At 63.6% G+C, this 56,234-nt stretch carries 43 protein-coding genes (1 of these 43 only partly in view); 19 read left to right on the top strand and 24 right to left on the bottom strand.

Translation table 11 applies throughout. The features are described 5' to 3' along the window. Positions 1-817, top strand: partial view of a SurA N-terminal domain-containing protein gene (locus tag HMPREF3036_RS05515; protein ID WP_005435822.1) — the 3' end only. The gene continues 1,091 nt to the left of window position 1, outside the view; 817 of the gene's 1,908 nt are visible here — the last part of the coding sequence; its start codon lies off the left edge, out of view; its stop codon occupies positions 815-817. A gap of 139 nt (positions 818-956) precedes the next feature. Here HMPREF3036_RS05515 and HMPREF3036_RS05520 read toward each other — a convergent pair whose 3' ends face one another. Further along, complete coding sequence (locus HMPREF3036_RS05520) at positions 957-2,507, bottom strand: FGGY-family carbohydrate kinase (protein WP_062332288.1); 1,551 nt, start codon at positions 2,505-2,507, stop codon at positions 957-959. Positions 2,508-2,709: 202 nt separating this feature from the next. Between HMPREF3036_RS05520 and HMPREF3036_RS05525 the strand changes: the two genes are divergently transcribed. From HMPREF3036_RS05525 to HMPREF3036_RS05535, 3 genes are read left to right on the top strand one after another with little or no spacing between them, the layout of a single operon-like run. After that, positions 2,710-4,689, top strand: a complete 1,980-nt coding sequence (locus HMPREF3036_RS05525; RefSeq protein ID WP_062332290.1) for a DNA topoisomerase IV subunit B — start codon at positions 2,710-2,712, stop codon at positions 4,687-4,689. Positions 4,690-4,705: 16 nt separating this feature from the next. Then, positions 4,706-7,459 (top strand): DNA topoisomerase IV subunit A, encoded by a 2,754-nt coding sequence (gene parC / locus HMPREF3036_RS05530; protein ID WP_062332292.1) that lies wholly within the window; start codon positions 4,706-4,708, stop codon positions 7,457-7,459. 32 nt (positions 7,460-7,491) lie between these two features. Then, positions 7,492-9,396, top strand: a complete 1,905-nt coding sequence (locus HMPREF3036_RS05535) for a HAMP domain-containing protein (protein ID WP_062332295.1) — start codon at positions 7,492-7,494, stop codon at positions 9,394-9,396. 489 nt (positions 9,397-9,885) lie between these two features. Here HMPREF3036_RS05535 and HMPREF3036_RS05540 read toward each other — a convergent pair whose 3' ends face one another. The 9 genes from HMPREF3036_RS05540 to fdxA all read right to left on the bottom strand — a co-directional run bounded on the left by HMPREF3036_RS05540 (position 9,886) and on the right by fdxA (position 18,547). After that, complete coding sequence (locus HMPREF3036_RS05540) at positions 9,886-11,073, bottom strand: acetylornithine/succinylornithine family transaminase (protein ID WP_062332298.1); 1,188 nt, start codon at positions 11,071-11,073, stop codon at positions 9,886-9,888. A 41-nt stretch (positions 11,074-11,114) separates the two neighbouring features. Continuing rightward, a complete protein-coding gene (gene argB / locus HMPREF3036_RS05545; protein ID WP_062332301.1) occupies positions 11,115-11,996 on the bottom strand; it encodes an acetylglutamate kinase in 882 nt (293 codons plus the stop codon). 10 nt (positions 11,997-12,006) lie between these two features. Further along, positions 12,007-13,245, bottom strand: coding sequence for a bifunctional glutamate N-acetyltransferase/amino-acid acetyltransferase ArgJ (argJ, locus tag HMPREF3036_RS05550; protein ID WP_062332304.1), 1,239 nt, complete (start codon positions 13,243-13,245; stop codon positions 12,007-12,009). A gap of 66 nt (positions 13,246-13,311) precedes the next feature. Then, a complete protein-coding gene (gene argC, locus HMPREF3036_RS05555; protein ID WP_062332306.1) occupies positions 13,312-14,256 on the bottom strand; it encodes an N-acetyl-gamma-glutamyl-phosphate reductase in 945 nt (314 codons plus the stop codon). Between the two features lie 418 nt (positions 14,257-14,674). After that, complete coding sequence (locus HMPREF3036_RS05560) at positions 14,675-15,886, bottom strand: aminotransferase-like domain-containing protein (protein ID WP_005435843.1); 1,212 nt, start codon at positions 15,884-15,886, stop codon at positions 14,675-14,677. 222 nt (positions 15,887-16,108) lie between these two features. After that, positions 16,109-16,777, bottom strand: coding sequence for an endonuclease III (gene nth / locus HMPREF3036_RS05565; RefSeq protein WP_051009055.1), 669 nt, complete (start codon positions 16,775-16,777; stop codon positions 16,109-16,111). Further along, a complete protein-coding gene (locus HMPREF3036_RS05570) occupies positions 16,777-17,397 on the bottom strand; it encodes an RnfABCDGE type electron transport complex subunit B (RefSeq protein WP_062332309.1) in 621 nt (206 codons plus the stop codon). The genes nth and HMPREF3036_RS05570 overlap by 1 nt, the downstream gene beginning before the upstream one ends. 24 nt (positions 17,398-17,421) lie before the next feature. Beyond that, a complete protein-coding gene (locus HMPREF3036_RS05575) occupies positions 17,422-18,150 on the bottom strand; it encodes a ferredoxin--NADP reductase (RefSeq protein WP_062332312.1) in 729 nt (242 codons plus the stop codon). Positions 18,151-18,223: 73 nt separating this feature from the next. Next, entirely contained in the window at positions 18,224-18,547 is a 324-nt protein-coding gene (gene fdxA, locus HMPREF3036_RS05580; RefSeq protein ID WP_005435847.1) for a ferredoxin FdxA, read from the bottom strand. A gap of 172 nt (positions 18,548-18,719) precedes the next feature. On the opposite strand from fdxA, the gene dinB reads away from it, so the two are divergent. Beyond that, positions 18,720-19,883, top strand: a complete 1,164-nt coding sequence (gene dinB, locus HMPREF3036_RS05585) for a DNA polymerase IV (protein WP_231853578.1) — start codon at positions 18,720-18,722, stop codon at positions 19,881-19,883. A gap of 74 nt (positions 19,884-19,957) precedes the next feature. On the opposite strand, the gene HMPREF3036_RS05590 is transcribed toward dinB, so the two are convergent. After that, positions 19,958-20,737: a BPSS1780 family membrane protein gene (locus tag HMPREF3036_RS05590; protein WP_005435849.1), complete on the bottom strand. Its 780-nt coding sequence runs from the start codon at positions 20,735-20,737 to the stop codon at positions 19,958-19,960. Positions 20,738-20,749: 12 nt separating this feature from the next. Next, positions 20,750-21,193, bottom strand: a complete 444-nt coding sequence (locus HMPREF3036_RS05595) for a hypothetical protein (RefSeq protein WP_005435850.1) — start codon at positions 21,191-21,193, stop codon at positions 20,750-20,752. A 300-nt stretch (positions 21,194-21,493) separates the two neighbouring features. Here HMPREF3036_RS05595 and polA point away from each other — a divergent pair, with 300 nt between their 5' ends. Then, a complete protein-coding gene (gene polA, locus HMPREF3036_RS05600) occupies positions 21,494-24,337 on the top strand; it encodes a DNA polymerase I (protein WP_062332314.1) in 2,844 nt (947 codons plus the stop codon). Positions 24,338-24,428: 91 nt separating this feature from the next. Here polA and HMPREF3036_RS05605 read toward each other — a convergent pair whose 3' ends face one another. Continuing rightward, positions 24,429-24,854, bottom strand: coding sequence for an META domain-containing protein (locus HMPREF3036_RS05605; RefSeq protein ID WP_062332317.1), 426 nt, complete (start codon positions 24,852-24,854; stop codon positions 24,429-24,431). A 333-nt stretch (positions 24,855-25,187) separates the two neighbouring features. Between HMPREF3036_RS05605 and HMPREF3036_RS05610 the strand changes: the two genes are divergently transcribed. Then, positions 25,188-25,544 (top strand): NirD/YgiW/YdeI family stress tolerance protein, encoded by a 357-nt coding sequence (locus HMPREF3036_RS05610; protein ID WP_005435859.1) that lies wholly within the window; start codon positions 25,188-25,190, stop codon positions 25,542-25,544. Positions 25,545-25,632: 88 nt separating this feature from the next. On the opposite strand, the gene HMPREF3036_RS05615 is transcribed toward HMPREF3036_RS05610, so the two are convergent. Then, positions 25,633-26,865 (bottom strand): dicarboxylate/amino acid:cation symporter, encoded by a 1,233-nt coding sequence (locus HMPREF3036_RS05615; protein WP_005435860.1) that lies wholly within the window; start codon positions 26,863-26,865, stop codon positions 25,633-25,635. 391 nt (positions 26,866-27,256) lie between these two features. Here HMPREF3036_RS05615 and HMPREF3036_RS05620 point away from each other — a divergent pair, with 391 nt between their 5' ends. Beyond that, positions 27,257-28,075 carry a ZIP family metal transporter gene (locus tag HMPREF3036_RS05620; RefSeq protein WP_005435861.1) on the top strand — a complete coding sequence of 273 codons (819 nt, stop codon included), beginning with the start codon at positions 27,257-27,259 and terminating at the stop codon, positions 28,073-28,075. A 75-nt stretch (positions 28,076-28,150) separates the two neighbouring features. Here the strand turns inward: HMPREF3036_RS05620 and HMPREF3036_RS05625 are convergent, their stop codons facing one another. Beyond that, positions 28,151-29,011, bottom strand: a complete 861-nt coding sequence (locus HMPREF3036_RS05625) for a DMT family transporter (RefSeq protein WP_005435862.1) — start codon at positions 29,009-29,011, stop codon at positions 28,151-28,153. A gap of 169 nt (positions 29,012-29,180) precedes the next feature. On the opposite strand from HMPREF3036_RS05625, the gene xseB reads away from it, so the two are divergent. The 3 genes from xseB to dxs are packed head-to-tail and all read left to right on the top strand — an operon-like array spanning position 29,181 to position 32,283. After that, the gene (xseB, locus tag HMPREF3036_RS05630; protein WP_005435863.1) at positions 29,181-29,408 is read left to right on the top strand and encodes an exodeoxyribonuclease VII small subunit; all 228 of its coding nucleotides are present in this window, start codon (positions 29,181-29,183) and stop codon (positions 29,406-29,408) included. A 46-nt stretch (positions 29,409-29,454) separates the two neighbouring features. Next, positions 29,455-30,378 (top strand): polyprenyl synthetase family protein, encoded by a 924-nt coding sequence (locus HMPREF3036_RS05635; protein WP_062332321.1) that lies wholly within the window; start codon positions 29,455-29,457, stop codon positions 30,376-30,378. Positions 30,379-30,411: 33 nt separating this feature from the next. Then, positions 30,412-32,283: a 1-deoxy-D-xylulose-5-phosphate synthase gene (gene dxs / locus HMPREF3036_RS05640; protein WP_062332324.1), complete on the top strand. Its 1,872-nt coding sequence runs from the start codon at positions 30,412-30,414 to the stop codon at positions 32,281-32,283. Positions 32,284-32,372: 89 nt separating this feature from the next. Here the strand turns inward: dxs and HMPREF3036_RS05645 are convergent, their stop codons facing one another. Next, a complete protein-coding gene (locus HMPREF3036_RS05645; protein WP_005435866.1) occupies positions 32,373-32,864 on the bottom strand; it encodes a YajQ family cyclic di-GMP-binding protein in 492 nt (163 codons plus the stop codon). Positions 32,865-33,061: 197 nt separating this feature from the next. Here HMPREF3036_RS05645 and murB point away from each other — a divergent pair, with 197 nt between their 5' ends. After that, entirely contained in the window at positions 33,062-34,093 is a 1,032-nt protein-coding gene (gene murB / locus HMPREF3036_RS05650; protein ID WP_005435867.1) for a UDP-N-acetylmuramate dehydrogenase, read from the top strand. Between the two features lie 209 nt (positions 34,094-34,302). Next, positions 34,303-34,974, top strand: a complete 672-nt coding sequence (locus HMPREF3036_RS05655) for a PAQR family membrane homeostasis protein TrhA (protein ID WP_005435868.1) — start codon at positions 34,303-34,305, stop codon at positions 34,972-34,974. A 78-nt stretch (positions 34,975-35,052) separates the two neighbouring features. Here HMPREF3036_RS05655 and rpsT read toward each other — a convergent pair whose 3' ends face one another. Continuing rightward, positions 35,053-35,316 carry a 30S ribosomal protein S20 gene (rpsT, locus tag HMPREF3036_RS05660; RefSeq protein WP_005435869.1) on the bottom strand — a complete coding sequence of 88 codons (264 nt, stop codon included), beginning with the start codon at positions 35,314-35,316 and terminating at the stop codon, positions 35,053-35,055. 364 nt (positions 35,317-35,680) lie between these two features. Here rpsT and murJ point away from each other — a divergent pair, with 364 nt between their 5' ends. Beyond that, entirely contained in the window at positions 35,681-37,225 is a 1,545-nt protein-coding gene (gene murJ, locus HMPREF3036_RS05665) for a murein biosynthesis integral membrane protein MurJ (protein WP_005435872.1), read from the top strand. Positions 37,226-37,319: 94 nt separating this feature from the next. Here the strand turns inward: murJ and HMPREF3036_RS05670 are convergent, their stop codons facing one another. The 7 genes from HMPREF3036_RS05670 to prmB form a co-directional block, all read right to left on the bottom strand. Further along, positions 37,320-37,637, bottom strand: a complete 318-nt coding sequence (locus tag HMPREF3036_RS05670) for a hypothetical protein (RefSeq protein ID WP_005435874.1) — start codon at positions 37,635-37,637, stop codon at positions 37,320-37,322. A gap of 190 nt (positions 37,638-37,827) precedes the next feature. Then, on the bottom strand, positions 37,828-38,973 hold the full coding sequence (gene iadA, locus HMPREF3036_RS05675; protein ID WP_005435884.1) for a beta-aspartyl-peptidase: 1,146 nt from the start codon (positions 38,971-38,973) through the stop codon (positions 37,828-37,830). 36 nt (positions 38,974-39,009) lie between these two features. Next, entirely contained in the window at positions 39,010-40,392 is a 1,383-nt protein-coding gene (gene dcuC, locus HMPREF3036_RS05680) for a C4-dicarboxylate transporter DcuC (RefSeq protein WP_062332327.1), read from the bottom strand. A gap of 309 nt (positions 40,393-40,701) precedes the next feature. Then, entirely contained in the window at positions 40,702-41,520 is an 819-nt protein-coding gene (locus HMPREF3036_RS05685; protein ID WP_005435886.1) for a MetQ/NlpA family ABC transporter substrate-binding protein, read from the bottom strand. A gap of 236 nt (positions 41,521-41,756) precedes the next feature. Next, complete coding sequence (gene speF, locus HMPREF3036_RS05690; RefSeq protein ID WP_062332330.1) at positions 41,757-43,949, bottom strand: ornithine decarboxylase SpeF; 2,193 nt, start codon at positions 43,947-43,949, stop codon at positions 41,757-41,759. Positions 43,950-44,183: 234 nt separating this feature from the next. Continuing rightward, positions 44,184-46,112 (bottom strand): ABC-F family ATP-binding cassette domain-containing protein, encoded by a 1,929-nt coding sequence (locus HMPREF3036_RS05695; protein ID WP_062332332.1) that lies wholly within the window; start codon positions 46,110-46,112, stop codon positions 44,184-44,186. 9 nt (positions 46,113-46,121) lie between these two features. Continuing rightward, positions 46,122-47,048 carry a 50S ribosomal protein L3 N(5)-glutamine methyltransferase gene (gene prmB / locus HMPREF3036_RS05700; protein WP_062332334.1) on the bottom strand — a complete coding sequence of 309 codons (927 nt, stop codon included), beginning with the start codon at positions 47,046-47,048 and terminating at the stop codon, positions 46,122-46,124. Positions 47,049-47,323: 275 nt separating this feature from the next. Between prmB and smc the strand changes: the two genes are divergently transcribed. The 5 genes from smc to def all read left to right on the top strand — a co-directional run bounded on the left by smc (position 47,324) and on the right by def (position 56,036). Next, complete coding sequence (smc, locus tag HMPREF3036_RS05705) at positions 47,324-50,851, top strand: chromosome segregation protein SMC (protein ID WP_062332337.1); 3,528 nt, start codon at positions 47,324-47,326, stop codon at positions 50,849-50,851. A gap of 111 nt (positions 50,852-50,962) precedes the next feature. Continuing rightward, on the top strand, positions 50,963-52,138 hold the full coding sequence (locus HMPREF3036_RS05710; protein ID WP_062332340.1) for a hypothetical protein: 1,176 nt from the start codon (positions 50,963-50,965) through the stop codon (positions 52,136-52,138). Positions 52,139-52,236: 98 nt separating this feature from the next. Beyond that, positions 52,237-54,552, top strand: coding sequence for an NAD-dependent DNA ligase LigA (gene ligA, locus HMPREF3036_RS05715; protein WP_062332343.1), 2,316 nt, complete (start codon positions 52,237-52,239; stop codon positions 54,550-54,552). Positions 54,553-54,750: 198 nt separating this feature from the next. Continuing rightward, positions 54,751-55,515, top strand: coding sequence for an S-methyl-5'-thioinosine phosphorylase (locus HMPREF3036_RS05720; RefSeq protein ID WP_062332345.1), 765 nt, complete (start codon positions 54,751-54,753; stop codon positions 55,513-55,515). Beyond that, positions 55,512-56,036, top strand: coding sequence for a peptide deformylase (gene def, locus HMPREF3036_RS05725; protein ID WP_062332347.1), 525 nt, complete (start codon positions 55,512-55,514; stop codon positions 56,034-56,036). Before HMPREF3036_RS05720 ends, def begins: the two co-directional genes overlap by 4 nt. Positions 56,037-56,234 lie beyond the last annotated feature (198 nt).

The following is a 56,234-nucleotide window of genomic DNA, read 5'->3' on the forward strand; positions in this document are numbered from 1 at the left end:
CCATCCGGCCCGCGTGCGTGACTTCAACGAAGTCCGCGCCGACATCGAGGCCGAATACATCGACCAGATGGCTCTGCGCGAATTCTCCGAAAAGGCAGAAGAGTTCACGAACATCGTCTACGAGCAGGCCGACAGCCTCGAGCCCGCCGCCCAGAAGTTCGGCCTCAAGCTCATGACCGCCGAGGACGTTACGCGTCAGGGTCCTGCCGATCCCGAACTGGCTCCGTTCTTCAACGAACACGTGCTTGAAAACCTCTACGGCTCCGAATGCCTGCAGGAAAAGCGCAATTCCGCTGCCGTCGAAGTGGGCTCCAATCAGCTTGTCGCCGCCCGCGTCGAGAAGCACTTCCCGAAGGCCGTTCGTCCGTTTGACGAGGTCAAGGGTCAGATCGAGGACGGTCTGAAGCTGCGCAAGGCGGGTGAGCTCGCCAAGGCCGCCGGCGAGAAGAAGGTCGCCGAGGTCCGCCAGTCGAAGTCTCTTGACGGCTTCAGCAAGGCCGTCTGGGTCTCCCGCCAGAATCTGCTCGGTCATCCCGCCCAGCTCGTTGACCGCATGGTTGCGCTTCCCGCCGACAAGCTCCCCGCCTACACGGGCATGCAGGTTGACGGCGGCGCCTACTTCGTCGCGTTCGTGAACGCCGCCAAGGTGAAGGCTCCGACCGAAAACGAGCTGAAGTCCCTCTCGCGCGAGTTCGCCACGATCTACGGCGAAGCCGATCGCCGCGGTTATCTCTCCGCCCTCCGCCAGGAGCTCGGCGAAGAGATCCTCCGCCCCGACTTCATCAAGGGCGAGAACAAGGGTGAGGACGCCGAGTAATTCCGGCTTTGCCTGATCCCGCAAAGGGGCGCATGTCCGACGGACGGCGCCCCTTTCCCATTCTTCAAAAGAAGAGGGCGCCCCTCCTGACCGGAACGGGCGTCCGTTCTCGAGCTGAACGGGATCGAGGCGTTATTTGTTATTCGATGGTTCGCATGGCGACGAGGCGGCTGAAGGCGGTCTTCATGTCCTCTCGCACGAGCTTCTGACGCATGTCGTAAAGCGTGCGGTAGCGGCTCGTGAGCGCGGGAACGGGTGCATACTCGGCGTCGCGCTCGATGTTGTCAGAGAGCACCTTCCTGACGTCGGGCGCGTCGCCCACGGCGTGGGCCGCGACGATGCAGTTTGTGAGGACAGCGCCGCCCGCATTGCGAAAGCGCACGACGTCCGCGCCGAGCATGTGGCTCTTGATCCTGTTCCAGAGCTCGTTGCGCGAACCGCCTTCCGTCACGGTGATGCGGTTGAGGTCGACACCAGCCGCGCGATAGCTGTCGGCAAGGCCCATGTAGTCGTAGCCGATGGCTTCAAGCACGGCACGCCACATGACGAACTGGTCGTCGTCCATGGTCATGTTGAGGAAGCATCCGCTCGCTTCCTTCTCTTCGCCCGAACCGCCCGTAAGGTAGGGCAGGAACATCACGCCACGGCAACCTGCGGGCACTTTCTCCGCGCCTTCCGTCATCGGGCCGTAGTAGGCAGCATCGTCCGCCTTCTTGCAGACGTTGTCCTTGAACCAGCGCAGGGCGAGACCGCCCGTGCGGACGAAGCCCCAGTAGAAGTAGGTGTCGGGGAGCGTGCCCGAATTGAAGATGAGCCCTGTGCCCGGTTTGGAGAGCTCGGGGATGATGCCCTTCGTCGAGACGCAGAACATAGCGCAGGTGCCTGCCACGTCGACGCCCTGGCCTGCCTCGAAGATGCCGGAGCCAAGCATGGACTGCATCGTGTCGCCTGCGCCGCCCAGAATGGGAATGCCCGCCCTGAGGCCCGTGCGTTCGGCCATTGCCTCGGAAAGGCCGCCGACTTTGTCCCAGGGCTTCACGATTTCGGGCATGTACTTCCTGTCGATGCCGAGAATTTCGAGCTGTTCGTCGGACCAGCACTTTTTCTGGACGTCGTAGCCCAGGCCCCAGCCGGACATGGCGCCCCAGTCGATGAAGGCGTCCTCGCCCTTGAGGCCCGCGAGATGCATGAGGATGTAGGGGGCGTTGTGCACGAACTTCACGCCGTCGCGATTGAAGGCCTCATTGTTTTTCAGGAACCAGCGGGCGAACATCGCGGGGAACATCGGGGAGGCAACGGGGTTGCCCGTCTCGCGGCCCCAGATCTCGAGTTCTCGGGCGTTGAGGGCCTCGACGTCGGGTGTTGTGCGGCTGTCAAGATAGTTGATGTAGGGCGTCACGGCATCGCCCTCGGCGTTGACGCCGACGATGCCGCAGATGATGCCGTCGCCCATGACGGCGCAGACGTCCTTCGGATCCCTGCCCATTTCCCTGAGGGATTGAGCACAGGCGGCCATTGACTTTACGGTGATCTCGAGGAACTCGTCGGCGCTCATCTCGACCCAGCCGGGCCGCGGATAGTGCAGGTGCGTGGGCAGGCTGTGGCTCGTGAGGCAGTTGAACTGCTCGTCATAGACGGCGACCTTGACGCTTTGGGTGCCTGCGTCAAAGCCCATGTAAAGTTTGCTCATTAGGGTGGCCTTTTCTTGTAAGGGTCGATTGGTTAATTTTATGCGAAGCCACCTGCCTGCGACGCCTTTTCATCAGACGGAGGGGAGGGAACGGCCTTTTTGAAAACATGGGTTACAATCCTTGCACAGTTTTGAGGCGGATGCAGAACGGATCCGCCTCTTTGTTGGATGTGTTGAAAATCGGTCGGGTGAATCAGTAATCATGGCGAAGACAAACGGCAGAGCGGAGGACTACGGCGTCTCCTCAATCAAGGTGCTCAAGGGGCTTGAACCCGTCAAGCAGCGCCCGGGGATGTACACGCTTACGGACAATCCTCTCCACATCATTCAGGAAGTAGTTGACAATGCGACGGACGAGGTCCTTGCAGGCTTCGGATCACGCATATCGGTGACGCTTCATGCCGACGGGGGCATCACGGTCGAGGACAACGGCCGAGGCATCCCGACGGGGCTTCATCCTGAGGAGAAGGTGCCTGTTGTCGAGCTTGTCTTCACGAGGCTGCACGCAGGCGGCAAGTTCGCCAAGTCCGACGGCTCGGGTCCGTATTCCTTTGCGGGCGGTCTGCACGGCGTCGGCGTCTCGGTGACGAACGCACTTTCGACTACGCTCGACGTCACCGTCTGGCGCGACGGCGAGGAGTCGACGATCGGCTTTGCCGACGGCGATGTCGTCAGCCCCCTCAAGTCCCGCCGTTCTCCGCGTCCGAAGTCCCAGACGGGCACGCGTGTGACTGCTCATCCTGATCCGAAGTACTTCGACAGCCCCGCGATTCCCGAGGGTGCGCTCATTCGCCTGCTTCGCTCTAAGGCCGTGCTGCTTCCCGGCTGTGAAGTGGTCTACAAGAATGAGAAGACTGGTAGGGAGGAATGCTGGAAGTATGAGGGCGGCCTTCGCGAATACCTCCTCTCCGAGATTGCAGCTGAACCGCTTGTCGCTCCCTTCGAGGCGCATGGTTACGTTGAGGATGCCGGTGACGGCTATGCAGTGGGCGAGGGCGCGGCCTGGGTCGTCATCTGGACGACCGAGGGAGGGCTTGAGCGCGAGAGCTATGTGAACCTCATCCCGACGCCGCAGGGCGGCACGCATGAGGCGGGGCTCAAGGACGGCCTGTATCAGGCCATGCTCGCCTTCATGCAGGCGCACGGCCTGCAGGCGAAGAACGTGAAGATCCTCTCCGAGGACGTCTTCAGCCGGGCCAACTTCGTGCTGTCCACGAAGGCGCTTGATCCTCAGTTCCAAGGGCAGACAAAGGAGAAGCTCACGAGTCGCGAGACGATGAAGCTCGTGAGCGGCTTCGTGCGTCCGCAGTTCGAGTTCTGGCTCAACGACCACATCGAGGAAGGCAAGAAGCTCGCGGAGCTCATCGTCTCTCAGGCACAGGCGCGCCAGCGCCAGTCGACGAAGTACGAGAAGAAGAAGTCCTCGAGCGTTGCGGTGCTCCCCGGCAAGCTCACGGACTGCGAGTCCAACGACATTTCCATGAACGAGCTCTTCATCGTGGAGGGCGACTCTGCAGGCGGCTCCGCCAAGTCGGGTCGCAACAAGGAGTTTCAGGCCGTGCTGCCGCTGCGAGGCAAGATCCTCAACACGTGGGAGGTCGACGCCGACAAGATCTTCGGCAGCGACACCGTGCACGACATCGCCGTGGCGATCGGCGTTGATCCGCACCCTGCGGACGGAGCCCCCGACCTCAAGGGACTGCGCTACGGCAAGATCTGCATTTTGTCCGATGCCGACGTGGACGGCAGTCACATTCAGGTGCTGCTTCTCACGCTCTTTTACCGTCACTTCCCGAAGCTTATCGAACTCGGGCATGTGTACGTGGCCATGCCGCCCCTCTATCGCGTCGACGTGCCGAAGAGGGGCCGCAAGCCCGAGCGCAAGTTCTACTGTCTTGATGACCGAGAGCTCTCCCGCACCCTGACGGCCCTCAGGAAGGAGGGATTTGAGGAAGACAAGATCTCGATCTCCCGATTCAAGGGTCTGGGCGAAATGAAGGCTCAGCAGCTCGCTGAGACTACGCTTCATCCCGACACCCGCAGGCTGCTGCCCGTGGGGATGGGCGACGTCGACGAGGCCGTGACGGGTGAGGTGATGAACCTCCTGATGGCGACGAAGAGCGCGGGCAGCCGCAAGCTCTGGATGGAAGAATACGGCGACCGCGTCGAGGCGGACGTCTGAGCTGGAGAGAGACGATATGGCAAGAAAGAAAGGCGGCCTCAATCCCGAGGTCCAGGACGACGGCGGTCTCTTCGGCGACCAGATGCTCGTTTATGAAGACGATTTGAAGAAGGCGGAAGAAACGCCGGCAAGGAAAAAATCCGCTGGCGGCAGGGTGGCAAAGGCATCTGCCGAAGCACCCGTTCAGACGCCTCTGCTTCCCGAGGTTGAGGAGAGCGTCGAGGTGCAGGCTGACGAACCCGTTCAGGAGACGGCGCCTGAGGAGTCCTCCGCTCGCGAGATCGAAGAGGACGTGACGGAGGAGGCTCGCATTGAGGAGGATGCTGCAGAGGCTTCCGAAGATGAGGGCGCGTCGCCTCTTGGTGCACACGTTGACGAGGTGATGACGGGCGGTGTCGAATCCGACGGTCAGCTCACGCTCGCGCGCTATGCAAGCCGGGCCTATCTTGAATACGCGATGTCGGTCGTCAAGAGCCGTGCGCTTCCCGACGTCTCCGACGGCCAGAAGCCCGTGCAGCGCCGCATTCTGATCGACATGGAGCGCATGGGCGTCAAGGCGGGCACGAAGGCCGTCAAGTCTGCGCGCGTCGTGGGCGACGTGCTCGGCAAGTACCATCCCCACGGCGACCAGTCGGTCTACGATGCGCTCGTGCGCATGGCGCAGAGCTTCTCGCTCCGCTATCCGCTCATCGACGGCGAGGGCAACTTCGGCAGCAGGGACGGCGACTCTCAGGCTGCCATGCGTTACACCGAAGCGCGCCTCATGCCGATCGCAAGTCTGCTTCTTGAAGAGGTGGACACGGGGGCAATCGACTTCACGCCCAACTATGACGGCAACTTCCAGGAGCCCGTGGTTCTGCCCGCGAAGCTGCCCTTCGTGCTGCTCAACGGCTCGTCCGGCATTGCCGTCGGCATGGCGACCGACATTCCCTCGCACAACCTGCGGGAGGTCGCGGCCGCCTGCACGCTGCTGATTGACAAGCCCGAGGCAACGCTTGACGAGGTGCTTGAGGTTCTGCCTGCGCCGGATTTCCCGTGCGGCGGCCAGATCATCAGCCCGAGAAGCACAATTCGCGACATATACCGTACGGGCAGGGGCAAGCTCACCGTGCGTGCGCGCTACCACTTCGAGGATCTTGCCCGCGGCCAGTGGCAGCTCGTGATCGACGAACTCCCGCCCGCCTCGTCCTCGCAGGACGTGCTCAACCAGATTGAAGCCATCACGAACCCGAAGGCCAGAAAGGACAAGAAGACGGTTTCGTCGAAACAGCAGCAGGCCAAGAGCGCCATGCTTGCCATTCTCGACAGGGTTCGAGACGAGTCGACTGAGGAAAAGCCCGTGCGCCTCGTCTTCGAACCCAAGAGCAGCCGCATCGACCGCGAGGAGTTCGTGGCGGCGCTCCTTTCGCAGACATCGATGGAGTCCAACGTCTCCGTCAACCTCGTCATGCTCGGCAATGACGGCAAGCCCAAGCAGAAGAACCTGCTCGAGATCATCCGCGAGTGGATCGCCTTCCGCCTGCTGGCCGTTCGCCGCCGCACTCAGGCAAGGCTCGACAAGGTCAACGACAGGATTCACGTGCTTGAGGGTCGTGCGCTCGTCCTTCTCAACATTGACCGCGTCATCGAGATCATCCGCAACAGCGATGAGCCGAAACCCGCTCTGATTAAGGAGTTCGGTCTCACTGATCGTCAGGCGGACGACATTCTTGAAATCAGGCTCCGCCAGCTTGCTCGTCTGGCCGCCATTGCGATCGAGAAGGAGCTCGCCGAACTCAACAAGGAAAAGAGTTCGCTCGAACGCATTCTCGGCAGTGACGGCGTTCTGCGCCGCACAGTGGCCAGGGAGATCGAGCAGGCAGCGAAGACCTTCGGCGACGACCGCCGCACCCTCATCGAGGAGGCGAGCGTCGTTCAGGCCGAACAGCACGTGGTCGACGAACCCGTTACGGTCGTGCTCTCGCAGAAGGGCTTCCTGAGAACCCGTCAGGGCCACGGGCACGACTGCACGCTGCTCAGCTACAAGGTGGGCGACGGCTTCGAGCGTGCGGTCGAGTGTCGCACGGTCGACGACATCAGCTTTGTCACCGACACGGGCCGTGTCTACACCTGCAAGGTCTCTGCCATTCCCGGCGGTAGGGGCGACGGCTTGCCCGTCACGTCCTTCTTCGATCTTGACAAGGGCATGAAGCGATTCGTCGGTGTCTTTGCCGGCCGTGAGAAGGAGGATGTCGTGCTCGGCACGTCGGACGGCCTCGGGCTCAAGTGCACGATCGGCGACCTCAAGGCCTCGCAGCGCATCGGCCGCACCTTCGTGCGCATGGCCGACGGCGTCACGCTGATGCCGCCCGCCGAGGGCTGCGCCGAGATGCCGCTGATCGCTTGTCTTACCGAGAAGGGCCGTCTCGTGATCTTCGCACACGACGAGATCCGCAGACTCTCCAACGGCGGCATGGGCGTTTCGCTCGTGAAGCTTGAGTCCGGTGAAAGGATGATCGGCATGACGCTCGTCGATGAGCGCGGTCTCACCGCCTCCGGCACGGGACGAGGCGGCAAGCTCAGAGAGGTGCAGATCACCCGCAAGTCCTTTGAGGAGTTCCGCATGCAGCGCGCCCGCAAGGGCCGCCAGATCGGCGTCACCTGGACGGTCGAGTCGATCGCCCCTATCACGCCCGTCAAGCCTGAAAACGAAGGCGAAGGCTCGTCGGGTGCCGGCTCCGCGGGAGGCCTCACGATCCAGCTTGAGGACGAAAATCCGCGCCTCATCTGACGCGCAAACGGAACACAGGAAGGATCTACGTCGTGAAACTCAATCCGCTCCGCTTTTTCAAGAGCCTCTCGGCGAGGCTTCTGCTTCTCACGCTCATCTGGGTGAGCTTCATCGTGACCACGATCGGGTATACGATGATGCTCAACTGGAAGCTTGAGAGTTCGTCGGCTGCGACGAATATCATCGGGGACATCAGGTTCCATGTCTTCCGCACCGCGCTTTATGTGCTTCCGCAGTATGACAACAGGGACTTCGACAACGAAGTCCGTACGGTCAACGCAGGGCTTGATCTTCTCCAGAAGGGTGATCAGTGGCGTCCGCTTCTCGTGCCTGAGACGCAGGCCATCCGTTCGTCGCTTCAGAGCATCGACTCTGAGTGGAAAGAGTCGGTGCTTCCGCACCTTACGGCCGCCCGCGGCGGCGCCCGCGAACCGATGATGGGCGACGTCAACCTTTATGTCGAGAAGCTCGCCGCGCTGACGAACGACATCGACGAATATCGCGCGCACTTCCTGTGGCAGCTCCGCTATCTGCAGGGTCTCCTCATCGTGCTTGCGATCGGCAGTCTCTTCGCGATCATGGCGCTTCTGCTCCGCTGGGTGATCCGTCCCCTCGAGCAGCTCGGCGGCGCCATCGGACGGCTTTCCTCGGGCGACCTGACGGCCCGCACCGAAGTGAGGAGTGAGGACGAAATCGGCGAGATCGCCGCAGGCTTCAACGAGATGGCCGCCAGACTCAAGGATTCTCACGACAATCTCGAGCAGAAGGTAGCCGAGAAGACGGCCAGCGTCGAAGAAAAGAACAGCCATCTCGCGCAGCTCTACGAGATGACCTCCTATTTCACGCAGCGTCGCAGCCTTGACGACCTTGCCGACGGCTTCGTCTCGCGAATCATGCGCCAGACCGAGGCCGATGCGTGTACGCTCCAGCTGCTCTCGGGCCGTGACGACTCGATGCAGCTCCTCACGGCCGAGGGACTTTCCGTCGACCTCGTCAAGGCGGTCAACGATCTGCCTGGCGACGCGGGCATCGTGCCCTCGGTGCTCTCGAAGACCTATCCCGTCTGCTTCCAGCTCACCGAGCTTGAGGACGAGTTTTCCAGACGCTTTGCCGACGCGGGTTTCAAGACGGCCTACAGCTTCCAGATCCGTTCGACGCCGGGCGACCTCGGCATCTTCACGCTCTTCTTCAAGGAAAGCCCGCAGCTCACGACGCAGGTCATCCGCCTGCTCGAGAACTTCGTGACCCACTTCGGCGTCGCCGTGGCGAGCAACCGCCTCATCGAGCGCGACCGCCAGTTCGCCGTGGTGCAGGAACGTCAGCTCCTTGCACAGGGCCTGCACGACTCGATCGCTCAGGCGCTCTCCTTCCTCAATCTGCAGGTGCAGTTCCTGTCGGACGCCATCCGTACTAACGACGTTGCGCTGCGTGACGAATCCCTTTCCGCCATTCGCACGGGCGTTCAGGAGTGCTACGAGGACGTGCGCGAACTCCTTCTCAACTTCCGCGAGCGTTTGCACAAGGAAGGCTTCATCGAGGGCGTACGGACCGTGATTGATCGCTTCGAGGGACAGTCCCGCATGAACGCGCGTCTTCGAGTCTCGGGGCGTGGCCCGCAGCTTACGCCGCGCCAGAAGCTTCAGGTGATCTTCATCATTCAGGAGGCGCTCTCCAACGTCCGCAAGCATTCTCATGCCGAAAACGTCGACATCCGCATCGAGAACGACGCCGACCTCAAGGTGACGATCACCGACGACGGCGTCGGCATCGATGATGCGCTCGTCACCGAGCGAAAGGGCCAGCACGTGGGCCTCTCGATCATGGCCGAGCGCGCATCCCGCATCGGCGCCTTCGTCGACGTCGAGCGCGTCTCGCCCGCAGGCGGCACCCGAGTCGTGCTCATCCTCTCCGAGGAGGCCAGACACGAGCAGCAGTAGCTCCGAACGGCTGCCCGCATGGCGGCAGGCGGGCAGCCCGGGAATCCTGCCGGTTGTCCGTCCCGACACCTTCAAGGTATTCGATGGAAACGACAGCAGGACAGGGGAGCCTAAGGATTTGTACGGATGGATTTCAAGGTTGACGCATGTCAATGGAGTACGCGTTTTTCCGCAAACTCTCTTAAGTGGTATTGAGAATTATTCTCAAATGCGGCAAGATACGTTCAACGACAGCGAACGCAGGCCTCTCACCAAAGGACAACGGGGGGCGTCCGAGAGGCAGGCGATGGAGGGACTCCTTGGTTCTCTCCTGACGGGTACATCTCCGCCCGGCGCTGTTGGGGGTCTGAGAGAGCGGCGGATGCGTGCAATGCGCACCCGCCGCTCATTTTTTGTTGTTCACCTGTACGCCTCACAAAACGGGGAGCCTTGCACAGCGGCAGGACTCCCCGTTTTCGATGGTGTGTTGCAAGACAGGTCGGAGGCGGCTTAGTGTGCGGCTTCCTGAACCTCGCGAATGGCGGCTGCAAGCCTCAGCAGGCCGTCAGAAAGCTCCTCCTCGGTGATGGCGAGCGGCGGGAGCAGGCGCACGCGGTCCTTGGCGGTGAGGACGACGAGACCGTTGTCGAGGGCCTTTGCCTTGATGTCGGCAGACTTGCAGCCCTCGACCGAGAAGCCGAGCATGAGACCGAGTCCGGAGACGTCCTTCACGCCGGGGATTTTTTCCAGTTCGGCGGTGAGCCAGGCACCCTTCTGTTTGACGGCCTCAAGGAAGGCGTCGTCGATCTGCTCAAGCACGCTGAGTGCGCCTGCACAGGCGACGGGGTTGCCGCCGAAGGTGGAGCCATGCGTGCCGGGCGTCAGAACCTCGGCTGTCTTCGGGCCCATGAGCGTCGCGCCGATGGGAAGGCCGTTGCCGAGGCCCTTGGCGGTGGAGACGAGGTCGGGTGAAAGGCCGAACTGCTCGTAGGCGAACCAGGTGCCCGTTCGGCCGTTGCCCGTCTGCACTTCGTCGACGCAGAAGAGCACGTTCTTTTCGTGGCAGAGCGCCTCTACGGCCTTCAGGTAGTCCGCGTCGAGCGCGCGCACGCCGCCTTCGCCCTGAACGATCTCGACGAGAACGGCGGAGCAGTCCTCGGCGTCAAGCTGCCTTTCGAGTGCGGCAAGGTCGCCCGCGGGCACGTAGCGGAATCCCGGCGTGAAGGGTCCGAAGAACTTGTGGAACGTGTCCTGCCCCGTGGCGGTGACGGTCGTGAGCGTGCGGCCGTGGAAGCTGTTGACGAGCGTGACGAAGGGATGCTCGCCTTCTCCCTTGGTGTCGGAAGCCCACTTTCGGGCGGTCTTGATCAGGCACTCGTTGGCCTCGGCGCCTGAGTTGGAAAGAAAGACGCGCTCGAAGTGCGTGCGAAGCGCAAGGCGTCCCGCGAGCATGGCGGTCTTCTCGTTGTAGAAGAGGTTCGAGGTGTGCGGAAGAACTGCGGCCTGTTCGGAGACGGCCTTCACCCATTCGGGGTTGGCATAGCCGAGGCTCATGACGCCGATGCCGCTGCCGAAGTCGATGTAGTCGCGGCCCTTGTCGTCCCAGAGACGGGCTCCGCGGCCGCGCTCGAAGACGACGGGCGCGCGCCCGTAGGTGCAGGCGTGGTAAAGGCTGTCGATGGTCTTGATGTCCTTCATGATGAATGTCCTTCAGAGAATTCTGTTCGTGGTGCGGCCGCTCAGGCGGACGCAGCAGTGCGGGGTCCGGTCTTGACGAGGGTACCGATGCCGCCCTTGGTGAGCATTTCGACGAGGATGCTGTGGGGAAGCGTGCCGTTGATCATGGCGACGCGCTCAACCCCTGATTCGATGGCGTGAAGCGCGCAGTCGATTTTCGGGATCATGCCGCCCGAAATGACGCCCTGTTCCTTGAGCGGACCGATGTCCTCCGTCGTGAGGACGGAGATGAGCGAATCGGGATCCTTCACGTCGCGCATGAGTCCATCGATGTCGGTCATCAGCACGAGGCGGCGCGCGCCGAGCGCGCCGGCAATCGCTGCGGCCGCCGTGTCGGCATTGACGTTGTAGCTTCGGCCCTCGCCGTCACCGGCTACGGACGCGATGACGGGAATGCATCCCTTTTCGAGAAGCGTCTCGACAATCGAGACGTCGACGCCCGTGATGTGCCCCACGAGACCGAGATCCTCCGCTTCGGGTCGTGCGGTGATGAGACCTGCGTCAAGTCCGCACAGTCCCACGGCCTTCGAGCCCTCGGCGCACAGGAGCTTGACGAGGTCCTTGTTCGTCTCGCCTGCGAGCACGCGCTGCACGACGCGCATCGTCTCCTCGTCGGTGACGCGAAGTCCGCGCACGAACTTCGATTCGATCCCAAGGGCGGCGAGCGACTTGTTGATGGAGGGACCGCCGCCGTGAACGAGTACGATGCGGATGCCGATCATCGAGAGGAGCACCAGGTCGTGCATCACCTGCTGCTGCAACTCGGGGTTCTTCATGGCGTTTCCGCCGTACTTCACCACGACGGTGTGGCTGCGGTAGAGCCTGACGTACTTGAGTGAGTCGCTCAGGAGCCTTGCGATGTCGAAGTCGGTGAGTTCGTTCATGGTCTTGACCTCAGCTGCGGTAGTCGCCGTTGATGCGCACGTATTCATAGGAGAGGTCGCACCCCCAGGCAGTTGCATCGGCATCGCCGTCGTGGAGCGTCACGATGATGGAGACCTCCTTTTCAAGGAGCACCTTCTTGGCAAGCTCCTCGGAGAAGTCGAGCGCGCGACCTGCGCTGCAGACGTCGACGATGCCCGCGGAGGAGGCGAACGACACGTCGGCCGCCTCGGGGTTGAACGGTGCCCCGCTGTAGCCGAGCGCGCAGAGCACGCGGCCCCAGTTGGCGTCGGAACCGAACATGGCGGTCTTCACGAGGCTCGAGGAGATGACGCTCCTGGCGAGCACGCGGGCCGTCGCATCATCAGTCGCGCCCGTCACCGTGCAGGTGAGGAGCTTGGTCGCGCCTTCGCCGTCTCTGGCAATGGCGCGGCTCAGGTGAGAAGTGACCGTGTGGAGCGCGGCGGCAAACGCGTCGAAGTCTGCGCCTGCCGCGGTGATTTCGGCGTTGCCCGCAAGGCCGTTGGCCATGACGCTCAGCATGTCGTTCGTCGACGTGTCGCCGTCGACGCTGATCATGTTGAAGGTGTTCTGAACGTCGGTGCTCACGGCCTTCTGAAGCATCTCGGAAGAGATCGCTGCGTCCGTGGTGATGAAGACGAGCATCGTGGCCATGTTCGGGTGAATCATCCCGGAGCCCTTGGCGATGCCGCCGACGGTGACGGTTTTGCCGCCGATGTCGACCGTGACCGCGCAGTATTTGGCCACGAGGTCGGTCGTCATGATCGCGGCTGCGCAGTCTTCGCCGCCTTCGTAGGAAAGTGCGTCGACAAGAGGCTTCATGCCGGTGGCGATCGGCTCGATCGGGAGCGGCTGGCCAATGACGCCTGTCGAGGCGATGATGACGTCGTCTGCGCTGAGGCCGGACGCTTCGGCGAGCAGCATGCACATCTTGCGGGCGATAGCCTCGCCGTTAGGGGCGCAGGTGTTGGCGTTGCCGGAGTTGCAGAGCATTGCCTGCGCGCGTCCGTCGGCGATGTTGGCCTTGGTGACGGCGATGGGCGCGCCCTTGACGGCGTTGAGCGTGTAGACGGCGGCTGCGGCGGCGGGCACGTCGGAGACGATGAGGGCGAGGTCCTTCTTCGTCTTGTTGCGGCGAAGGCCGCAGTGAATGCCCGAGGCCCGGAAGCCCTTCGGAGTGCAGACGTTGCCATCGGGGAGAAAGGTCACGGCGGTGTTGCTGTCAGTCATGGTGTTCTTCTTGTCGTGGTGCGTTTGGAGTCGAGCGTGTCGACGGAGTGGCTGGAAGAAGCCGGGTTAGGAAAGGCTGAGCCCTCGGGCGGGATTGGAGTCCGTCATGAGGTTCAGGCATTCGAGCGCGGCTCCGGAGGAGCCTTTGCCGAGGTTGTCGTAAAGCGCGGTGAGAAGGACGCGGTGGGGACCGCCCGACACCGCGATCTTCATGCCGTCGTGTCCCGCCATCGCGTCGAGGCGCAGGGCGCCGTCCTCAAGAAGGGACTCGAATTCGACGGGGCGCACGACGGGGGAACCCGCGTAGTGCTTTGCCCAGACGGACTGAACGGTCTCCTTTGTCGTGCCGAGAAGTCCAAGATCGAGTGGAACCGTCACGAGCATGCCGCAGCGGAAACTCCCCACGATGGGTTGGAAGACGGGCGGACGAGCCAGACCTGCGGCGATCGTCATTTCGGGAAGGTGCTTGTGCGTCTGCGAATGGGCGTAGGGAAGCGGCATGGCCAGGCTGTCGAAGGCCGTGCGGCCTGCCGTCTCGTAGGCGGAGATCATCTTCTTGCCGCCGCCCGAATAACCCGTCACCGATGTGGCCGAAAGGAAGGCGTCCGGCGCAATGATGCCTGCGGAAACAAGCGGAGCCACAAGCAGGATGAAGCCTGAGGCGTGGCAGCCCGGCACCGACACTCTGGATGCGCGCGCGATTTCGGCGGCGCGGCCGTTCATGAGTTCCGGCATGCCGTAGACCCACTCGGGAGCGGTCCTGTGAGCGCTCGAGGCGTCAAGCACGCGGGTGCCGGCTTCGTCTGCCAGCTTCACCGCCTCTCGTGCGGCGTCGTCAGGCAGGCAGAGCACCGTCACGTCTGCCGCCTTCATCGCCTCAAGACGGGCGTCGGGGGAGCGGCGCTCGTCTGCGGGAAGCGAAATGAGCTTGAGGTCGGCCCTGTTGGCAATCCGCTCGCGGAGCCTCAGGCCCGTCGTGCCGCTTTCGCCGTCGATGAAGATGGTGGTCATGGGTGTTTTCCTTTGTCTTGCCAGTGGGATTCCGGCGGGCCTCGAGGGGCTTTTCCGGAAGTGCGCTGTGCAATCGTAATGAGTTGAACGGCGGATTTCGCAATGAAGAACGGACTAATCGAGCCTTTGTTGCTTGATGCGAAAACACCTCCTCCAAAGACCTTAGTTTTGGCCTTTTCGATTGAACAAGAGGTCTTTCAAAGGTGTATCTATTGTCGACAAAATGGCCTTTCGGGTCGCTTTCGGTTCTGTCTCTGCTCGACAAAAACAAAGCCCGCAGGGAGGCCTGCGGGCCGGAGGGCGGATGTGAAGTATGTGAAAGGGCCTGACGGTCGATGCCTGTCAGGCCCTTGGCGGCGGAGCGGGCGCACGTCTTGAGCGTGCGCCGCCTGTGTCGGGGAGAAAGATCGGGAAAATCTCAGAGGAAGGTCTTGAGCGCTTCGGCGACGGACTTGATGCCCGCCACGATCTTCTCGGACGGGACCGTCACGAAGGAGAGTCGGCAGTGGTTGACCTCGGGATTGTCCGTGTAGAAGGCTACGCCGGGCACGAAGCCGACGGGCACGTCGGACGCGAGGACCTTCTTCATCAGGTCGGCGGAGTCGACGTTCTTCGGGAGGTTGAGCCAGATGAACATGCCGCCCGTGGGCTTCGTCCAGCTGACTTCGGGGTGTTTGGGCATGAACTCCTCGAGGCTGTCGAGCATGACCTTGGCCTTTTCGGCGTAGAGGCGTCGGACGGCGGGGAGGTGTTCGCTGAAGAGGTCCTGGTCGAGCACGCGGGCGGTGATGAGCTGGGTGTAGGTGCTCGTGTGCAGGTCCATGGAGGTCTTCATCTGCTTGAGGGCGTTGAGGACGTGCTTGGGACCGCAGATGTAGCCGAGGCGGAAGCCGGGGGCGAGCACCTTGGACATCGTGCCGAGGCGCAGCGTGCGCTCGGGTGCGAAGGCTCGCAGGGAGACAGGCGGACGCTCTGCGTAGTAGAGCTCGCCGTAGGGATTGTCCTCGATGAGCCAGAAGTCGTACTGACGGGCCTTTTCGGCGAGCTTGCGGCGGCGTTCTTCGCTGATCGTGCGGCCGGTCGGGTTCTGGTAGGTGGGCATCACGTAGGCAAACTTGGCGCCCGCGACGCGGTCGTCGATCAGGTCGGGGTTGAGGCCCTCATCGTCGGTCGGCAGGCTGACGAACTTCGGCTTGCAGAGCTCGAATGCATAGAGAGCGCCCATGTAGGTCGGCGTTTCGACGAGGACCTTGTCACCCTCGTCGGTGAAGACGCGGGCGATCATGTCGAGGGCCTGCTGGGAGCCGGAGACGATCATGACTTCGTCGGGCGTCGTGGGCACGCCGTGGTCGGTCTCGATTTTGGCGATGGCTTCGAGAAGTGCGGGCATGCCGCCCACGGCGGAGTACTGCAGAGCCACCTGCGGACACGTCTCCAGAACCCAATCGGCCGCATCCTTGATGGCTTTGACCGGGAAGCCTTCGGCGGAGGGAAGGCCGCCGGCGAAGCTGATCACTTCAGGACGGGCGGCGAGGGCGAGGATCTCGCCGATCACCGAGCTTTCCTTGGGCTTGCCGATCTGGCTGTAGGAGGGCGTCGGGGTTTGGTGGCATGTGCAGCTCTTTGTCATGATGCTTTTCCTGTTTTCAACTGAATGTTCGAATTCGAGGTTTTCTGTTCGGGGGCGGCCGTCCGAGGGCCTGTCGCCTTCATGTGATTTTAGGCAGACAAAAAACGCCCGGACATCGTCCGGGCGTCATCCGAAGGGGTTATTTCGACCTCTCTGCGTCTATGTCATGCCGTCTAGGGAAAAGCCGCTAGGACAAACTGCATAGGCGCTGGAAAACGGGAATCACTCTGACTTCGAGGGGGATCCGAAGTCGGCAAGGCGCTTCTTTTTCTCGGGGGCGTTGCACCACTGCGCGACGGGGCAGCGTTCGCATTCAGGCGAGCGGGCCTTGCAGCAGTATCGGCCGTGAAGAAGAAGCCAGTGGTGAGCCTCGTGCTTGTAGGCGTCGGGAATGATTTTCTCGAGCTTGGTTTCAATTTCGTCGGGTGTCTTGCCCTTGGCGAGTCCCGTGCGGTTTGAGACGCGGAAGATGTGCGTGTCGACGGGGATCGTCGGGTGTCCGAAGGCGACGTTGAGGACAACGTTGGCCGTCTTTCGGCCCACGCCGGGCAGGGCGACGAGCTTGTCGAAGTCCTCGGGCACCTCTCCCGCGTATTCGTCGCGAAGGATTTCGGAGAGTCTCACGACGTTCTTGGCCTTGTTGCGGTAGAGGCCGATCGTCTGAATGAAGGGCGTGAGGCCCTCGACGCCGAGTGCGGCGATCTGCTCGGCCGTGTTCGCAACAGGAAAGAGTCTGGCCGTCGCGATGTTGACGCCCTTGTCGGTCGCCTGTGCGGAGAGCACGACGGCGACGAGAAGCTCGAAGGGCGTCGTCCAGTTGAGTTCGCTCTCGGGATTCGGGTGCGCGGCGGCGAGCGCCGCCATGAATGCGCCGCGGTCTGCAGCTTTGATCATGTCAGTCCTCCTCTGTTGTCGCCGGCGTTTGCACGGCGGGCTCGAGCCATGATGTCCGCGATAAGCGCGGAGGGGCCGCCGGCGGCCTTTTCAGCCGCAGGCTTTCGGAGTGCGTCGAGTCGGGCGAGGTCCTCGGCCTCGAGGCGCTCGCGGCGGGCTGCGGCATTCCGATGGTGCTCTCTCGCCCTGTGCGCATCCTCCAGCGTCCACGTCCTTCCGTTTTCGACCATGTCGATCGCGTCCATGGGACAGGCTGGCAGGCAGAGCGCGCAGCCCGTGCAACGCTCCTCCACGATGCCGTGCAGGTGCTTGGGAGAGCCTGCAATGGCGTCGGTCGGACAGACGCGGATGCACCAGGCGCAACCGATGCAGTCACGCGCGCGGATGCGTGCGACGGCGAAGGGCACTTCGCGTCCGTATTCGGGATCGAGCGGCACGACGGGGCGGTCTGTGGCGGCGGCAAGACGGGCGATGCCCTCCGCACCGCCGGGCGCGCATCGGTTGATGGCCGCGCCTTCCTCAAGAATGGCGCGGGCGTATGCGAGGCACCCGTCGCAGCCGCACTGGCGGCACTGCGTCTGCGGGAGCAGGTCGTCGATTTCCTCAAGCGTAGTCATGGGTCTGGCGGGGGGAATGGTTGCTTACCAAAGGGATTCCACGAGAAGCTGGCCCGGCTTGCCCAGACGCGGCGATACGATGCCGCGGGCCTTCATGAGGGCGCGGGTCTCGCGGATGAAGTCGGGGTTGCCGCACAGGAGCAGACGGGCGGATTCGGGCGTGAAAGCGGCACCGGCCTTCGCTTCAAGGGCACCCGATTCGATGAGCGCGGGAATGCGCCCCGTGAGTTCGCCCGCTTCGCGGGAGGCGGCCGTGAGGATCGTGAGCGGAATCCGAGCCTCGCTCTCGGCGTAGGCGGCCAGGCGGTCGACCTCCTCACGGGTGCGAGCACCAATGACGAGGATGTGCTTTTTCCAGGCGCCAAGCGTGCCTTCGTCGCCCGTCATGGCGATGAAGGGCGCAAGGCCGGAGCCCGTCGCGAGCATCCAGACCGTGTCGCCGCCCGGAATGCGGGCGGGGAGAAGGTTCCCCTGGGCTTCGCCGTCGAGCAGGACTTCGTCGCCCGGATTGAGGGCGCACAGGCGGGGTGAGAGTGCGCCGCCTTCGACGGATTTCACGAGAAAGCGCAGGCCTTCGGCTTTGGGCGAGCCTGCGATCGAGTAGGCGCGGAAGACGGGCTCGTCGCCGTCGGTGGCAAGGCCGATGCGGGCGAACTGCCCCGCATCGAAGGTCCAGCCCTCGGGACGGGTGAAGAGGAGTTCGTAAACGGCGGGCGCGACTTCGCGGCGGCTCGTGAGCTTGACGGTCTGCATGGCGGCAGCCTCCGGGTGGAAGATGATGAAAAAAATGGCGGCCCTTCGCAAGAGCCGCCATTGCCAGCGCTTGTCAGCGCTTGAGGAACTTCAGCTTGCCCTTGACGCCGTGGTACTGGTCGGCGTCGTCAGGGTAGGGCTTGCGGCGCGTAATGGAGGGCCATTCGCGGGCGAGCTCGGCGTTGAGCGCGATGAATTCCTGCTGATCCTCAGGGACGTCCTCTTCGGCGAAGATGGCTGCTTCCGGGCATTCGGGGATGCACACGGCGCAGTCGATGCATTCGTCGGGGTCGATCACGAGAAAGTTCGGGCCTTCGCGGAAGCAGTCGACAGGGCAGACGTCGACGCAGTCGGTGCGCTTGCAGCCGATGCAGGCTTCGCAGACAACATGAGGCATTGAAGGAATCTCCTTGGATTTGAGGGTACGAAATGTAAGAAAGAGATTGTAGTCCTTTTGCAACCCGCAGACCATGTCCGAAAGACGGAATTTGGAGGTAGACGGCGCCTCGATGCCCTGCGATCTGATTTATCCTGTCGTTCGAAATCCCCCTTTCCCGACAATGACGACCATGGCAACACGTCCTCCCGCTTCACAGTCAGTTCCCGCATGCGTTTCCGCAGGAAACGGGGCCGAAGGCCTCACGCTTGTGCGCAACGTCTCGCGCAGGATCGTGCACGTCGACATGGACGCATTCTATGCCTCGGTCGAGCAGCGTGACCGCCCCGAGCTTCGGGGACGCCCGATCGCGGTCGGACACGCTCAGGGGCGCGGCGTCGTTGCGACGGCAAGCTACGAGGCGAGGCGCTTCGGCGTGCACAGCGCCATGCCGAGTTCGAGGGCGCGCGAGCTCTGTCCCGAACTGATCTTCGTCGAGGGACGAATGAGCCACTACAAGGCCGTCTCCTGTCAGATCCACGAGATCTTCAGGCGCTATACCGACGTGATCGAGCCCATCAGCCTTGACGAGGCCTTTCTCGACGTGACCGTCAACAAGCAGGGGCTCGCCCTCGGCGTCGAGGTGGCGGTCGCCATCAAGCGCGCGATCCGCGAGGAGCTCGGCCTTGTGGCGAGCGCCGGCGTCTCCTACAACAAGTTCCTCGCCAAGGTCGCTTCCGACTGGCGAAAGCCCGACGGTCTCTGCACGATCCATCCCGAAAGGGCGATCGACTTCATCGACCGCCTGCCCGTAGAGGCCTTCTGGGGCGTGGGCCCCGCCACGGCCGCCAGACTCCATGCGCTCGGCATCAGAACGGCGCCTGAACTCCGAGCCGTGCCGCTCTCCGATCTGATGCGCCACTTCGGACAGTCTGGCTACGATTTCTACCGCTTCGTGCGCGGGATCGACGACAGGCCCGTGAGGTCGAGCCGCGTTCGCAAGAGCGTCGGGTGCGAGAGGACCTTTGAGCGGGACGTCAGGGATCCCGTGCGCCTGAGGGGGATCATCGGAGAGCTTGCCGCCGATCTTGCCTTCAGGCTCGGCCGCGCGGACTTTGCAGGAATCACGCTTTCACTCAAGGTGAGAAGCCACGACTTCACGACGCGCACGCGCTCGGTGGCGGCCGAGGTTCCCTATGATGCGAACGCCATGACGAGGCTGGCGGAGGATGCCTGCAGGCTTCTGGCGGGCATGGAGATTCCGAAGGGCGGCGTCAGGCTGCTGGGGCTTGCCGTGGGATCGCCCGCGCAGAGGGACGACGGACAGCCCTCGCTTTTTGAGGGGCTCGAGGCGTGAGGATGTGAAGAAGGCCGCGGTGACGCGGCCTTCCTTGATGATGTCGACAGGGTCGACAATGAGCTCAGGCGGACTCAGTCGAGACGCTCGAAGAGGTTTTTCGGACCGAAGAGGTCGCGGTACATCGGCCAGACGCAGGCCTGAGCGATCGTCGTGACGAGGATCGCGATGATCGGCGTGATGTAGGTCGTGGCGCCGCCGAGCCCGGCGGCAAGGCCCGCACCGACGGTGAGAAATACCGCCGCGCTCGTCATCAGCACGAGGAGGACGGCCGTCGTGAGGCAGGCCGAGAAGTTCCTCAGGATGCCGAAGAAGGAGTAGAAGAAGCTCTTGCCCGCGCCCTGGCCCGCGTCCGCAATGAGAAGCGGCGCGAAGAGCGTCGCCATGAAGAGCGGAGTGTAGAGGACAAGCGCCGCCGCAACGCCTGCGGACGGGAAGTGTGCCGCGACGCTTTCGGGGTCGATCGCCCCCTCGACCATCTTCCACTGCGCGATCTGGTCGGCGGAAAGCAGCTGGAAGACGAGCATGACGAGCTCAAGCACGCCGGCGCTGATGAGGCCCACGGCGATGAGGTGCAGGCGCATGCCCTGCTTCCTGAAGGCGGCGAGAAGCGGTGCGTATCCGGGAAGCCTGTCTGCGAGCGCCTCGCGGGCGGCAAAACCCGTGAGCACGGCTCCGAACGGCATCCAGACGCCTGCGAGGATCGTGCCCACGACGGGCAGGCCCGAGAGCAGGCCGCTTATGAGGACGTAGAAGACGACGATGCCGACGAGCCCGAGCGGCCGGTTCCTGAGGGCGCGGACGCCCTCGCCGAACCAACGCAGGCCGTCGGCGTAATTGAATGCTTGTGCCATAAAGGGATGCGGTTACCAGCCGAGTTCGATGAACTTGGTCGTGCCGAGCGTACTCTTGGAGTTGCCCGCAGGCGAGGAGTCGATCGGACGTTCGGCCCTGTTCTCGATGCGATAGGGGATCTGGGTGGTGCCCGGCGTCACGACGTATTCGGTGACGCGGTTGTTTTCGTCACGGACCTCCTCGATCTTGGTCTGGCGGTCGAACTTGGGCGGCAGATGGCCGTGGGCGCGCTCCTCGCGGGCCTTCTCCATGTCGGCCTTGCTCGGAAGGAGCGGGTTGGCCTCCTCGGCGGACGGCTTGCGGGCTGCGGGTCCGGACTGCGGAGCGGGCTTCTCGACCTTCACGTCGCCCGCGTACGGGGGCGGCGCGTCGTTCGGAGCCGAAGGAGCCGCGCAGGCGGCGGTCGAAACGGCGATGAGACAGAGGGCGGACAGGCAGTTTCTGGTTTTTGTCATGGCTAATCCTTTGCGCCGCTCGTCATGGGCTTCGCGGAAGCGGCGGCACGGTGAAGGGAGGCAGGGCCGGCGGGCGTCAGGCCCATGAATGGTCGGAATGCGCCTGCGAGACCTCCTGCGGCGCATCGCGGCCCTGTCAGTCCAATTGTGCCACGGCGAGGCGTTCAGAGGCGACAGGCGAAGTGTGTCCGCATGTATGGATGCGTCTCTGGCTTCGCCGTGGCGGACGGCTTTTTCGGCTATTCTTACGGCAGCCGGTTTTTACGGCCCATTCATACATTTGCAGCAACGACTTCCAACATGTCCAAGATTCTTCTCATCGACGGCTCCAACTATCTTTTCCGCGCCTTTCACGGCCTTCCCGACCTTCGCACGAGTTCGGGCGAGCCGACGGGGGCCGTCCGGGGCTTTCTGGGCATGCTCGGCAAGGTCTGGGCGCTTGCCAAGCCCGATCACGCCGTCATCATCTTCGACGCGCAGGGGAAGAACTTCCGCCACGAGATGTTCCCCGAGTACAAGAGCAACCGCCCGCCGATGCCCGACGACCTGCGCGTGCAGATCGAACCGCTTCACGGCATTCTGAAGGACCTCGGCTGGCCCGTCGTTTCGGTGCCCGGCGTCGAGGCTGACGACGTGATCGCGACGATCGCCGAAAAGGCGCGCGCCGCGGGCATGAAGAGCATCATCGCCACGGGCGACAAGGACATGGCCCAGCTCGTCGACGACGACATCGTGCTCATCAACACGATGAACGTGAAGTTCTACGACCGCGAGGGCGTCATTGAAAAGTACGGCGTTCCGCCTGAGCGCATCGTCGACTACCTCTCCCTCATGGGCGACAAGGTCGACAACGTGCCCGGCATCGAGAAGTGCGGTCCGAAGACCGCCGCCAAGTGGATCGCCGAATACGGTGACCTTGAGGGCGTCAAGGCTCATGCGGGTGAAGTGAAGGGCAAGGCGGGCGAATATCTGCGCGCGGGGCTTGCCTTCCTTGACGACGCACGCCGCCTCACCACGATCTGTCGTACGGTCAAGCTTCCCGAGGGATGCGTGCCTGAGGCCCTCGTCGTGAAGCCCGCCGATCCCGATGCTGTCTCCGCCTTCTGCCGTCGCTGGGAGATGTCGCTCTCGACCCTCAAGCGCGCCGCGCCTTCCGGCATCGGCGCCTCCGCCGAGCCTGCGGCGACAGGGACGGCCGAGCCCGACGATCTCGGCGGACTCTTTTCCAGAGAGGCCTTTGCGGCCGAGGCGCTTGCCGCCAAGCCTGCTCCGAAGCCCGCTCCCGCCAAAAAGGCGGCGCCCGCCGCACCCGTGATGCAGGTGAGCTTCTCGCCCGCGCTGGCCGAGCGTCCCGACGAGCTGCCCGTGACCGAAATCGCCGACCGCATGACGCTCGAGCTGTTCGCAGGCAGGCTGCTCGACGAGAGCCGCGCCATGCCCGTCGCGCTTACGATGCTCTGGGACGGCGACGCCCGTCATGCAGAGCCTGCCGCGCTCGGCGTCGCGCTTTCCATCAAGGACGTCTTCGTGATCCGCTTCACGGAGGAGCTCCCCGTCGCGCACGTCATGGACGTGATGCGTCCCTGGCTCGAGGGTTCCGCCGCCAAGGTCGCACATGACGCGAAGACGCTCGCGCATGTCTTCCTCGCTCAGGGCGTGAGGCTCGGCGGCATGCTGCACGACACGATGCTGATGAGCTATGTGCTCGAGGCTCATCTGAAGCACGAGCTGCCGCTTCTTGCCGCCCGCTCGCTTGCGCGTTCGATTCCCACCCGCGAGAGCGTCGTAGGCAAGGGCGCGAAGGCCATTGCGGCAAAGGATGCTGATCCGAAGGCCGTCGTGGAGCTCCTCGGCGAGGAGGCCGCCGCAATCCGTGCGCTTCATGCCGTGCTGATGACGAGGCTCGATCTTGAGGATGGGCTGATGGCGATCTACGAAACGCTTGAGCAGCCCCTCATCGGCGTGCTCGGCCGCATGGAGGAGGCGGGGGTTGCGCTCGACGACTTCAGGCTCTCGCAACAGTCCGAAGCCCTCACCGTTCGCATCGACGGCCTTGTGGCCGACGCCTACAAGGCGGCGGGGCATGAGTTCAATCTGTCGAGTCCCAAGCAGCTCGCGCAGGTGCTCTTCACCGAGCTCGGGCTTCCCTCGAGCAAGAAGACGGGTACCGGCACGCCGTCGACGGACGAGGAGGTGCTGACGGAGCTCGCTCTCGACTATCCGTTGCCGAAGCTCATTCTCGAGCACCGTCGTCTCACGAAGCTCAAGAGCACCTATCTCGACAAGCTCCCGCGCATGGTCGACCCGAAGGACGGCCGCGTGCACACGACCTTCGGTCAGGCCGTCGCCGTGACGGGGCGTCTGGCGAGTTCGGATCCGAACCTGCAGAACATTCCCGTGCGAACCGACGAGGGCCGTGCGGTGAGGGAGGCATTCGTCGCCGAGTCGGGCAACGTGATCATCTCCGCCGACTACTCGCAGATCGAGCTTCGCATCATGGCCCACCTCTCGCAGGACAAGGGGCTTCTGGACGCCTTCGCGCGCGGCGAGGACATTCACCGTGCGACCGCAGCGGAGGTCTTCGGTCGCAAGCCCGAGGAGGTGACGGCCGACGAGCGTCGAATGGCCAAGGTCATCAACTTCGGCCTCATCTACGGCATGAGCGCCTTCGGTCTTGCCCAGAACCTGGGCATCGAGCGCCGCATGGCCGCCCATTACATCGACGAGTATTTCGCGCGCTATCCCGGCGTGCGCGTCTACATGGACGCCAAGCGCGCAGAGGCGCATGAGCGCGGCTACGTCGAGACGGCGTTCGGCCGCCGTCTCTGGATTCCCGAAATCGCGAGCTCGCGCAAGCCCGTTCAGGCGGCCGCCGAGCGCGCGGCCATCAATGCGCCCATGCAGGGCACTGCGGCGGACCTCATCAAGAAGGCCATGATTGCGGTCGACGCCTGGCTGAGAGCCGAAGGTCTTCGCTCCAGGCTCGTCCTCCAGGTGCACGACGAACTGATTCTCGAGGCGCCTGTCGAAGAGGCCGAACTCGTGCGCAGGAAGGTGCCCGAACTGATGGCCGCCGTCGCCTCGCTCTCCGTTCCGCTCGTCGCCGAGGTCGGCATGGGGGACAGCTGGGGGGCCGCGCACTGACGGCTTTCGATCCTCTTCCCCGAGAGTTGATGCAAAAGAAAAGGGAGGCCGTGAAAACGGGCCTCCCTTTTTGGAATGGTGAATCCGGATCTTATTTGCAGACGCCGGGGGCTTCGGGCACGAGCGTCATGACGAGCTTGCGCTCGGCGTCAAGGAGCCTGACCTTGTCGCCTTCGGTCTCGACGTAGACGGTCTTTCCAAGGTTGGAGAGGAAGGCGTCCTCCATCTTCATGAGTTCGGGACCGCACATGCGGCGGGTGGAGCCGAGCTGAGAGAGGTCGAGCTTGTCGCCCTGGAGTGTCCAGCCGCCGACGAGAAGATTGCAGCCTGCGTTGCCGGAGACCTTGCCGTCGGCGCCGAACTTGATGGACGGCGGGACTTCACATTCCTCGGTGGCACCGTCGGCCCACATTAGGGAGCGGCCCGCGAGGTCGGCGTTCTGGGTGCTGGTGACGGCGGTGCAGGCGGTGAGTGCGATGGCGCACGGGACGATCGCGGCGGCGTGGCGCAGCTTCATGGCAGTTTTCTCCTTTTTTTTGATGCGGTCGGGACTTGACCGCAACAGGCAAAACATACCATATTGGAGATATGAACCGACGTTTGCATCTGTATCAGAGCGTGTCATTCAATTCGCGTGTGATTCACGGGATTTCACGGCATCTCTTGCCCTAGGGCAAGCATCGGCGCATGCTTCACACGCCGCAAAGGCGCAAAATGATGGCCCATGAGAATGTGGCGCAGGCAACCCTCACGGGGCTTCAGGTGAATCCTCCGCGCCGGCGCCCGTTCGTTCATCAATCACGCATCCACGCAGGCGTTCCTCTGGGAGCGTGCCTGCAAAGGAGAAGAAATGTTCAAGTCCTGTCTGGCAGGCCTTGCGCTTGCCCTCGCACTCGGCGGCGCTCAGGCCGAGGTCACGGCGCGCCACGCCTACGTCAGCTTTGACACGGTGGCCGCCGCTCAGAAGAACGCCCGGGCCGACGAGCTCGTCTACTTCAGGGGCCACATCACGGCTGAGCCTGAGGACGGCGTTTACGTCTTCGAAGACGGCACGGGCAACGTGCGCGTCGAGATTCCGAACGAGGCCCGCACGGGCGTCACTCTGAGAAGGGACGTCCGTTACGAGGTTTTCGGCAGGGCCCTGCGCCTGCCCTTTGAGGAGTTGCGCGTTCAGGCCGAGACTCTGACGCCGATTTCGGGCAAGTAGTCCGACGATCCGATTCCGAAAGGAAAACGCCCCTGCAGTCAAGGCTGCAGGGGCGTTTTCCTGGTTTGTCAGAGCGGTTCAGCGAACCTTAGTCCGCTCCCTCGACATAGGGTTCGGAATTGAGGTCGCCCTCCATCTTGGTGACGATGACGGCGGCGGCCACGTCGCCGACCACGTTGATGGACGTGCGGATCATGTCGAGAATACGGTCGACGCCGGCGATGAGCGCAACGGCTTCGAGCGGAATGCCGACCTGCGTGAAGATGATCGTCGTCATGATCAGACCTGCGCCCGGAACGCCGGCGGTGCCGACGGCGGCGAGAACGCCCATCAGAACGATGGTGAGCTGGTCGGCCATCGTGAGCGGAAGACCGTAGACTTCAGCCGCGAAGATCGAGCAGACGCCCATGTAGATGGCCGTACCGTTCATGTTGATCGTATTGCCGAGCGGGATCGAGAAGGAGGAGATCGCCTTCGTGGAGCCGAGCTTGCGGGCGGCGTTCAGGTTGGCCGGAAGGGCGGCGGCGGACGAGCAGGTCGTGAAGGCGACGAGCCACGGTTCGAAGATGCCCTTGAGGAAGGTCATGATCGGTATGCCTGTCGCGATGCGCACGAGCGGCAGCAGGATCATACCGACGAACACGACGGTCGCGAGGAAGGCCGTGAGAATGAGGGCGCCGAGCGGAAGCAGGACGGCGAGGCCGTGACGGCTGACCGTGAACGAGATGAGGCCGAAGACGCCGATCGGGGCGTAAAGCATGACCATGTGGGTGACGCGGATCATCACGTCGCCGACGATTTCGAAGAAGTGAAGCACGGGCTTGCCGCGTTCACCAAGGCCGGAGAGGGCGAAGCCGAAGATCACCGCGAAGAAGATGATCTGAAGCATGGAGCCTTCGGCCATGGCCTGCATGGGGTTGATCGGGACGATGGCGAGCAGCGTCTTGACGAGCGGGGGCGCCACGACTTCCTTGGCCTGAAGGCCTTCGGTGGAGAGGTCAAGGCCCATGCCCGGCTGGATGATGCCTGCAAAGAGCAGGCCGCAGGCCACGGCGATGCCGGTCGTCACGGCATAGACGAGAAGCACCTTGACGGCGACACGACCGAGCTTGGACGTGTCGGAGATACCGGCGGCACCGGCAATGATCGTTGCCAGAACGAGAGGAACGACCACCATTCGGATCAGACGAATGAAGAGGTCGCCGAGCGGCTGAAGCCACGTCTGGGCGAAGGAGGAATCAACGAGCGCGCCGACTACGATACCGAGCGCGAGCCCGATCATCATCTGCCAGGCCAGACTGATTTTTATTTTGGAGGACATAATCTCCACCCCTAGCTGTTGTTACTCTTATATAGCCGCCGCACGGTTGGAAAGAGGGTGCAACGACGCTGACGGAATGTTTGCTCCCGCCTTGACTCGATTCTATTCACCTAGCTCATATATAAGACCTAGGGTAAACGCGTATTCGTCGGTGCGTGCTTCAGTTTGCTTTTACGGGAGTTTCCGAAGGGGGCGCCCAATGTACGTGGATTGCGGCGTGATGTTGATTTCGATCAAAAGGCAGTCAATGATTATTTACCTATTGGCATGGGTGCTCTTATAGGGAGCGTGCATGATGGTCGGGGCTCGGCGCTCTGTCGTAAAATGGCAACGCCCGAAAACAGGGTTTCAAGGCTGCCCTCCGCCTCTTTGACAGTCAATAGAAAACAACATGGATACTCTTTTACACATCCTTGCCGCAGGCGTTTTGACGAGAGTCCTTTCGATTTCCGTTGCCGCGCTGCTTTCCTGCCGATGGCTTGCGGGCCTCTCCGAGCAGCTCCTCGCGGTCGCCTGCGGGCTGCTTGCCGCAGTTGCGCTCACGCACCTCATTCCCGAGGCCTTTGAGATGCCCGGGGTCGAGGCGCATGATCTGGGACTCGTCATGCTCGGCACGGTCCTGCTCTTTCTGTTTCTGGAGCGGATCTTCACGCATCACGGGCACGAGGGATGCGGCGAGGCTCATCCGGGGCGTGCGGTCGCGACGGCCGTGATGACGGGAGCGGGACTGCACAACTTCGTCGACGGCGTGCTGATCGCCAGCACCTTCCTCATGGACGAGCGTGCGGGCTGGCTGGTGGCGCTTGCCGTCTGCTGCCACGAGATTCCCCAGTCGACGGGCTACATGGTGATTCTGAAGAACTGCGGACTCGATGCTCGCCGCGCCGTGCTCTGGTGCGTGGCCGCGGCGTTACCGACTCTGGCGGGCGGCGTCGCGGGGTGGGCCGCCGTGAGCTTCTCGCGTGAGGCGCTGCCCTTTGCGCTTGCCGCCTCCGCCGCCTCCTTTCTCTTCATCACGCTTCATGCCCTGCTGCCCGAGGTCTTCAGGGACTGCAGGACAAGGCGAGACGGCCTCAGGCAGCTCGTTCTCTTCATTGCGGGCGTGCTGCTGAGCACCGTCATCCTCGGCATTGGGCATGACCACGGCCACGAGGGACATGAGCATGAGAAGCCCGGCGTCCAGCTGCAGGCGGATCCTCACGGGCACTGATCCTGAAAGACCTGAATGCAAGAAGGGGCCGTATGGCGGGGTCATGAGTCCTAGCGTGCGGCCCTTTCGTTTTCATCAGGACTTCTTCTTGGCGATGACGGCGGCCCAGACGCCCGAAACCAGAATGACGGCGATGCCTGCGGCGCTCATGAGACCGACGGGTTCGTCGAAGAAGGCGAGTCCGAAGCCTGCGGCGAAGACGATGGCCGAGTACTGGAAGACGGCGGTGAGAAGCGTGTTGGCGCTGCCCCAGGAGCGGGTCATCGCAAGCTGGGCGCCCGTAGCGGTGACCGCCATGCCGAGGAGAGCGGGCGCGTTGTCCCAGGTGACGGGCGTCATGCCGCCCGCAAGCAGCAGGTGTCCGCCGAGTCCCCAGACCGTGCCGAAGAGCGTGAAGTAGAAGACGATTCGCCATTCTGGCTCCTGCATGCGGCTGAGCTGGCGGATCTGGAAGTAGGCGAGGGCCGCGAAGAAGCCGGACGTGAGACCGACGAGCGCGGGGAAGGTCTGGCCAGGAGAAAGTTCGGGCTTGAGCACGAGCGTGACGCCGAAGAAACCCAGCACGACGGCTGCGGCGCTTGCGCGGCTGAAGGACTCGCCGTTCTTTACGGCGAGGAAGATGACGATGAGGGCCATGTAGAGCGGGCTCGTGTAGTTGAGCGTCATGGCGGTGCCGAGCGGCAGTTTCGAGATTGCGTAGAACCAGATCGTGAGTGCGAACGTGCCGAGGAAGCTGCGCATGAAATGCGCACGCACGAGCGGCGTCCTCAGCGTGAAGCCCTGCGCCCATACCCAGAGTGCGATGACGGCGGCGCCGAAGGCCGAGCGGTAGAAGACGAGTTCAAGCGCGGAGAAGTCGGAGGCGCCCATGCGTGCGAAGGCGGCCATCAGGGCGAAGAGTAACGATGCGACGAGCATCCAGAGGCTTTTGATCATGATCGGCGGACGATTGCGGCGTTTGGACGGCTTGCGTGCGGGGGCGCTGGCGGAGTCCGTCAGAGAAACGCTCGGGCTTTAGGTACAATGCAGGGATATGCCCGGACAATGCGGGCGGCGCGTTTTCGGCCTTTTCGGGCCGGACGGCATTTTTGGAAGAATGACTTCGATGACAGATCTTAAACCCGTTGAGGAACTCACCTTTGAAGAGGCGCTTGAAGAGCTCGAGGAGCTCACAAGCAGCATGGCCTCCGGCGAAGCGACGCTCAAGGAAAGCGTGGCGGGGTATGCCCGCGGCACGGCGCTTCTGAAGCGCTGCAGGCGAGAGCTCGAGGAGGCGCGCAGGACAATTGAGACGCTGCGCGCCGAATCCGACGACGAGGTGGCGCCGTTCTGATCCCCTGTGGTTGCGGCGCACGACAAAAGAAGGAGAGGTGAACTCAATGACGGAAGCTTCCGAGAACGACTTCAAGGTCTGGATGACCGAGACGGCCAGACATTTCGAGTGGTATGCGGACAGCACGCTGTCCAAGCCGGGCCGCGAGCCCAGACGGCTGATCGGTGCCATGCGCTATGCGGTCCTCGGCGGCGGCAAGCGCGTGCGCGCGCTTCTGGCCTACGCCGCAGGCGCCGTTTCGGGCGCGAGCCCCGAGGCGCTTGACCGCGCGGCGCTTGCGCTTGAGCTCGTGCACGCCTATTCGCTCGTGCACGACGACATGCCCTCGATGGACAACGACACGCTTCGCCGCGGCAAACCCACGGTGCACGTGCAGTACGGCGAAGCGACCGCGATGCTCGCGGGCGACGCGCTTCAGACGGAAGCCTTCACGGTGCTCGCGGCCGTCGAACCGCCCGCTGCGGCCGCACGCCTGTGCGCCACGCTCGCCCGTGCGGCCGGCGTGCGCGGCATGTGCGGCGGTCAGGCCCTTGATCTCGCGATGGTGGGAGGGCATCCCGGCGAGGCCGAACTCCTGCGCATGCAGGCGATGAAGACCGGCGCCCTCATTCAGGCCGCCGTCCTCTGCGGTGCTCAGGCGGGCGATTGGGACAGGCTCGGCGACGGTGCCAGAGGAGGCCTTGCGGCCTATGCAGACGCGCTCGGCGTGGCCTTTCAGGTGGTCGACGACATTCTCGACTGCACGCAGGACACGGCCACCCTCGGCAAGACCGCCGGCAAGGACGAGAAGGACGACAAGCCCACCTGGGTGTCGCTCCTCGGGCTCGAGGGTGCACGTACGCGCGCCCGAGAGCTGCATGACCGCGCCAATGCCGCGCTTGCGCTCGTCTCGGCCGATCCCGCCGTCCCCGAAGGCGCGGTCGACCGTCTTGCACAGATCGCCGACTACGTGATCGCGCGCTCGCACTAAAATGACCCAACTTCACATATAGGCCGCCCTCAAGTGACTCAGCAAACGCTTCTCGACTCCATCAGATCGCCTGCGGACCTGCGCAGGCTCGACGTGCACCAGCTCCCGCAGCTCGCTCAGGAGCTCCGCGCGTTCATGGTCGAGTCCGTCTCGAAGACGGGCGGCCATCTTTCGAGCTCGCTTGGCGCGACGGAGCTCGCCATCGCGATTCACACGGCGTTCAACACGCCCGAGGACCGCGTCATCTGGGACGTCGGCCATCAGGCCTACGCCCACAAGATCCTGACGGGACGCCGTGAGGGCATGGCCACGCTGAGAAAGCACCACGGCCTCTCGGGCTTCCCGAAGCGCACGGAGTCTCCCTACGACGCCTTTGGTACCGCGCACTCCTCCACCTCGATCTCGGCCGCACTCGGCATGGCCATTGCGGCCCGCCTTGAGGAAAAGACCGACCGCTGGCACATCGCTGTGATCGGCGACGGCGCGCTGACGGGCGGCATGGCGCTCGAAGCCCTGAACGATGCGGGCGTCTGGAAGGAAGGCGTCAGGCTTCTCGTCATCCTCAACGACAACGACTGCTCGATCTCGCCGCCTGCGGGCGCGCTCTCGAATCATCTCGCGAAGATCGTCTCGACGCGCGCCTACACGTGCGCGCGCGAAATCTCCAAGCGCGTCCTCAAGCCCGTGCCCGGACTCTGGGACATCGCCAAGCGTATGGAGAAGCAGGCGATCAACTTCGTGAGTCCGCCCTCGGGCATCTTCTCGAGCTTCGACCTCAACTACTACGGTCCCGTCGACGGCCACGACGTCGTCGGACTCGTCGAGGTGCTCAAGAACCTGCGCAGGCTCAACTGCCCGTGCGTGCTGCACGTCGCGACCCAGAAGGGCAAGGGCTACGAGCCTGCTGAAATGGATCCGACGGCCTACCACGGCGTGGGCGTCTTTGATCCGCTTCTCGGCCTTCCCGAAAAGAAGCCGGGCAGACCGACCTACACCGAAGTCTTCGGGCGCTGGCTCTGCGACACGGCCGCCGCCGACAAGCGCCTCTACGGCATAACGCCCGCCATGCGCGAGGGCTCGGGACTCGTCGAGTTCGCGCGCCGCTATCCCGAGCGCTATCGCGACGTCGCCATCGCCGAGCAGCATGCGGTCACCTATGCTGCAGGCCTTGCCTGCGAGGGCATCAAGCCCGTCGTGGCGATCTACTCGACTTTCCTGCAGCGTGCGATCGACCAGGTCATTCATGACGTGGCGCTCCAGAACCTGCCCGTCGTCTTCGCAATCGACCGAGGCGGTCTGGTGGGCGCCGACGGCGCGACGCACCACGGCTTCTTCGACATTTCGCTTCTTCGCACGATTCCGAACATGACGGTGATGACGCCCTCCGACGAGAACGAGTGCCGCCTCATGCTCAACACGGCCTACTCGATGAACACGCCCGCCTCCGTCCGCTATCCGCGCGGCCGCGGCCCAGGCGTCGAGGTGACGGCCGGGGGCGGGACGATTCCCGTCGGCCGCTCGCGCACCCTGCGAAAGGGCAGTCGCGTGGCCTTCCTCGGCTTCGGCAGCATGACGAACGTGCTCGCTCCTGTTGCCGAAAAGCTCGACGGCACGCTCATCGACATGCGCTTCGTCAAGCCGATCGACGAGGAGGCCGTGCTTGAGGCCGCGCGTACGCACGATATGATCGTTTGTGCCGAAGAGGGCATGCTCATGGGAGGCGCCTGCAACGCCGTTCTCGAGGTGCTTGCCGACAACGGAGTCGTCAGGCCCGTGATGCGCTTCGGCCTGCCCGACGAGTTCATCGAACAGGGCACGCAGGCCGAGCTTCTTGAGGACGTCGGCCTCACGTCCGAGGCGATCGAGTCGAAGGTCGCCGAGAGGATTGCAAAGCTTGGCATCTGAGCCCTTTCCAAAGCTGAAGAACAAAGAGGACGCCCGAACGGGCGTCCTCTTTGTTCTTGAAGCGCAGGACGTCGTCCTGCAGCCTTTCGTTACGCGCGGAAGTTCGTGAAGTTGAGCGGAACTTCCTTCACTTCGGTCTTGAGAAGCGCGATGGCCTCCTGAAGGGCGTCGCGCTTGGCGCCCGAGACGCGCACGATGTCGCCCTGGATGGCGGCCGTGAGCTTGAGGGCCTTGGCGTTCTTGATGATGCCCTGAATGGTCTTGCCGAGTTCCTTCGTGACGCCTTCCTTCACGACGATGGTCTGCTTGAGGCAGTCGCCGCCGATCTTTTCGGGGGCCTTCGTCTCATCAAGGAAGCGCACGTCGATGCCGCGCTTGGCAAGCTTGCCGATGAGCACGTCGCGGACCTGACGGAGCTGGAAGTCGCTTTCGGCGACGAGGTAGAGTTCGAGGTCCTTCTGCTCGACAGAAGCCTTGGTGCCGCGGAAGTCGTAGCGGGTGCCGATTTCCTTCTGGGCCTGATCGACTGCGTTGCGAAGCTCGACGGCGTCGGCCTTGACTTCAACGTCAAAAGAGGGCATTTGAGTCTCCAAAAGTGTGGGCCGCGGAGCGGCCGTTGCGGGATCCGACGTTTCTACCGCATCCCGCCCCGCCTGTCAAGGCGGGATGGGACAAACCACGGGCGCGGGTGCATCTTGCGTGGGCGTGGAGCAGACCCTGCCTATAATCAAGTCAGAACTAACAACAAGGGGCGGCTCGCGACAGCCGTCAAAACGCCATGATTTCAAGCATCCAAGCCCACAGGCCGCTCGACGGCCTCACCACCTTCGGGACGCGTTCCGAAGCGGACCACTATGCCGAGGCAGGCTCTCTCGACGAGCTTGAGGCTCATCTTGCTGAAGCGAACGCCAACGGTCTGCCCGTGCACTTTCTCGGCGCGGGCGCCAATACGATCGCGATGAGCCGCGTGCCGGGCATGACGATCCGCATCACGATCAAGGGCGTGGAGATGTCCGCCGCTCCCAACGGCGACGTGCTCGTCAAGTGCGGCGCGGGCGAGGTCTTCGACGACATCGTGGCACGCACCCTCAAGGCGGGCATCGGCGGCCTTGAGAACCTCTCCGCCATTCCGGGCACGGTGGGCGGAGCCGTCGTGCAGAACATCGGCGCCTACGGCGTCGAGCTCGCTGAGCGCCTTTCCTCCGTCACGGTCTACGACCGCGCCGAAAAGGTCGTGCGCGTCCTCACCGTCGAGGAGTGCGACTTCAGCTACCGCCATAGCATCATGAAGACCGAGGCGGGCCGCAACTTCGTGGTGCTCTCCGTAACGCTGCGTCTTCCCGCCGTCTGGACGCCCGTGCTGGGCTACAAGGACCTCGAGGCCGAGATTGAGGCCCGGGGCCTCACGGCCGAAACCGTGACCGCGCCCGTCATGAGTGAGATCGTGCGGGCCGTGCGCGCCCGCAAGCTGCCCGATCCCGCAGTGATCGGGAACGCAGGCTCCTTCTTCACGAACCCGATCGTCACGAAGGTTCACTGGCACGAGCTCCTCACCAAGCATCCGAGCCTCGTCTACTACAGGCTCGGAGGCGGTCGCATGAAGCTCGCCGCCGCCTGGCTCATCGAGGCCGCAGGCTTCAAGGGCTTGGCCGAAGGTCCTGCTGGCGTCTACGAGCACCATGCGCTCATTATCGTCAACCGAGGCGGCGCCACGGGCGAGGACGTCATGGCGCTCGCTGAAAGGATTCAGAAGCGCGTCTTCGAGCTCTTCGGCGTGAAGCTCGAGATGGAGCCCGTGCGTCTGGGCTGAAGCTTGAACCGAGTCTTTTCGTGATCAATGATCATGCAAAAGGTCCGCCTGCGGACACGTTCAGCAAGCGGCTCTTTTGCTTTCCTGTCTTTGTTCGGAGCCTCCTCGGTACGAAGTGAAATAGCGCACGGTTACAACCCTGACATTTCGTTTCCACCTTTAATTTCGCATGAATACAAAATGTATGATTTGAAGGAGGATTTGCAGGCATGTCTTTCAACAGTCCTGCGGCCGCAGTCGGCTGCTATTCGACAGGCGAGGAGATCGCCAATTCGGTGACGCACGGCGTCGCTGCGCTGCTGAGCATTGCGGGGCTCGTCGTGATGCTCAGCATGATGCCCGTCACGGCGGGCGCCGCCACGATCACGGCCGCCGCAGTGTTCGGCGCGTCGATGATCTTTCTCTACACGGCTTCGACGCTCTACCATGCCATCCCGAACCTCCGCGTCAAGCGCATTCTGCAGGTGCTTGACCATTCGGCGATCTATGTCATGATCGCGGGTTCGTACACTCCGTTCTGTCTCGTCACGCTCAAGGGGACGACGGGCACGATGCTCTGCATTGCGGTCTGGTCGATCGCGCTCGCAGGCATCATCCTGCAGCCCGTACTCATGAAGAGGGCCGAGTGGCTCAACTGCCTGCTTTATCTGCTTCTCGGCTGGTGCGTCGTGTTGGTTTTCGAGCCGCTCATGGCGGCCCTGCCCTCTGCGGGCATCTGGCTTCTGGCAGCAGGCGGCGTCGTTTACTCGCTCGGCGTCATTTTCTATCTCTGGGAGCGGATCCCGTACAACCACGCCATCTGGCATCTCTTCGTGCTGGGCGGTACTGCGCTCCAGTTCTTCTCGGTTCTCTTCTACGTGCTTCCCGCGGGCGCCGCCTGAGTAGCCGCAGGGAGAGGGACGAAAAAAAACGCACCCCGCGAGGAGGTGCGTTTTTTTTGTCAGGATCCGACGTTCCGATTAGGCCATGGCCTTGATGGAAGCGGAGAGACGGCTCTTGTGGCGAGCAGCGGCGTTCGTGTGGAGAACGCCCTTGCGAGCCATGGAGTCGATCACGGATTCAGCCTTCTTGAAGGCTTCCTGAGCGGCGGCCTTGTCGCCGGCGACGATGAGCTTGCGCACGGCCTTGATGGCGGTGCGGAACTGGCTGCGCTGAGCCGAGAGGTGCATGTTGCGCACAACCATCTGGCGGGCGCGCTTGCGAGCTTGCTTGGTATTGGCCATTTTTTTAAATTCCTTGCCTGTAAATTAAACAGTTGGCGTCCAGAGCATCCCGATGGGATGCCTGATCCCGGTGTTCCCGTGGTGCGCATCATGCGCTGTCCGGACGCCGCTGCATAACCTCCGCTTGAGGCGGGGAAAGTGCATCGCGGTTGCGCGAGACACCAAAGATTTCGTGAATTTCCAGAGCCTTGCGCAACACTTCCGTCCTTCGTCCGTCTGAGGTTGGGGCATCAGTCGGCCTGTCAGAACGGAGGCTTTGAATTGCGTGACTCCGAAAAGCCCTCAACTATATCAAATTTCCAAGCCGAGGGCGCGTTTTCTAGTAGAATTTTTTGCGATTTTCCAATTTCCGACGGGATGACACATGTCGCTCTTGAAGTCTGCTCTTACTGTTTCAGGCCTGACTCTGGTGAGCCGCGTCACGGGCGTGATCCGCGACATGCTCATCGCGCGCTTCTTCGGCGCCTCGGCCGAGACCGACGCGTTCTACGTTGCCTTCAGGCTTCCGAACATGCTGCGCCGCCTCTTTGCGGAGGGAGCCTTCCAGCAGGCCTTCGTTCCGATGCTCGCCGACGTGAAGGAGAGAAGCGAGGGCGAGGCGGGCACCTTCATCGACCACGTCTTCACCGTGCTCGCGCTTTCGGTCTTCGCCGCGAGCATCCTCGGCGTCGTGGCGGCGCCGCTGCTCGTTTGGGCGATCGCGAGCGGTCTTGCGTCGGCCCCCGAGGCCTTCGACCTCGCGAGCGCGCTCACCCGCTTCATGTTCCCCTACATCGCCTTCATGGCGCTCACGGCGCTTGCCGCTTCCGTCCTCAACACCTGGAAGCGCTTTGCGGTGCCGGCGGTGACGCCCGTTCTCCTCAACCTCTCCTTCATCGGCTGCACGGTGCTTCTCGCGCCTCGCATGGCCGAGCCCATCTGGGCGCTTGCCGTGGCGGTGATCCTGGGCGGCGTACTGCAGCTCGGCACCCAGTATCTGGCGCTTTGCAGGCTCGGGATCCGGGTGCGTCCCCGCGGGCTTCGGGACAGTCTGGCCGACGGTGACGTCAGGCGCGTCCTCAAGCTCATGGTGCCCGCGCTTTTCGGCGTGGGCGTCGCACAGCTTTCGATTCTCATCAACACGAACATCGCCTCCCATCTCGGCAAGGGCGCGGTCACCTGGCTCAACTACGCCGACCGCCTGATGGAGTTCCCGACGGCGCTTCTGGGCGTTGCGCTCGGCACCGTGCTCCTCCCTGGTCTCTCGAGCGCCTATGCGAAGGGCGACACGTCGCGCTACAACTCGCTCCTCGACAGGGGACTGAGGCTCGTCGTCCTCGTCGCCGTGCCCGCGGCCGTCGGCCTCTGGCTCACGAGCGAGGCACTCGTCTCCTTCCTCTTCCAAGGCAGAAGCTTCACGCCCGACGACGTGAGCCAGACCGCACTCGCTGTCGTGGGGTATTCGGTCGGCCTCATCGGGCTCATTGCGCTCAAGATCGTTGCTCCCGCCTTCTACGCCCGCAAGGACATCCGTACGCCCGTCAAGACCGCCTTCTGGAGCCTTGTGGTCGTGCAGCTCGTCAACCTGGTCTCCGTGCCGCTCTTCTCGCATGCGGGGCTTGCCCTTTCGGTCGGCGTCGGCAGCGTCTTCAATGCGGGTACGCTTCTGATCATCTTGATGCGCCGCGGCATCTACACGCCGCTTCCCGGGTGGGCGAAGGCGGTGCTTCGAATCGCGCTCGCCACTCTCCTCATGGGGGCGGGTCTCTGGTACGGGCAGACCTTCGTCTCCTGGACCACGATGCCGTGGCTCATGCGCGCGGGCGGCGTGCTCGCCATGGTGGCGGTCGCAGCCGTCGCCTACTTCGCCGTCATGTTCGCTTGCGGCTGGCGCCTCTCCGACCTGCGTCCCGGACGCGGAGACGACTGAGGGTCGAAATCAGGAACATTGAAAAAGGAAAAGGCACGGACAGCAGATCCGCGCCTTTTCCTTTTTGAAGTCTGTCCGTTCGGGAGTCAGGACCTTATTTGACGTCCTCTTCCTCGACCGCTTCTTCATCCTCTTCGTCCTCGCCGAGGGTGTCGATCTCGTCGAAGGTGAGGAAGGGCATGCGGGCGGGCCAGCCGATCAGTTCGTCCTCGCTCATGGCGTCGAGAGCCGCGGGGCCGAGGCGGGCCGTGTTGACGGCGTAGTTGAGCTTCGCGTACACGTGCACGAGGTCGTGGTTGAGCACTTCGAGCGCGTCTTCCTGATCGCCGTTTTCAACCTTCTGGAGCGCGTCCTGAAGCGCTTCGGAGGCATCGTTCAAGGTGGCCTGCAGCCATTCGAGTTCAATGTCCATGTGGTCCTCTTCTTTCTTTTCAACATGCGGCCGCACGGGCGGACGCACCAAAGGGAATTGTAAATCTCCTCAATGGGTCAGGCAAAGCCCCTGATTGTTGAAGAGTTGTCGAAAAAAAGGAGCCGTCCTCCCTGAGGGAGGACCGGCTCCTGAAAACGTGCGGACGCGGGCCTTTCGGCCTGTTTCGGCGTTAGTACTCGAACGTGCCCTTCACGAGGATTTCACCGTCGCGCATCATTTCGCGGCCGCGGGCGAAGACGCCCTTGAGCTCGAAGTCCTCGGTGAAGAGGCAGGCGTTGGCGCAGGCGCCCGTCTCGATGACGCCGTGGCCCTTGATGCCGAGGGCGCCGGCGACGTTCGAGGTCGTGAACGTGAGGGCCTGTTCGATCGGCATGTTGTGATCGCGGATGAGACGGATGGTTTCCTTGAGGTTTCCGTCCACGCCGCCCACGCCGAGGCCGACCATTTCGCCCTTGTCGTTGAAGCGGGGCACGGAACCGTGACCGTCGGTCGAGAGCGTGATGTGCGTCGGGTCGACGCCCGCGGCGATCGCCTCGACGACGGCTTGGGCAGGATGGTCGAAGCAGCAGGAGGCGCCCGTCGTGATGTCGATCCAGCCGCCCTTGAGGGCGAACTGGACGGCGGAGTCGAAGACGTGGCGGATGCGGCCGCAGTGGGTCGGGCGGATGTGCTTGACCGGGAAGCCGCGCGAGACGATTTCCTCATACATCGCGAAGGCGCCGGGAATGTTGCCGTTGTGGATGTGGAGGAAGCCGATCTTGCCTGCGAGCATGGCGCCGACGCGGATGTCGGCGAGCATGGAGAGGACCGTCTGGACGTCGGGGAAGCTCGAGCGGTGGTCGCCGAGGGCGATCTTCACGCCGAGGACCTCGGGAATGAAGAAGAGGTCGTTGCCGATGGAATCGGTGAGAAGCGTCGGCGGGCAGCGGTAGTTGGACGTGTACATCCAGGCGGAGACGCCTTCGGCCTGAAGGGCGCGGACCTTGGCGAGAAGGTTTGGGATGGAGCGCGTCGTGTAGTCGGTGCCGGAGACGCCGACGACGTCGGTCGTGCCGCAGGCGACGAGTTCGGAGAGCACGAGCTCGGGCGTGCGCGTGGCGGGACCGCCTTCACCGCCGCCGCCCGTGACGTGGATGTGCTGGTCGAAGAAGCCCGGGGTCATGATCATGCCGCCGGCTTCGACCGTCTGCAGGTCGGGGAGGTTGGGGGCGAGGTCCTTGCCGACGGCGAGGATGCGTTCATTGGCCATGAGCACGTCGACCACGCCGAGGTCCTTGGGCGCGAAGACGCGTGCGTTCTTGATGAGAATAGCCATTTCAGTTTCTCCTTGGGTGAAGGCCGTATTCCGTGGTTAGAGGAAGACGGCGGAGGCGGCGACGTTGACGATCAGCGCGAGAAGCATGACCGGAATCGTGCGCCTGATGATTTCGAAGGGCGTGAGGCCCGCAATGCCGGCGACGGCGATGATCACGCCTGCGATCGGGCACATCGTGCGGGCGATGCCGGCGGAGAGCTGGACGGGCACGACGAGCACGGCGGTGTTGATGCCCACGCTGGCGGCGGCTTCGGGAAGCAACGGCGAGAAGGCGAAGAAGGCGGCGTTGCCAGAGCCCGTCACGATCGTGGCGACGACCATGATGCCGAGCATGATGAAGAGCATCACCCAGACGCCGGCGCTTTCCATGGCAGCTGCGGCCTGAATCATCGTGGTGATGCCGCCCATCTTGTTCATGCCGAGCGCGAAGAGTTCGGCGCAGCAGATGAGGGCCACGGTGGAGGTGAAGACCTTGCCCATGCCTTCAAAGACGGCGCTCGTGCGCTTGCAGCATTCCTTGAAGTCGAAGTGCGTGATCAGGTCGACGAAGAAGGCGATCAGGATGGAGACCAGAATGCCGGTCTGCAGGGAAAGCTTGATGCCGTCGTAGACCATCGGCGAGAAGACGATGAGGAGAACGAGCGGGAACATCGGCAGAAGCGCGTAGTGCACGGGGCCCGCGCCTTCGAAGGCCTTCTCGAGGTCCTTCTGGTCGGCCTTGACGGGAGCGCCGTCGGCGACGCCGCGGGCAGCGTCGCGCTGGTCGAACCAGCGCTGGACAAAGAAGTGGCCGATGGCGACCGTGGCGATCACGCAGACGGCAACGGGAATCTGGCTCTGGACGAAGTAGGTGACGACGTCGGTCGACATCAGGTCGGCGGCACGCATGGCGTTCGAGGACGAGGGACCGAGGTCAAGGCAGCAGGTCGAGCCGATCACGGCGGCGGCCGAGGCGCGGGAGACGCCGAGCGCGACGAGGAGCGGATAGACGCTGGCCATCAGAAGAAGACCGAGGCCCACGGCGGAGTTGATGAAGAGCGCCATGAACTGGCCCACCACGTAGGTGATGGCGAGCAGCACGTACGGGGAGCGGACGGCGGAAAGCGGCTTGACGCAGAGCTTCACGAGCGCCTTGGAGGCGCCGATGCGGTCCATGTAGAAGGAGAAGCCCGCGATGAGCATGATGTTGAGGCCGAGGCCGGGAAGGCGGCCCTTCATCTGGTTCGTGAAGGCCTGAACGAAGTCGAAGCCCACGAAGTTCGTGCTCTTCTTCGCGTCGACGGGATCGACGCCCATGAGCCAGGCGCACACGAGCATGAGCAGGCCTGCGAGAAGAAGGACGATGGGCGGGTAGTAGTTCTTGAGCACGCAGTACGCCACGACGGCGATGACTGCGACGGTAATGAGGATGCCGAGCATTTTTTTCGGTCTCCCTTGTCGGTTGGATGTGTTGTTGGAATGATCGTGCCGACGGGAGTCCGGAGGGCGAAAGCCCCGGGAGGACGCAGGCCGGCCGCGTCAGGCCTGCCGTCCTTGGAGAAGTGAGGTGAAATTCATGGCGCCATCCTGACGGCGTCCCGTCCATCCGCTACTGCGAGTGGCGGGCGCGCGCCGTTATGGTAGCAGTTCACATGCCCGTTCAACAGAGGAGGTCATGGAAAACGCCTAGGGCCCGACGGAAGGCAGTCCGTGCGGGCCCTGAGGGAGGTCATGCGCAGAAGGCGGTGATTACCAGCTCGGCTTGATCGTGCCGTTGAAGGTCTTTTCGACGAAGGCCTTGACTTCGGGCGAGCGGTAGTACTTGACGAAGTCCTGAACGCTCTTGTCGTTCCTGCGGTCCTGATGCGCGGCGATGATGATGAGCGCGAACGGCGCCTCGAGGGACTCGAAGTAGAAGCCCTGCTTCTGCGGGGAGAGGCCCGCGCTGATGACGTAGTTCATCGGAATGACGGCGACGAGCGCATCATCGAGGCTGCGGGGCAGCTGGGCGGCCTCGAGCTCCCTGATCTTCAGGTTGCGCTTGTTCTCGACGATGTCGGCGAGAGAGGCCTCGCTGCCCATGCCTTCGGGAAGCTTGATGAGGCCCGCGGCCTGCAGGAGGAGAAGACCGCGTCCGCAGTTCGTCGGATCGTTCGGCACGGAGATGACCGCCCCTTCGGGAATGTCGGCAATGGACTTCACCTTGTTGGAGTAGAAGCCCATCGGCTGCACCACGGCGTTGCCCACGTTGGCGAGCTTCGTGCCCTTCTGCTTGTTGAAGTTGAGAAGGAAGGGCTCGTGCTGGTAGACCGCGGCGTCAAGCGCGCCGTCGTTGAGGGCCGTGTCGGGCGTCACGTAGTCGGTGAACTCGACCACCTCGACCTTGAGGCCGTTCTTCGCCGCGACCTTTGCGGCTTCGGTGACGATGGCGGCGTGCGGACCAGCGGTCACGCCCACGCGGAAGGGCTTTTCAGCCACCGCCTTTTCCTCGTCGCAGCCCGTGAGAAGAACTATGGCGCTGAGCGCCGTGACGGCGGCGAGAGACTTGATGAAGGTGCGCTTTTGCATGATGAACTCCTTGGGGGCGGCCTGTTGGTATGGGAAATCGAATGCGTATGCGGCCGTCCGATGGATTCATTTTGCGGGATGCCGTGCATCCGTGAAAGGTAATACCTCAAGTTTTCTTCACTGAAAACGCCTGATAGGTAATCGTCTCTAGGAGAATGTGCTTAGCCTGCGGGACCGGAGACAAAAACGGCCCGGAGGCCTTGCGGCTTCCGGGCCGTTTCCCGACGGAATCGAGGTCAGAGGGCTTTGCCGAGGAGTTCGGTCTCGCGCTCGTGCGTGAGCACGTTGGCCCAGGCGACCTGACGGCCGTCCTCGTCCTCCTCGATGTAGACGCCCTGCAGCTCGGGTGCAAAGCCCGGGAAGAGGTTGATGCCCTGCTCAAGGGCGAGGAAGTACTGCAGCACGGCGCCGCCCCAGACTTCGCCAGGTACCAGGCAGAGGACGCCCGGCGGGTAGGGAAGCGCGCCCTCGACGCCCACTCGACCCTCGGCCTCGCTCAGGCGCACGAGCTCGACGTTGTCGCGGATGAACTCGTAGTTGGCCTCCTGAGCGTTGAGCACACGCCTGGGGAAGTACTCCTTGCGGAACATCGCCTTCTGGAGGCCCTTGACGTTGACGGACTTGTAGAAGTCATGCATCTCCTGGCAGAGCTCGCGGATCGTGTAGCCCTTGTAGCGCTCCTTGTGGGCGTTATAGAGCTCGGGGAGCACTTCGGAGAGCGGCGCGTCATCGTCGACGAAGCTCTCGAAGCGGGCGATCTGCGTGATGAGGTGCGCCATCTTGGCATGGTCCTCGGCGGGCGTCATCAGGAAGAGGATCGAGTTGAGGTCGCTCTTTTCGGGGACGACGCCGTTCTCGCGAAGGAAGCTCGCGAGAATGGAGGCGGGAATGCCGAAGTCGGAGTACTCACCCGTCGTGGCGTTGATGCCCGGCGTGGTGAGCAGGAATTTGCACGGGTCGACGAAGTACTGCTGCGGTGCATAGCCTTCGAAGTGGTGCCACTTGTCCTTGGGATTGAAGGCGAAGAACCGGATGTCGGTCGCGATCTGCTCCGTCGGATAGCTGTCCCAGGCCTTGCCGTCGACCGTGGGCGGAATGAAGGGCTTGATGTAGTGGCAGCAGGCGAGCATTTCCTTGCGCGCATCGATCGCGACGCGCACGCAGTCGGCCCAGAGGCGGCGGCCGGATTCACCCTCGTGCATCTTCGCGTTGACGTCGAGCGCGGCGAAGAGCGGATAGAAGGGCGAGGTGGACGCGTGCATCATGAAGGCGTTGTTGAGGCGCTTGTGGGTGCAGTAACGCTTCTGGCCCTTGATGTGAAGGTCCTTCTTGTGGATCTGGGAGGTCTGCGAGAAGCCGGCCTGTTGCTTGTGGACGGACTGCGTCACGAAGATGCCGGGATCCTCGGGACCGAGGTCGAGCAGGAGCGGCGAGCAGTCCTTCATCATCGGGATGAACTGTTCGTAGCCGACCCAGGCGGAGTCGAAGAGGATGTAGTCGCACAGGCGGCCGATGCGGTCGACCACCTGACGGGCGTTGTAGATCGTGCCGTCGTAGGTGCCAAGCTGGATGACGGCGAGGCGAAACGGGCGCTTTTCATCGGCGCGCTCGGGCGCAACCTCGCGGATGAGCTCGCGCAGGTACTTCTCGTCGAAGCAGTGGTCGTCGATGCCGCCGATGAAGCCGTAGCTGTTGCGGGCGGTCTCGAGGTAGACGGGAGTCGCGCCCGCCTGAATGAGCGCGCCGTGATGGTTCGACTTGTGGTTGTTGCGGTCGAAGAGCACCAGATCGCCCGGCGTGAGAAGCGCATTGAGCACGACCTTGTTGGAGGCGGAGGTGCCGTTGAGGACGAAGTACGTCTTGTCGGCGTTGTAGATCTTGGCGGCCGCCATCTGGGCGGCACGGGGCACGCCTTCGTGGATGAGCAGGTCGCCCATCGCGACGTCGGCGTTGCAGAGGTCGGAGCGGAAGACGTTTTCGCCGAAGAAGTCGGCGAACTGACGGCCTGCCGGATGACGGCGGAAGAAGGCGCCGCCCTGGTGACCCGGACAGTCGAAGTGCACGTTGCCGTTGCGGACGTAGGACTCCATCTTGCCGAAGAAGGGCGGAAGAATCTGATCCTCGTACTTCTGGGCGGCGGCGTCGATCAGGCGACCGTAGAGGCCAACGTTGTCGGGCTGGGAGTTGATGACGGAGACGACCTTGCCGAAGAGCTCGGTCGGGAGCTTGGCGCCGTTGTTGAGCAGAATGACGGGAATGCCGAACGCCGTCGCCTCGACGCGTTCGAGCTGGCCCGAGAGCGCCTCGTCGGCCGTCATCACGACGGCCGAGACGCTCGTGAGGTCGGCCTTGTTGAGGTCGACGACGACGCGTTTGGACTTGAAGGCGTGCAGCGTGCCGGGCGTCGCTGCAATGTTGTATCTGCGCATGTGGGACTCCGTACGGGCGGAAAGGGCGTTGTCGGGAGGAAGGACCCCTGGTCGTGACGGCCCCTGAGGGTCGCCGGGGCTTTCCGATTTGCGTGAATCATATCAGCAAAAGAGGGCGCGGGACGCGTGAGGGAGCCGATGCGCATGCCTTTCGCATCGGTCGGTCGGGGCCGAATGAAGAAAGGCCGCCCATTTGCGGGACGGCCTTGCAGAAAAGGTGCGGCTCGGAGGACGTCAGCAGACGGCCTCGATTTCCTCGGAGAGTTCGAGCCAGCGCATTTCGAGCTCCTCGACGACGGGCTTGAGCTCGCCGTGTTCGCGAAGCACGCGGGCCACTTCGTCGGGATCAGTCGAGGTGTAGAAGTCGCCGTCGGCAAGGCGATCGGAGAGCTTCCTGAGCTCCTCGTTCTTCTGCGCGAGTTCCTTTTCGACCTTGGCAAGCTCCTTCTGCAGGGGCTTGCGCAGGGCGGCGATGCGCTGGCGCTCCTGAGCCTCGGCACGGCGGGCCTCCTTGCGGTTCTGGGAGGGCTCGCGCTCGCCGGACTCAAGCCTTTCGGCCTGATTCGCCGCCTTTTCGGCTGCGACCGTGGTGCGGCGGTGTTCAAGCACGAGCTGGGCGTAGTCGTCAAGGTCGCCGTCATAGGGCTGGACGGCCCCGTCGTGCACGAGGATGAGGCGCTCGGTCGTGGCACGCAGAAGATGGCGGTCATGCGAGACGATCAGCACTGCGCCCTCATAGGTGGAGAGCGCCATGGTCAGGGCCTCGCGCGTCTCCATGTCGAGGTGGTTCGTCGGTTCGTCGAGCACCAGAAGGTTGGGCTTGCGCCAGGCGAGGAGTGCGAGCGCAAGGCGGGCCTTCTCGCCGCCCGACATCGGGCCGACGGGGGCAGACGCAAAGTCGCCCGAGAAGCGGTAGATGCCGAGGTAGTCGCGAAGGTCCTGCTCGCGCACGTCGGGCGCCATGCGGCGCATGTGCTCGAGCGGACTTTCCTCGGGACGCAACTGATCGAGCTGATGCTGAGCGAAATAGCCGATCTCGAGACCCTGGCCGCGACGAAGTTCGCCCGCCATCGGAGCAAGGTCTCCGACGATGCCCTTGACGAGCGTGGACTTGCCTGCGCCGTTGACACCGAGGATGCCGATGCGCTCGCCCGAGCGAATCGAGAGCGTGACGCGGTCGATCACGACGCGCTCGTCATAGCCGAGGCGCAGGTTCTCCGTGTCGACGAGATGCTCGGGCAGGCGCACGGGCTTCGGAAATTCGAAGCGCCACTCGCGCTTGGCGCGCACAGGCTCGACGGCTTTGAGCTTTTCGAGCATCTTGATGCGGGACTGGGCCTGACGGGCCTTCGTCGCCTTGGCGCGGAAGCGCTCGATGAAGCTCGAGAGATGGGACGCCTCGCGCTCGTAGGCCTTGGCGGCCGCATCCTGCAGCCTGAGCTTTTCGATGCGCTGGGACTCGAAGGCGGAGTAGTTGCCTGCGTAGCGGCAGACGGTGTCGTCCTCGACGGACCAGATCGTCGTGACGGCGCGGTCCAGAAACTCGCGGTCATGCGAGATGATGACGACGGTCGCCTCGACGCGGCGCAGCCAGTTCTCGAGCCAGATGAGCGAGTCGATGTCGAGATGGTTCGTCGGCTCGTCAAGGAGAAGCAGGTCGGCGGGGCACATCAGGGCGCGTGCGAGCGCGATGCGGTTTCGCCAGCCGCCCGAGAAGTCGTAGACGGGGCGGTCGACGTCGGTCTGGCTGAAGCCGAGGCCCGCAAGGATGGTACGGGCCTGTGCGACGATCGCGCCTTCGTTGAGCTCGGCAAGATTGGCGTGGGCCTGAGCAAGACGCATGTCGTCGCCTGCCTTTTCGGCTTCGGCGAGTGCCGCGCGGGCGGCGATCAGGGGAGCGTGCCCCCCGAGAACGAAGTCGACGGCGGGGACGTTGTCGGCGACGAAGGACTGCGCCACATGGGCGATCCTGTCGCGGGGCGGCGTCTCGATGTCGCCGTCTTCGGGAGAGAGGTCGCCGAGCATGGCCGCAAAGAGCGTGGACTTGCCGCAGCCGTTGGGGCCGACGAGGCCGATGCGCTCGCCCGGCGCCGCAGTGAGCGTCGCATGACGGTAGAGGACGCGGGTGCCGCGGGAGAGCGCAAGGTTGAGAAGTCGGAGCATGACGCTGGATTACTGTTCGAAGTAGTTGAGGAGCGCTTCCTTCGTGACGAGGAAGACCTGGTCGTCGCCGCCCGAGGTGACGAGCCAGATGATCTCGAGGCCGGGAAAGGTCGCCTCGACCGCTTCGGCGCCGTCGCCCACTTCGACGATGATCATGCCGCCGTCATTGAGATGTGCGGCAGCTTCGGGAAGCATGCGGCGCACGACGTCCATGCCGTCGTCGCCTGCGCCGAGCGCCATGGCGGGCTCGTGACGGTATTCGGAGGGCAGCGTGTCCATGCTCGCCTGCGTGACGTAGGGCGGGTTGGAGATGATGATGTCGAACGTGCGGCCCTGCAGGTTTTCAAAGAGGTCGCCCTGAACGAGCTCGAGCGTCTCCTCCATGCCGTAGTCGCGGCGGTTGATTTTGGCGACCTCGAGCGCGTCGGGCGAGAGGTCGGAGCCCGTCACTTCGGCGTTCGGGAAGGTGCCCTGGGCGAGAATCGCGAGGCAGCCCGAACCCGTGCAGAGGTCGAGCACGCTGCCCACTTCATACGGATCCTCGACCCAGGGGGCGAGGTCCTCCTCAAGAAGCTCGGCAATGTAGGAGCGCGGAATCAGCGCACGCTCGTCGATGTAGAAGCGGTGCTCGGTGAGCCAGGCCTCGCGCAGCAGGTAGGCGGTCGGAACCTTTTCGTGGACGCGGCGGTCGATGAGGTGCACGAGTCGGGAGAGCTCGTTGTGCGTGAGCGCGGCGTCAAGGAACATGTCGAAGTGGTCGAACGGAAGCTTGAGGCCGCGGCAGATGAGGAAGGAGGCTTCCTCCCAGCTGTCGGGAGAGCCGTGGCCGTAGGAGATTTCGGCGTTTTCCATTTCCGTGATCGCCCAACGGAAGACGTCGCGGATGGTCTTCAGATTGTGAATGGGGTCATCAAGCAGCGGAGCAATTTCGTACATGGCGGTATCCAGTAAAGGGGCGGACGCGGCGAATGCGGCGCCCGCGGGAACGCGGAAAACGGAGGGCGCGCAGGCGATGCGCAGGTCCGAAGGATCGGACACGGCGCGTCTGCGGCGATGCCCGACATTATAAGGTCGGCGGGGGCGACCGTCCGTGCAGGGGGATGTCCCGCGGGCGGCCCTCATTTAGAATAGGCAGACACGCCTGTTTGCGCCGCCGGTCTGCGGCGCAACGGGCCTTCCATCAACCGGCCGCACCTTTTCAGGAGACCTTCTTGCGCTTACGTCAGATCAAGCTCGCAGGCTTCAAGAGCTTTGCCGATCCGGCGCTCATCGAGCTCGAGCATCCCGTTGTCGGGATCGTCGGACCCAACGGCTGCGGCAAGTCGAACATCATCGACGCCGTTCGCTGGGTGCTCGGCGAGGCGCGCGTCTCTGAACTGCGCGGCTCGTCCTCGATGCGTGAGCTGATCTTCGCGGGCTCGACCACGCGCCACGCTCTCGGGCGCGCGAGCGTGGAGCTCATCCTCACGAACGACGACGGACGCCTCAAGGGGGCGTGGTCGGAATTCGGCGAAATCAGCGTGAAGCGAGTCGTGACGGCCGAAGGTCAGTCCGCCTACTACATCAATCATCAGCAGGTGCGCCGCCGAGACGTGCAGGAGATCTTCCTCGGCACGGGGCTCGGGCCTCGCAGCTACGCCATCATCTCCCAGGGGATGATCTCGAACTTCATCCGCGCCAAGCCCGAGGAGATGCGCGTCTATCTAGAGGAGGCCGCGGGCGTCTCGCTCTACCGCGAGCGACGCAGGGAGACGGAGTCGCTTCTCAGTCAGACGAGGGGCAACCTCGAGCGCGTGCGCGACATGCAGGCCGTCAAGGAAGAGGAGGCCGCAAGGCTTGAGGGCGAGGCGCAGCTCGCAGGGAAGTGGCGTGCGCTCACGGACGAGCGCAACGCCGCCGAATCCCTCTGGTACTGGATCCAGTATGAGGACGTGAAAAGAACGCTCGACGGGATTGCCGCCGACATTGCGCGCGGCGAGGCCGAGATCGAGGCCAGAAAGGCCGACGCCGCCCGTGAAGCGGCGTCGCTTCCCGCGCTCGAGTCCGCGGCACGCGAGGCTGAGGCGAAGGAGCTTGAGGCCGCTGCAGGACTGAGGCAGGCCGAACGTGCGCTCACCAAAGCCGAAGCCGAGGAAAGACGGCAGCGCGAACGCAGGGCCGGAGCGGAAAGAGCCGCAGCCGAAGCCCGAGAGGCAAAGGCGGCCAAGGAAAGGCGCCTTGCCGAGACTGTTTCCGCCAGAGAGGCCCAGGCATCCGAGACTGACGAGCTTGAGGAGACGATTGCGCTCTCGGGCGAAGAGGAGGCTGCGGCACAGGAGGAGGTTCTCTCCGCCGAGGACGCCCTGAACGACGTCAATGCCCGCGCGGCCGAAGCTCGAAGAGCCGAGTCCGACGCGAAGGCTCAGGCACGTGTTGCACATGCGCGGCTTGAGGCGGCCGAGCGCCGTGCCGAGGATCTCAGACAGCGTCTTCTGAGGCTTGCAGCTTCCGAGGGAACGCTCGAAGCGCCTGACAAGGAGGGGCTCGAGGCGATGAAGCTCGACTTCGAGGAGGCTCAGGCCGCCGCAGAGGAGGCGCGCGCACTTGAAGAGGAGGCGGCTGAGGCGGCAGCAGAGGCGAGACGCAGAAGAGACGCCGCCAACGAGGCTTATTTTGCGGCTCTTGCTCAGGAAAAGGAAACGGCCGCGAAGCTCGACGCCCTTGAGGCCGTCGAGGCGGGGGTTCAGGCAAAGGGGCGGCTTGCCGAATTCGAGGCCGCCGAAGGGCTTGACGGTCTTCCGCGCCTGTCCGAGGCGCTTTCGGCCGACCCCGAATGGGTGACGGCCGTCGAGGCCGTTGTCGGATCGAGGCTGGGAGCACGCTTCTTGAGCCGGCTCGGCATGGCTCAGGGCTACGAGAGCCGCCGGCCGCCCGCCGCCATCTCGTTCGTTGAACGAGGTGAGACGCAGGAGGGCCGCCCTGCACTCGAGCTCGACGGCGTCAGGCTGGAACCCATCACCTCGCACGTCAGGTGCCGTTCGTCCGACGCGACGGCGGCTCTCGCGGACGTTGCGGCGAACGTCTACTGCGTGAAGAGCCTTTCGGAGGGGCTGGCTTTGAGAGCCAGGCTTCCCGAAGGCGTCACGCTGGTGACTCCGAAGGGCGACCGGCTCACGAGCCGAAGCCTTGTCGTCTGGACGGCGAGCAATCCGGGACAGTCCGTGCTCTCTCGCCAGCAGGAGATCTCCGCACTCAGGGACTGCCTTCATGAGCTTGAGGACAGGCTGGGCAAGCTTGATGACGACAGGAATGCGGCCGGAGCGGCGGCCGAGGCCGCTGAACGGACCGCACGCACTTCGGCTCAGGGCGCCCGTGCTGCTGAGGCGGGGGTGGCCGACCTGAGGCTCAGGATCAAGGCGGCGGAGGCGGCGGTGGCGGCCCACGAGACCCGTCTTGCCGATCTGCGTCGCAGCAGGGAGGAGCTTGAGGCCGAAGGCGAGGAGGCCAGAGCGCTTGCCGAAGAGGCGGGCGTAGCGGCAGACGAGGCGGAGGCGGCGTCAGAACGCGCCGTGCGCGCTGCCGCAGGATTCACGTCCGAACTTGCGCGAGCCGACATGCGCTTCAAGACGAAGACGGCTGCGCTTGCGGCCGTGAGGCACAAGGCGGAGCTGGCACGCGCGAAGCTGCGGCAGCTTTCGGAGTCGGCCCGTCTGTATGCACAGAGCGAGGCGGCTCTTCGAAGCGACATCGCCCGAGAGGAGGCGCGTCTTGTCGAGGCCTCCAGGCTCCTTGAGGAGAGCGCGAAGGTGCTCGGCGACGCGGCGTCGGCCGCTGCCCTCAAGGTGCTTGAAGAGGCGGAGCGTGCGCATGCCGCACGTCGCGACGCGACGGCCGCGGCCAGACTTGCGCTCACCGAGGCTCAGGGCCGCTGGCAGGCCGCGCAGGCGGACGTCATGCCCATGACGGAGGCGCTCGGCGTCAAGAGAGTCGAGCAGCAGATGAAGGAAAGCCTTCGGACTCAGTTTGAGGAGAGGCTCGATGAGCTCAAGGCCGACAGGACGGATCTTGCGCGTCGCGCGGCGGAGCGTCCGCAGAAGGCTCAGAGCCTTCGCGCCAAGGTGCTGAGGCTCATCAGCGAGATTGCAGGATTGGGTCCCGTCAATCATGCCGCGCTCGAGCACCTCGAGGCGGTGAGAAGGACGCTCGAGGCGACGGCCAGACAGGTGGAGGACCTTGAAAAGGGCATTGAAACTCTGGAGGCCGCCATCAGAAAGATCGATGCGGAGACCAGAGGACGTCTCAGGGAGACGTTCGAGGAGGTGAACGGTCACTTTGCCGAGACGTTCTCCGAGCTCTTCGGAGGCGGCGTCGCCTCGCTCGTCATGTCGGGAGACGATGTGCTCAACGCGGGCGTCGAGGTGAAGGCTCAGCCGCCGGGCAAGAAGAACGCGGGCGTGAAGCTGCTTTCGGGCGGCGAGCAGGCCCTCGCGGCCACGGCGCTCGTCTTTGCGATCTTCAGGCTCAATCCCGCTCCCTTCTGCCTGCTTGACGAAGTGGATGCACCCCTTGACGAGGCCAATCAGGCGAGGCTTGCAGGTCTGTGCCGCCGCATGTCGAGCGAGACGCAGTTCCTCATGATCACGCATCATCGCGTGACGATGGAGTTCGCGGGAGCGCTTGTGGGCGTAACGATGAAGGAGCCCGGCGTGAGCCGCGTCGTGAGCGTCGACATCGAGAACGCGGTCCGCATGGCGAACTGACGCCTGCGGTTCCGCGTCCCGCACGCGCGTCGTGGCGAATCCGTCAAAAGTGCGTACAATCAACAGAAGCTGCGCCCGCGTCGGGCGCCCACAAAGCCGGACATAATTCAAATGAGTCAGACTCAGATCATTCTTATCGTGGCCGCCCTGGTGGTCATTGCCTTCTTCTTCTGGCGCTCGATGCGCGAGGAGCGCCGCATGCGCGCAAGCCGAAAGGCCCGCCTGCAGGCGGGAGGCGACGTTCGCAAGGACGTGCTCGCCGAAGAGAAGCCCGAGCCTCGCGTCGAGCCTCAGCTCGAGGACATGGTGGACGACGACGAGCCGCACGAGGCGGTTCAGTCTGCCTCCAGGGACGACCTTCCGTCTGAAAAGCCGCCCGTCTACGAGCGTTTCGCCGAGGAGCAGAAGGCGCGCCTTGAGCGCGAGGCCGCCCGCGGCGGGCGAAAGGCAGGCCGCATCGCCGGCATCGAAAAGCCGCCCGTCGACCACGGCATCCAGTGGGTGCTCGACGTGACGCCCTATGAAGGCAAGACCTTCCCGCTCGGTTCCATGGACTCCCTTGTCACGCAGATCCGACAGCTTTCGCTGCCGCTGCCCGTGTCGCTTTGGGCGAAGTCCGCTGAGGACGGCCTCTACTATCCGTCCGAATGCCTGCCTGCGGAGGCCGTTCACATCGTCGCGACGATCCTGATCGCCAATCGTGCCGCCGTGCTTGACGACGTTTCCGCCTCGAGTTTCCTGCAGGTGCTCGAGCAGACTGCCGCCCAGAACGACGTTGACGTGCGCACATCCTGCGACATCAAGACGGCGGTCTCGACGGCTGTTCAGATCTCCCGCTTCATCCACTACTACGACAAGCTGATTGAGGTTTCGATCGTCCCCGCTCCGCGTGAGGAGGGCCTGACGCTCGAGGAGGTGACGAAGGTTGCCGAGGGCGCGGGCTTCGTCAGCGCGAGCGGCCGTTGGGAGCTTCGAATCGACGAAGGTTCCAGAGAGCCTCTGATGACGCTCTCGCTGGCGGGTGCCGACTCCTCCCAGCTGCGCCTTTCCTTTGACGTCCCCCTTGCCAACGTGCCGCGCGGCGACCTCAAGCGCTTCTTCCAGCTTGCAAACCACATCGCCTGCCATCTCGGCGGCGTCTGGGTCGACGGCGCGGGCAACCGCATCGAGGCTGCAGGCGGCCTGATCCTTCAGGACGAGATCGAGCATCAGGACGCGCAGATGGCCGCCAGCGGCGTGCGTCCCGGCTCCGAGCGCGCAAGGCTCCTCTTCTCGAGAAGCGCCTGACGCAGGATCCGCGTCAAGCATCATTCACTGCCCGCCGCATTCGGACGCAAGCCGCCCGGCGGCGGGCTTTTCTTCTTCGCTTCTTCGGAATGCAAGATATGACCGAACCGACAAAGACTGAAACCCTCGCGAACGACGACTTCGATGGTGCCGCAAAGGCTGCGGCGATCGAGCCCTCCAGGGCCCCCGCCCGCATGCGTGAGCTCGAGAAGCTCGTAGAGACCTGGGACTACGAGTACTTCGTGCTTGACAATCCGAGCGTTCCCGACGCCGAATACGACCGCACGTTCAATGAGCTCAAGGCTCTTGAGGCCAGATTTCCTGAATGGAAGAGTCCTGCCTCGCCCACGGCCCGCGTGGGCGGTGCTGTTCGAAGCGACCTTGCAAAGGTCGTGCACGCCGTGCCGATGCTTTCCATTCACACCGAGACCGACTTTTCGAGCGAGGGTGCGGCGGCATTCGACCGCCGCGTGCGCAGCGAACTCGGGCTCGCGGATGAGGATCCTGCCGTGGCGTACGACTGCGAGCTCAAGTTTGACGGTCTGGCAACGAATCTTCGTTATGAAAAGGGCGTTCTCGTACAGGCCGCCACTCGCGGCGACGGCAGTGCAGGGGAGGACGTGACCGCGAATGCGCGCACGATCCGCACGATCCCGCTTCGTCTGGAGGGCGACTTCCCCGACGTGCTGGAGGTGCGCGGCGAGGTGATCATGCATCGCGACGACTTCGAGGCGCTCAACCGCCGTCAGGCAGAGGAGGGGCAAAAGACCTTCGTCAATCCGAGAAATGCGGCGGCGGGGTCCCTGCGCCAGCTCGATCCTGCAGTGACCGCACGCAGGACGCTTCATTTTTACGCCTATGCGCTGGGTGAAGTCTCGGGCGGCGAATTCGCGCCCACGCAGACGGAAGTTCTCGACAGACTTGCGTCGCTCGGGTTCCCTGTTGCGGACGTCCGCCGAAGGGTCGAGGGGCCGACAGCGCTCGCGACCTTTCATGATGAGGTGGCAGAGATCAGACACACGCTGCCCTTCGACATCGACGGCGTCGTCTACAAGGTGGACAGTCTTGAGCTTCAGAGGGAGCTCGGCTTCATTGCTCGCGAGCCCCGCTGGGCCTGCGCCCACAAGTACCCGCCCGAAGAGGCTCTGACGGTCTGCGAAGCCATCGACATTCAAGTCGGGCGCACGGGCAAGCTCACGCCTGTCGCGCGCTTGAAGCCCGTTTTCGTCGGCGGCGTGACCGTCTCGAACGCCACTCTTCACAACGAGGACCATATTGCGGGCCTTGATCTGCGCCCCGGCGACACGGTCGTGGTCCGCAGGGCGGGGGACGTGATTCCCGAGGTGGTGCGCGTCGTGCACGAGCGCCGTCCAGAGGGTACCGTGCCGTTTGCAATGCCGTCCGTCTGCCCTGTCTGTGGGTCGGCCACGATCCGCGACGAGGAGGAGAAGGACACGCGATGCACGGGCGGTCTGTACTGTCCGTCGCAGATGAAGCTCTCCCTCGTTCACTTTGCCTCCCGCAGGGCCATGGGCATCGACGGGCTCGGTGAGAAGATCGTCAACATGCTTGTGGACGAAGGGCTGGTGAAGAGTCCGGCCGACATCTTCACGCTCAAGCCTGAGGATCTCATCGCGCCGACAACGGCGACGAAGGATCTTGAGAAGCCCGTCAAGCGCATGGGGCCGAAGGCCGCTTCGAACCTGCTTGAAAGCATCGGGAAGGCGAAGCACACGACGTTCGCCCGCTTCATTTTCGCGCTCGGATGCAGGCATGTGGGTGAGGCGACCGCGTTGTCGCTTGCGCAGCACTTCTGCACGCTTGCCAATCTTGAGGCCGCCGACGTGGAGGCGCTCACAAAGGTTGATGACGTGGGTGAGATCATCGCCGAGAGCATTCATGCCTTCCTGAAGGAGCCGCACAACCGAACCGTGATCGAGGCGCTCGTTGCCTCCGGCGTCGTCTGGCCCGTGGTGGAGCCCAGGCCTGCAGCGGAGGCCTCCGAGGTTGCGGGCAAAACCTTCGTGCTGACGGGGACCTTGCCCACGCTCACGCGCGACGAAGCAAAAGACCGTCTCATCGCGGCGGGCGCCAAGGTGTCGGGTTCCGTCAGCAAAAAGACCGACTTCGTGGTTGCGGGTGCGGAGGCGGGTTCCAAGCTCGAGAAGGCGCAGACACTGGGTGTGAAGGTGATCGACGAGGAAACTCTCCTGGCCATGCTCGAGGGCGGCGTTTCAAGCGAAAAGCTTGTTGTGACGCCTGAGGCTGAGGAAGAGGAGAAGGCGGCGGCCGAGGGGGCGGTCAGTACTCAGGATGCTTCCGACACACCTGCCAATCCTGAAGAGAAACGGGCTGCAGGGACGGAGGTGGGGAAAACGGACGACGAAGGCCCGCAGCAGGGCGCCCTTTTCTGAGCCTGATCCGCAGAGGCATTGACGGAGCGTGGTTGTTCAATTTTTCAACTGCGCTTCGTCATGATGCGGTGGAAGGCCCTGTTACGGAGCGGGAATGTGCGAGGGCTATACACGTATCAGGTTCCCGGCTCTTTTAGAATTGAAGATCGCCTGCTGTCGGCGGTTGCCAGAGAAAGAAATCATTTTGAGGAAAGTGAGATGCTTGCATTGATCGGCGGATCCGGCTTTACCGGCAACGACGTCATTGAGGACTGCGAGGAAATTGAGATTACAACGCCCTGGGGGGCTCCGAGCGCACCGCTTGTCTTCGGACGCCTCGGCGGAAGGTCGATCGTCTTCCTGCGTCGTCACGGCGTGAAGCATGAGTTCGCCCCGCACAGGGTGCCCTACCGTGCAAACATCTGGGCGCTGCAGAAGGCGGGCGTGGAGGGTGTGATCGCCGTCGGGACCGTGGGCGGTGTTGCGCCGGACATGGGGCCCGGCCGCATTGCGGTCCCCGATCAGCTGCTTGACTACACCTGGGGCCGTGAAGTCACTTATTACGATGACTTCGGGACTGCCGGCATGAAGCACGTCGACATGACGTGGCCGTTCGACAGGGCGTTGAGCGACAGACTGGTTGAGGCCGCGGAAAGGCTCGGTGCGGGCGTGAGGACTGCGGGCGTCTATGCGTGCACTCAGGGTCCGAGACTGGAGACGGCGGCCGAGGTGAGGCGCATGTGCAGGGACGGAGCCGACATGATCGGCATGACGCTTTATCCCGAGTGTGCCCTTGCCAGGGAGCTTGACCTTCCTTATGCGGGCATCTGTGTTTCCGTCAACCATGCCGCAGGCATGGGTGACTGTGCCGATGAGATCGACTTCGCGTCGCTTGAGTCGTCGCTTGCGCGTGCCGTCAGGGGCGTCGTCGACATCGTCAGGGAGACCGTGCGTGCTGATGCGCAGAAGGGAGGGGCCGAATGATCCGTCCCGTGTTGAAGATGGGCGAGGAGCTGCTTCTTGAGAAGGCGATGCCTGTGAAGGCGTTCGGTACGCCCGAGCTCCGGAGGCTTGTGGTCGACATGTGGGACACCATGGACGTCGAGGGCGGCATCGGCATTGCCGCACCTCAGGTGGGCGTCTCGCTTCAGGTCATCTGCTTCGGTACGAAGGAGAGCGAGGAGGCTTCGGGCGCACGCAGGGTTCCGAGAACCGTGCTCATCAATCCCGTTGTCGAACCCGTCGGCGAAGAGACGATGAGCGCCTGGGAAGGTTGCCTCTCGGTGCCGGGGCTTCGCGGCAGAGTTGTGAGGCCGGTTGCGGTCCGATACAAGGGGTTTGACCTTGAGGGCAACAGGATCGAGCGAACGGTCGACGGGCTGCACGCCAGAGTCGTCCAGCACGAGGCCGATCATCTGGTCGGCATTCTCTATCCGATGCGCGTAACGGACTGGCGGACCTTCGGGTACTCGGAGGTTCTCTTTCCCGAAAAATCCAAGGCGTGAGCCGGAGGGATACCGTGTTTGCGGTATTTTTGCGACAAGTCTTGACAAAGCCTGCGGAAAGGTGTTTAATTTCAATCCTTCGCTGACGACGCCAAGTCATCAGCGAATAAATTTGACAAAGAGTTGATGAGTTGGTAAACTCACAATTCTGTGCTCTTAGGAGTGCTGTTCTTTAAAAATCAGAATTCAACGAACCGA

This window comes from Sutterella sp. KLE1602 (assembly GCF_001578585.1).
Lineage (GTDB): Bacteria > Pseudomonadota > Gammaproteobacteria > Burkholderiales > Burkholderiaceae_F > Sutterella > Sutterella wadsworthensis_A.

Bases quoted from the DNA above. Each gene is read 5' to 3' on its own strand.
- ligA (WP_062332343.1), top strand. From the start codon at position 52,237: ATGACCGAACCGACAAAGACTGAAACCCTCGCGAACGACGACTTCGAT.
- HMPREF3036_RS05645 (WP_005435866.1), bottom strand. From the start codon at position 32,864: ATGCCCTCTTTTGACGTTGAAGTCAAGGCCGACGCCGTCGAGCTTCGC.
- iadA (WP_005435884.1), bottom strand. From the start codon at position 38,973: ATGGCTATTCTCATCAAGAACGCACGCGTCTTCGCGCCCAAGGACCTC.
- parC (WP_062332292.1), top strand. From the start codon at position 4,706: ATGGCAAGAAAGAAAGGCGGCCTCAATCCCGAGGTCCAGGACGACGGC.
- HMPREF3036_RS05720 (WP_062332345.1), top strand. From the start codon at position 54,751: ATGCTTGCATTGATCGGCGGATCCGGCTTTACCGGCAACGACGTCATT.
- HMPREF3036_RS05695 (WP_062332332.1), bottom strand. From the start codon at position 46,112: ATGCTCCGACTTCTCAACCTTGCGCTCTCCCGCGGCACCCGCGTCCTC.
- HMPREF3036_RS05685 (WP_005435886.1), bottom strand. From the start codon at position 41,520: ATGCAAAAGCGCACCTTCATCAAGTCTCTCGCCGCCGTCACGGCGCTC.
- murB (WP_005435867.1), top strand. From the start codon at position 33,062: ATGATTTCAAGCATCCAAGCCCACAGGCCGCTCGACGGCCTCACCACC.
- HMPREF3036_RS05615 (WP_005435860.1), bottom strand. From the start codon at position 26,865: ATGTCCTCCAAAATAAAAATCAGTCTGGCCTGGCAGATGATGATCGGG.
- argB (WP_062332301.1), bottom strand. From the start codon at position 11,996: ATGAACGAACTCACCGACTTCGACATCGCAAGGCTCCTGAGCGACTCA.
- polA (WP_062332314.1), top strand. From the start codon at position 21,494: ATGTCCAAGATTCTTCTCATCGACGGCTCCAACTATCTTTTCCGCGCC.
- HMPREF3036_RS05595 (WP_005435850.1), bottom strand. From the start codon at position 21,193: ATGACAAAAACCAGAAACTGCCTGTCCGCCCTCTGTCTCATCGCCGTT.
- speF (WP_062332330.1), bottom strand. From the start codon at position 43,949: ATGCGCAGATACAACATTGCAGCGACGCCCGGCACGCTGCACGCCTTC.
- HMPREF3036_RS05560 (WP_005435843.1), bottom strand. From the start codon at position 15,886: ATGACAAAGAGCTGCACATGCCACCAAACCCCGACGCCCTCCTACAGC.
- HMPREF3036_RS05620 (WP_005435861.1), top strand. From the start codon at position 27,257: ATGGATACTCTTTTACACATCCTTGCCGCAGGCGTTTTGACGAGAGTC.
- dinB (WP_231853578.1), top strand. From the start codon at position 18,720: ATGGCAACACGTCCTCCCGCTTCACAGTCAGTTCCCGCATGCGTTTCC.
- argJ (WP_062332304.1), bottom strand. From the start codon at position 13,245: ATGACTGACAGCAACACCGCCGTGACCTTTCTCCCCGATGGCAACGTC.
- xseB (WP_005435863.1), top strand. From the start codon at position 29,181: ATGACAGATCTTAAACCCGTTGAGGAACTCACCTTTGAAGAGGCGCTT.
- HMPREF3036_RS05525 (WP_062332290.1), top strand. From the start codon at position 2,710: ATGGCGAAGACAAACGGCAGAGCGGAGGACTACGGCGTCTCCTCAATC.
- HMPREF3036_RS05570 (WP_062332309.1), bottom strand. From the start codon at position 17,397: ATGACTACGCTTGAGGAAATCGACGACCTGCTCCCGCAGACGCAGTGC.
- HMPREF3036_RS05635 (WP_062332321.1), top strand. From the start codon at position 29,455: ATGACGGAAGCTTCCGAGAACGACTTCAAGGTCTGGATGACCGAGACG.
- argC (WP_062332306.1), bottom strand. From the start codon at position 14,256: ATGACCACCATCTTCATCGACGGCGAAAGCGGCACGACGGGCCTGAGG.
- HMPREF3036_RS05605 (WP_062332317.1), bottom strand. From the start codon at position 24,854: ATGAAGCTGCGCCACGCCGCCGCGATCGTCCCGTGCGCCATCGCACTC.
- def (WP_062332347.1), top strand. From the start codon at position 55,512: ATGATCCGTCCCGTGTTGAAGATGGGCGAGGAGCTGCTTCTTGAGAAG.
- HMPREF3036_RS05710 (WP_062332340.1), top strand. From the start codon at position 50,963: ATGAGTCAGACTCAGATCATTCTTATCGTGGCCGCCCTGGTGGTCATT.
- prmB (WP_062332334.1), bottom strand. From the start codon at position 47,048: ATGTACGAAATTGCTCCGCTGCTTGATGACCCCATTCACAATCTGAAG.
- murJ (WP_005435872.1), top strand. From the start codon at position 35,681: ATGTCGCTCTTGAAGTCTGCTCTTACTGTTTCAGGCCTGACTCTGGTG.
- HMPREF3036_RS05670 (WP_005435874.1), bottom strand. From the start codon at position 37,637: ATGGACATTGAACTCGAATGGCTGCAGGCCACCTTGAACGATGCCTCC.
- HMPREF3036_RS05575 (WP_062332312.1), bottom strand. From the start codon at position 18,150: ATGCAGACCGTCAAGCTCACGAGCCGCCGCGAAGTCGCGCCCGCCGTT.
- HMPREF3036_RS05610 (WP_005435859.1), top strand. From the start codon at position 25,188: ATGTTCAAGTCCTGTCTGGCAGGCCTTGCGCTTGCCCTCGCACTCGGC.
- HMPREF3036_RS05520 (WP_062332288.1), bottom strand. From the start codon at position 2,507: ATGAGCAAACTTTACATGGGCTTTGACGCAGGCACCCAAAGCGTCAAG.
- dcuC (WP_062332327.1), bottom strand. From the start codon at position 40,392: ATGCTCGGCATCCTCATTACCGTCGCAGTCATCGCCGTCGTGGCGTAC.
- HMPREF3036_RS05540 (WP_062332298.1), bottom strand. From the start codon at position 11,073: ATGAAGGACATCAAGACCATCGACAGCCTTTACCACGCCTGCACCTAC.
- HMPREF3036_RS05590 (WP_005435849.1), bottom strand. From the start codon at position 20,737: ATGGCACAAGCATTCAATTACGCCGACGGCCTGCGTTGGTTCGGCGAG.
- HMPREF3036_RS05655 (WP_005435868.1), top strand. From the start codon at position 34,303: ATGTCTTTCAACAGTCCTGCGGCCGCAGTCGGCTGCTATTCGACAGGC.
- HMPREF3036_RS05625 (WP_005435862.1), bottom strand. From the start codon at position 29,011: ATGATCAAAAGCCTCTGGATGCTCGTCGCATCGTTACTCTTCGCCCTG.
- fdxA (WP_005435847.1), bottom strand. From the start codon at position 18,547: ATGCCTCATGTTGTCTGCGAAGCCTGCATCGGCTGCAAGCGCACCGAC.
- rpsT (WP_005435869.1), bottom strand. From the start codon at position 35,316: ATGGCCAATACCAAGCAAGCTCGCAAGCGCGCCCGCCAGATGGTTGTG.